Source organism: Leekyejoonella antrihumi, from assembly GCF_007845645.1.
GTDB lineage: Bacteria > Actinomycetota > Actinomycetes > Actinomycetales > Dermatophilaceae > Leekyejoonella > Leekyejoonella antrihumi.
In genome coordinates this window covers 170,450-226,801 of record NZ_VCQV01000004.1, presented here as the reverse complement: position 1 = coordinate 226,801, position 56,352 = coordinate 170,450, and the positions used below count along the sequence as shown (strand labels likewise).

At 68.0% G+C, this 56,352-nt stretch carries 54 protein-coding genes and 2 tRNA genes (2 of these 56 only partly in view); 36 read left to right on the top strand and 20 right to left on the bottom strand.

The genetic code is table 11. From position 1 onward, the window contains the following. A protein-coding gene (locus FGL98_RS04885) for an ABC transporter substrate-binding protein (protein WP_146315613.1) crosses the window boundary here: on the bottom strand, positions 1–1,059 show its 5' portion. Its footprint begins 222 nt before the window's first position; only the first 1,059 of its 1,281 coding nucleotides appear in the window; the start codon lies at positions 1,057–1,059; the stop codon falls past the left edge of the window. Positions 1,060–1,396: 337 nt separating this feature from the next. Here FGL98_RS04885 and FGL98_RS04880 point away from each other — a divergent pair, with 337 nt between their 5' ends. Beyond that, complete coding sequence (locus tag FGL98_RS04880) at positions 1,397–3,643, top strand: acyltransferase family protein (protein WP_186525985.1); 2,247 nt, start codon at positions 1,397–1,399, stop codon at positions 3,641–3,643. Between the two features lie 94 nt (positions 3,644–3,737). Here the strand turns inward: FGL98_RS04880 and FGL98_RS04875 are convergent, their stop codons facing one another. From FGL98_RS04875 to FGL98_RS04850, 6 genes are read right to left on the bottom strand one after another with little or no spacing between them, the layout of a single operon-like run. Further along, the gene (locus tag FGL98_RS04875; RefSeq protein ID WP_146315611.1) at positions 3,738–5,165 is read right to left on the bottom strand and encodes a YlbE family protein; all 1,428 of its coding nucleotides are present in this window, start codon (positions 5,163–5,165) and stop codon (positions 3,738–3,740) included. Next, positions 5,162–6,688 carry an argininosuccinate lyase gene (argH, locus tag FGL98_RS04870; protein WP_146315610.1) on the bottom strand — a complete coding sequence of 509 codons (1,527 nt, stop codon included), beginning with the start codon at positions 6,686–6,688 and terminating at the stop codon, positions 5,162–5,164. Before argH ends, FGL98_RS04875 begins: the two co-directional genes overlap by 4 nt. Further along, positions 6,685–7,647, bottom strand: coding sequence for a 1-aminocyclopropane-1-carboxylate deaminase/D-cysteine desulfhydrase (locus tag FGL98_RS04865; protein ID WP_186525984.1), 963 nt, complete (start codon positions 7,645–7,647; stop codon positions 6,685–6,687). Before FGL98_RS04865 ends, argH begins: the two co-directional genes overlap by 4 nt. Beyond that, on the bottom strand, positions 7,644–9,005 hold the full coding sequence (locus tag FGL98_RS04860; RefSeq protein ID WP_146315608.1) for a class-II fumarase/aspartase family protein: 1,362 nt from the start codon (positions 9,003–9,005) through the stop codon (positions 7,644–7,646). The genes FGL98_RS04865 and FGL98_RS04860 overlap by 4 nt, the downstream gene beginning before the upstream one ends. Then, a complete protein-coding gene (locus FGL98_RS04855; RefSeq protein WP_146315607.1) occupies positions 8,990–9,916 on the bottom strand; it encodes an XcbA family protein in 927 nt (308 codons plus the stop codon). The genes FGL98_RS04860 and FGL98_RS04855 overlap by 16 nt, the downstream gene beginning before the upstream one ends. Then, the gene (locus FGL98_RS04850; RefSeq protein ID WP_281289148.1) at positions 9,901–10,671 is read right to left on the bottom strand and encodes a phosphosulfolactate synthase; all 771 of its coding nucleotides are present in this window, start codon (positions 10,669–10,671) and stop codon (positions 9,901–9,903) included. Before FGL98_RS04850 ends, FGL98_RS04855 begins: the two co-directional genes overlap by 16 nt. A 64-nt stretch (positions 10,672–10,735) precedes the next feature. On the opposite strand from FGL98_RS04850, the gene FGL98_RS04845 reads away from it, so the two are divergent. Continuing rightward, a complete protein-coding gene (locus FGL98_RS04845; RefSeq protein ID WP_146315605.1) occupies positions 10,736–11,713 on the top strand; it encodes an AIR synthase related protein in 978 nt (325 codons plus the stop codon). 10 nt (positions 11,714–11,723) lie between these two features. Here the strand turns inward: FGL98_RS04845 and FGL98_RS04840 are convergent, their stop codons facing one another. Further along, on the bottom strand, positions 11,724–12,275 hold the full coding sequence (locus FGL98_RS04840) for an MSMEG_0567/Sll0786 family nitrogen starvation N-acetyltransferase (protein ID WP_222432016.1): 552 nt from the start codon (positions 12,273–12,275) through the stop codon (positions 11,724–11,726). Further along, positions 12,272–13,429: an MSMEG_0568 family radical SAM protein gene (locus FGL98_RS04835; RefSeq protein ID WP_146315603.1), complete on the bottom strand. Its 1,158-nt coding sequence runs from the start codon at positions 13,427–13,429 to the stop codon at positions 12,272–12,274. Before FGL98_RS04835 ends, FGL98_RS04840 begins: the two co-directional genes overlap by 4 nt. Positions 13,430–13,681: 252 nt before the next feature. Between FGL98_RS04835 and FGL98_RS04830 the strand changes: the two genes are divergently transcribed. Genes FGL98_RS04830 through FGL98_RS04810 form a run of 5 tightly spaced genes read left to right on the top strand, consistent with a single transcriptional unit; the run spans position 13,682 to position 18,976 of the window. Continuing rightward, entirely contained in the window at positions 13,682–14,665 is a 984-nt protein-coding gene (locus tag FGL98_RS04830; RefSeq protein ID WP_186525983.1) for a carbamate kinase, read from the top strand. Between the two features lie 2 nt (positions 14,666–14,667). Beyond that, positions 14,668–16,197 carry an AllF/FdrA family protein gene (locus FGL98_RS04825; protein WP_246136372.1) on the top strand — a complete coding sequence of 510 codons (1,530 nt, stop codon included), beginning with the start codon at positions 14,668–14,670 and terminating at the stop codon, positions 16,195–16,197. After that, entirely contained in the window at positions 16,194–17,345 is a 1,152-nt protein-coding gene (locus FGL98_RS04820; RefSeq protein ID WP_146315601.1) for an MSMEG_0565 family glycosyltransferase, read from the top strand. Before FGL98_RS04825 ends, FGL98_RS04820 begins: the two co-directional genes overlap by 4 nt. Positions 17,346–17,399: 54 nt before the next feature. After that, entirely contained in the window at positions 17,400–18,734 is a 1,335-nt protein-coding gene (locus tag FGL98_RS04815) for an FAD-dependent oxidoreductase (protein WP_146315600.1), read from the top strand. After that, positions 18,731–18,976, top strand: a complete 246-nt coding sequence (locus tag FGL98_RS04810; RefSeq protein ID WP_146315599.1) for a hypothetical protein — start codon at positions 18,731–18,733, stop codon at positions 18,974–18,976. The genes FGL98_RS04815 and FGL98_RS04810 overlap by 4 nt, the downstream gene beginning before the upstream one ends. A 76-nt stretch (positions 18,977–19,052) precedes the next feature. Here the strand turns inward: FGL98_RS04810 and FGL98_RS04805 are convergent, their stop codons facing one another. Together FGL98_RS04805 and FGL98_RS04800 are read right to left on the bottom strand one after the other, a co-directional pair. After that, a complete protein-coding gene (locus tag FGL98_RS04805; protein WP_146315598.1) occupies positions 19,053–19,538 on the bottom strand; it encodes an MSMEG_0572/Sll0783 family nitrogen starvation response protein in 486 nt (161 codons plus the stop codon). 55 nt (positions 19,539–19,593) lie between these two features. Next, entirely contained in the window at positions 19,594–20,379 is a 786-nt protein-coding gene (locus FGL98_RS04800) for an amidohydrolase family protein (protein ID WP_222432014.1), read from the bottom strand. 174 nt (positions 20,380–20,553) lie between these two features. Between FGL98_RS04800 and FGL98_RS25255 the strand changes: the two genes are divergently transcribed. Both FGL98_RS25255 and FGL98_RS25250 read left to right on the top strand, forming a co-directional pair. Then, positions 20,554–20,904: a hypothetical protein gene (locus FGL98_RS25255; RefSeq protein WP_186525982.1), complete on the top strand. Its 351-nt coding sequence runs from the start codon at positions 20,554–20,556 to the stop codon at positions 20,902–20,904. 14 nt (positions 20,905–20,918) lie between these two features. Continuing rightward, a complete protein-coding gene (locus FGL98_RS25250; protein WP_186525981.1) occupies positions 20,919–21,596 on the top strand; it encodes a helix-turn-helix domain-containing protein in 678 nt (225 codons plus the stop codon). 10 nt (positions 21,597–21,606) lie between these two features. Here FGL98_RS25250 and FGL98_RS04790 read toward each other — a convergent pair whose 3' ends face one another. Together FGL98_RS04790 and FGL98_RS04785 are read right to left on the bottom strand one after the other, a co-directional pair. Beyond that, positions 21,607–22,470, bottom strand: a complete 864-nt coding sequence (locus FGL98_RS04790) for an oxamate carbamoyltransferase subunit AllH family protein (RefSeq protein ID WP_146315595.1) — start codon at positions 22,468–22,470, stop codon at positions 21,607–21,609. Positions 22,471–22,505: 35 nt separating this feature from the next. Beyond that, on the bottom strand, positions 22,506–23,483 hold the full coding sequence (locus tag FGL98_RS04785; protein WP_146315594.1) for an aldo/keto reductase: 978 nt from the start codon (positions 23,481–23,483) through the stop codon (positions 22,506–22,508). Between the two features lie 83 nt (positions 23,484–23,566). Between FGL98_RS04785 and FGL98_RS04780 the strand changes: the two genes are divergently transcribed. From FGL98_RS04780 to FGL98_RS04770, 3 genes are all read left to right on the top strand, one after another. Further along, positions 23,567–24,316 (top strand): dienelactone hydrolase family protein, encoded by a 750-nt coding sequence (locus tag FGL98_RS04780; protein ID WP_146315593.1) that lies wholly within the window; start codon positions 23,567–23,569, stop codon positions 24,314–24,316. 128 nt (positions 24,317–24,444) lie between these two features. After that, positions 24,445–25,323 carry a crotonase/enoyl-CoA hydratase family protein gene (locus tag FGL98_RS04775; RefSeq protein WP_146315592.1) on the top strand — a complete coding sequence of 293 codons (879 nt, stop codon included), beginning with the start codon at positions 24,445–24,447 and terminating at the stop codon, positions 25,321–25,323. Positions 25,324–25,677: 354 nt separating this feature from the next. Beyond that, positions 25,678–27,384 carry an APC family permease gene (locus FGL98_RS04770; protein ID WP_146315591.1) on the top strand — a complete coding sequence of 569 codons (1,707 nt, stop codon included), beginning with the start codon at positions 25,678–25,680 and terminating at the stop codon, positions 27,382–27,384. 75 nt (positions 27,385–27,459) lie between these two features. On the opposite strand, the gene FGL98_RS04765 is transcribed toward FGL98_RS04770, so the two are convergent. Further along, positions 27,460–27,957 carry a nucleoside deaminase gene (locus tag FGL98_RS04765; protein ID WP_342779946.1) on the bottom strand — a complete coding sequence of 166 codons (498 nt, stop codon included), beginning with the start codon at positions 27,955–27,957 and terminating at the stop codon, positions 27,460–27,462. 16 nt (positions 27,958–27,973) lie between these two features. On the opposite strand from FGL98_RS04765, the gene upp reads away from it, so the two are divergent. Then, complete coding sequence (gene upp / locus FGL98_RS04760; RefSeq protein ID WP_146315590.1) at positions 27,974–28,612, top strand: uracil phosphoribosyltransferase; 639 nt, start codon at positions 27,974–27,976, stop codon at positions 28,610–28,612. Here upp and FGL98_RS04755 read toward each other — a convergent pair. Beyond that, on the bottom strand, positions 28,597–29,583 hold the full coding sequence (locus FGL98_RS04755) for a small ribosomal subunit Rsm22 family protein (RefSeq protein ID WP_146315589.1): 987 nt from the start codon (positions 29,581–29,583) through the stop codon (positions 28,597–28,599). The two genes, upp and FGL98_RS04755, sit on opposite strands and share 16 nt — an antisense overlap. Positions 29,584–29,750: 167 nt before the next feature. On the opposite strand from FGL98_RS04755, the gene FGL98_RS25245 reads away from it, so the two are divergent. From FGL98_RS25245 to def, 3 genes are all read left to right on the top strand, one after another. Beyond that, complete coding sequence (locus FGL98_RS25245) at positions 29,751–29,924, top strand: hypothetical protein (RefSeq protein ID WP_186525980.1); 174 nt, start codon at positions 29,751–29,753, stop codon at positions 29,922–29,924. A gap of 42 nt (positions 29,925–29,966) precedes the next feature. Then, complete coding sequence (locus FGL98_RS04750) at positions 29,967–30,752, top strand: PH domain-containing protein (RefSeq protein WP_222432013.1); 786 nt, start codon at positions 29,967–29,969, stop codon at positions 30,750–30,752. A gap of 64 nt (positions 30,753–30,816) precedes the next feature. Further along, positions 30,817–31,392, top strand: a complete 576-nt coding sequence (gene def, locus FGL98_RS04745; RefSeq protein ID WP_146315587.1) for a peptide deformylase — start codon at positions 30,817–30,819, stop codon at positions 31,390–31,392. 43 nt (positions 31,393–31,435) lie between these two features. Here def and FGL98_RS04740 read toward each other — a convergent pair whose 3' ends face one another. After that, positions 31,436–32,803: an IS4 family transposase gene (locus tag FGL98_RS04740; RefSeq protein ID WP_146315586.1), complete on the bottom strand. Its 1,368-nt coding sequence runs from the start codon at positions 32,801–32,803 to the stop codon at positions 31,436–31,438. 173 nt (positions 32,804–32,976) lie between these two features. Here FGL98_RS04740 and FGL98_RS04735 point away from each other — a divergent pair, with 173 nt between their 5' ends. The 9 genes from FGL98_RS04735 to FGL98_RS04695 all read left to right on the top strand — a co-directional run bounded on the left by FGL98_RS04735 (position 32,977) and on the right by FGL98_RS04695 (position 42,676). Beyond that, entirely contained in the window at positions 32,977–33,834 is an 858-nt protein-coding gene (locus tag FGL98_RS04735; RefSeq protein ID WP_146315585.1) for an SMP-30/gluconolactonase/LRE family protein, read from the top strand. 131 nt (positions 33,835–33,965) lie between these two features. Next, positions 33,966–34,038, top strand: a tRNA-Arg gene (locus FGL98_RS04730). 263 nt (positions 34,039–34,301) lie between these two features. Continuing rightward, complete coding sequence (locus FGL98_RS04725; RefSeq protein ID WP_146315584.1) at positions 34,302–36,320, top strand: S53 family peptidase; 2,019 nt, start codon at positions 34,302–34,304, stop codon at positions 36,318–36,320. A 170-nt stretch (positions 36,321–36,490) separates the two neighbouring features. Further along, entirely contained in the window at positions 36,491–38,035 is a 1,545-nt protein-coding gene (locus FGL98_RS04720) for an amidohydrolase (RefSeq protein WP_146315583.1), read from the top strand. A gap of 123 nt (positions 38,036–38,158) precedes the next feature. Next, positions 38,159–38,365, top strand: coding sequence for an RNA polymerase sigma factor sigma-70 region 4 domain-containing protein (locus FGL98_RS04715; protein WP_222432012.1), 207 nt, complete (start codon positions 38,159–38,161; stop codon positions 38,363–38,365). 32 nt (positions 38,366–38,397) lie between these two features. Continuing rightward, positions 38,398–39,141, top strand: coding sequence for a Clp protease N-terminal domain-containing protein (locus tag FGL98_RS04710; protein ID WP_146315581.1), 744 nt, complete (start codon positions 38,398–38,400; stop codon positions 39,139–39,141). Between the two features lie 86 nt (positions 39,142–39,227). Next, complete coding sequence (fabG, locus tag FGL98_RS04705; protein ID WP_146315580.1) at positions 39,228–39,965, top strand: 3-oxoacyl-ACP reductase FabG; 738 nt, start codon at positions 39,228–39,230, stop codon at positions 39,963–39,965. Further along, positions 39,962–41,179, top strand: coding sequence for an acetyl-CoA C-acetyltransferase (locus tag FGL98_RS04700; RefSeq protein ID WP_146315579.1), 1,218 nt, complete (start codon positions 39,962–39,964; stop codon positions 41,177–41,179). Before fabG ends, FGL98_RS04700 begins: the two co-directional genes overlap by 4 nt. 102 nt (positions 41,180–41,281) lie before the next feature. Next, the gene (locus tag FGL98_RS04695; protein ID WP_146315578.1) at positions 41,282–42,676 is read left to right on the top strand and encodes a class II fumarate hydratase; all 1,395 of its coding nucleotides are present in this window, start codon (positions 41,282–41,284) and stop codon (positions 42,674–42,676) included. A 110-nt stretch (positions 42,677–42,786) separates the two neighbouring features. Here FGL98_RS04695 and FGL98_RS04690 read toward each other — a convergent pair whose 3' ends face one another. Together FGL98_RS04690 and FGL98_RS04685 are read right to left on the bottom strand one after the other, a co-directional pair. Next, positions 42,787–43,443: an SDR family NAD(P)-dependent oxidoreductase gene (locus tag FGL98_RS04690; RefSeq protein ID WP_186525979.1), complete on the bottom strand. Its 657-nt coding sequence runs from the start codon at positions 43,441–43,443 to the stop codon at positions 42,787–42,789. Positions 43,444–43,533: 90 nt separating this feature from the next. After that, positions 43,534–44,826: an MFS transporter gene (locus FGL98_RS04685; RefSeq protein ID WP_146315576.1), complete on the bottom strand. Its 1,293-nt coding sequence runs from the start codon at positions 44,824–44,826 to the stop codon at positions 43,534–43,536. A 114-nt stretch (positions 44,827–44,940) separates the two neighbouring features. Between FGL98_RS04685 and FGL98_RS04680 the strand changes: the two genes are divergently transcribed. Further along, entirely contained in the window at positions 44,941–46,098 is a 1,158-nt protein-coding gene (locus tag FGL98_RS04680; RefSeq protein WP_246136365.1) for a magnesium and cobalt transport protein CorA, read from the top strand. A gap of 194 nt (positions 46,099–46,292) precedes the next feature. Here FGL98_RS04680 and FGL98_RS25240 read toward each other — a convergent pair whose 3' ends face one another. Next, entirely contained in the window at positions 46,293–46,445 is a 153-nt protein-coding gene (locus FGL98_RS25240; RefSeq protein WP_186525991.1) for a hypothetical protein, read from the bottom strand. Here FGL98_RS25240 and FGL98_RS04675 point away from each other — a divergent pair. From FGL98_RS04675 to FGL98_RS04635, 9 genes are all read left to right on the top strand, one after another. Then, positions 46,381–46,677, top strand: a complete 297-nt coding sequence (locus FGL98_RS04675; protein ID WP_146315574.1) for a cupredoxin domain-containing protein — start codon at positions 46,381–46,383, stop codon at positions 46,675–46,677. The genes FGL98_RS25240 and FGL98_RS04675 overlap by 65 nt on opposite strands. 58 nt (positions 46,678–46,735) lie before the next feature. Beyond that, positions 46,736–47,197: a hypothetical protein gene (locus tag FGL98_RS04670; protein ID WP_186525978.1), complete on the top strand. Its 462-nt coding sequence runs from the start codon at positions 46,736–46,738 to the stop codon at positions 47,195–47,197. 234 nt (positions 47,198–47,431) lie between these two features. Further along, positions 47,432–49,258 (top strand): phosphoenolpyruvate carboxykinase (GTP), encoded by a 1,827-nt coding sequence (locus tag FGL98_RS04665; protein ID WP_146315573.1) that lies wholly within the window; start codon positions 47,432–47,434, stop codon positions 49,256–49,258. A 221-nt stretch (positions 49,259–49,479) separates the two neighbouring features. Further along, a complete protein-coding gene (locus FGL98_RS04660; RefSeq protein ID WP_186525977.1) occupies positions 49,480–50,097 on the top strand; it encodes a SigE family RNA polymerase sigma factor in 618 nt (205 codons plus the stop codon). Beyond that, positions 50,094–50,879 carry a hypothetical protein gene (locus FGL98_RS04655; RefSeq protein ID WP_146315571.1) on the top strand — a complete coding sequence of 262 codons (786 nt, stop codon included), beginning with the start codon at positions 50,094–50,096 and terminating at the stop codon, positions 50,877–50,879. Before FGL98_RS04660 ends, FGL98_RS04655 begins: the two co-directional genes overlap by 4 nt. A gap of 168 nt (positions 50,880–51,047) precedes the next feature. Further along, the gene (locus FGL98_RS04650) at positions 51,048–52,775 is read left to right on the top strand and encodes a glycerol-3-phosphate dehydrogenase/oxidase (protein WP_146315570.1); all 1,728 of its coding nucleotides are present in this window, start codon (positions 51,048–51,050) and stop codon (positions 52,773–52,775) included. Positions 52,776–52,861: 86 nt separating this feature from the next. Further along, positions 52,862–53,593 carry a response regulator transcription factor gene (locus FGL98_RS04645; RefSeq protein ID WP_146315569.1) on the top strand — a complete coding sequence of 244 codons (732 nt, stop codon included), beginning with the start codon at positions 52,862–52,864 and terminating at the stop codon, positions 53,591–53,593. Next, on the top strand, positions 53,590–55,167 hold the full coding sequence (locus tag FGL98_RS04640) for a sensor histidine kinase (protein WP_246136364.1): 1,578 nt from the start codon (positions 53,590–53,592) through the stop codon (positions 55,165–55,167). The genes FGL98_RS04645 and FGL98_RS04640 overlap by 4 nt, the downstream gene beginning before the upstream one ends. Continuing rightward, complete coding sequence (locus FGL98_RS04635; protein ID WP_146315568.1) at positions 55,164–55,637, top strand: GtrA family protein; 474 nt, start codon at positions 55,164–55,166, stop codon at positions 55,635–55,637. Before FGL98_RS04640 ends, FGL98_RS04635 begins: the two co-directional genes overlap by 4 nt. A gap of 184 nt (positions 55,638–55,821) precedes the next feature. Here FGL98_RS04635 and FGL98_RS04630 read toward each other — a convergent pair. Next, positions 55,822–55,912: transfer RNA gene (locus FGL98_RS04630), tRNA-Ser, on the bottom strand. 352 nt (positions 55,913–56,264) lie between these two features. Here FGL98_RS04630 and FGL98_RS04625 point away from each other — a divergent pair. Beyond that, positions 56,265–56,352, top strand: partial view of an LCP family protein gene (locus FGL98_RS04625; protein ID WP_186525976.1) — the 5' end (the start) only. The gene runs 1,388 nt beyond the window's last position; the window shows 88 of its 1,476 coding nt (coding positions 1–88); its start codon is at positions 56,265–56,267; its stop codon lies off the right edge, out of view.

The following is a 56,352-nucleotide window of genomic DNA, read 5'->3' as shown; positions in this document are numbered from 1 at the left end:
TTTGGTGCCATCGAAGCTGCCTGCCTTCTTCGTGCCCCAGGCCCATTGTTGGACGGCTGCGTACCCCAGCGTCGCCCAGGTGCTCGGATAGTCGCCGTACTTGGCCTTGTAGTTCTTTACAAAAGTCGCCATCTGCGGGTTCTTGATCGCCCAGAACGGAGCGCGGTCAAAGCCGATCGCTCCGGCGGGAGACTGACTGCCCAGAGCCTTCATGTCGAGGTAGCCGTACATGCCGATCACGGTCGTGTGCTTGAAGAAACCGTAGGACTCGGCCTGCTTGGTGAAGGCATCCAGGTCGCCGCCGTACTGCGCATTGAAGACGTAGTCCGGCTTCGCGGCGACGAGCGCCGACAGGTAGGAGCCGATGTTTGTCGCTGCCAGTGGCGGGAACTCCTGTTTGACCACCTTGTAGTTGACGTGCAGGTCGTCCAGCGCCTTGAGGAAGCCCGACACCGTGTCATGGCCGAAGCTGTAGTCGGGGGCGAAGGTGCCGACGGTGATCGGCTTGCCCTTCTTGATCTTCTGCGCGAGGTAGTCGGCGACGGCGCGCGGCTCCATGACCGTGTTCGGCACGATCTGGAACGCATACGGCGTGAAGGTTTTCGTCATGAGGCTCGAGTCATTGGCCATGTGGAAGAAGATCGGGACCTTGTACTGCGCGGCCAGTTGCTCCTCCGCCGACGCGATCGAGCTGGCCACCGGTCCGAACATTGCCACGACGTGGTCGTTCGTGATCATGCTGCGCATGTTGGACGCACCGGTCGCGGGGGTCAGGTTGTCGTCAGCACTGACGACCTTGACCTTCTTGCCGAGTATTCCGCCGCCTGCGTTGAGGTCGGAGACAGCCAGCTGGATGCCTTGCATGCCCGACTGCGAGAAGGATGCGATGGATCCGGTCAAGGAGGTGGAGACACCGATGTTGACGCTGCCGCCGGTAGATCCACCGGCGGCACCACCGGCCGATCCACCGGTCGAACTCGAACCGCCCGAGCCGCAGGCGCTGACGCTGGCCAGCAGGGCCGCTGACGCGACCGCCGCGAGCATCTGAATCGGCTTCATGACTTGTCTCCTGGCACCATGGGAATGTCACCTTTCGTGACCCGATTGCGGATCGTCCTGCACTGCGGGCGCTGATCGCCCGAGATGCGACCACGCCATGCGGAGGACCGATCTCGCATTCCGCCATGTTAGAAATGACCTACGTCACAACGCGAGAGATGGATCGCACACCATCTCGCCGGATTGGGTGGGTGATATCTACTCCAACCGGGACCGCCTTCTTTACCGCTCGGCGCCGAGGCGCCGAGCAAGGAATCGGGTCACAAGCCCATGCACGTCGTCTCGAGCCCACCTGTTCAGGCCCCGGTATGGCACCGCGAGGTGTTCAATTCGTCATATGTCGACGCCCGCCGAACACAACCGAGCCGGCGCCCGACGCGCCGGATCTGCGGGCCGGGGGCATCGTCGACGCGACATCCAGGGGCTACGAGCCATGGCGGTGGCCGCGGTGATCGGATCCCACGTCTGGAACTGGCCGAGCGGCGGGTTCCTCGGGGTCGACGTGTTCTTCGTGATCTCCGGCTACCTGATCACCCGAGTACTGATTCGCGACCCTCCGCAGGGGATCCGCGCGTCCCTCGCAGACTTCTATCGCCGGCGTGCGCGCCGCATCCTTCCGCTCGCCCTGGTCGTGCTCGCAGCCGCCCTGGTGCTCGCGGCGATCCAGGACGGCCCGCAGCTCGCCGCGCAGGCTCGCACCGACGTCGCGTGGGCAGCAGTGTTCGTTGCCAACTGGCACTTCGCCGCCCAGGGGGCCAACTACTTCGACCTGGGCGCCGCACCGTCACCGGTCGAGCACTTCTGGTCGCTGGGTGTCGAGGAGCAGTTCTATCTCGTGTGGCCCCTCGTGGTGCTCGCCCTCGTGGCGGCCGGGACGCAGTGGCGACGCGGCTCGCCGCGGGCTCTCGTCGCAGCGGTCGGCCTCCTGGTCGTGATCGTCTCCTATCTGTGGGCCCTGCACCAGGCCGGCACCGATGCCACGACGGCGTACTACTCGTCGCTGACCCGCGCCTGGGAGCTCGGTGCCGGGGCGCTGCTGGCCTGCCTGCCCGCGTTTCGACTACGCGCCGCGGCACGGACCGCGATGTCGTGGCTGGGCCTCGTGATCATTGTGGTGTCGTATGCCGTGGTCGGGCCGCAGTCGTCCATGCCGGCGCCCGCGGCGACGTGGGCAGTGCTGGGGTCCGCCCTGGTGATCGCCGGGGGGATCGGCGATCGCGTGCGGTGGCAGCCGGCGCTGGCCAACCCCGTCGCCTCTTACCTCGGTGACATCTCCTACGGGCTCTACCTGTGGCACTACCCTCTGCTGATCTCGCTCGAGGTGTTCATGGTGCCGGGATCGCTTCGGATGCGCCTGGCGACCACCGCCACCACCGTGGCGCTCGCCGCGATCTGCCACGCGCTCTTCGAGCAGCCGATCATCGACTGGCCGCGCCACCGGCGGTCCTGGTCGCAGTGGTGGGTCACTCATCGCATCCGGATGGCGAGCGCCGGCACGGCACTCGTCGTGCTGCTCGCAGCGGTGACGATCACGGCACAGGCAAGACCCAGCGCCTTCGCTGCCCCTTCGCACTTGAGCGGCGCCCTGCCCAACGACGCCGTTGCCGCGCCGACCACTTCGCCGAAACCTTCCCCCACACCAGCCAGCCGCAGTCCCTCTGCACCTTCGAGCTGGACGCCGACGCCTCAACCCCCGCTGGGCGCAACGGGTCTGGCGATCCAGCGCGGGCTGAGCGACGGTATCCGGCTATCGTCCTGGCGGAACGTCACCCCGGCTCCGGCGTCACCTTCGTCCGACCCCGACCAGCTGCCCAACGGGCAGGCCTGCGCGGCCACCGACGTCGCCGACCCGCACTCCTGCACCTATGGCAACTCGCACGGGCGGGAGATCGACATCTATGGCGACTCGATGGGGATGAACCTGCTCGGTGCCGCGGTGTCGGGGCTCGGCTCCACCTACAAGGTTCGCGGCCTGACCAAGGAGGCCTGCGCGGTGAACGGCGTCGACGCAGACTACGGCAAGGACGCATGGGCCATTCCGTGTGTCAACCATCGCAACTCGGTCATCCGGTACGTGCGCAAGGCACGTCCCGACGTCCTCGTCATGGTCGAGACCTACACCTGGATCCTCAAGCTGAAGGATGGTGCGCAGGGAGCGAAGGCCGCCGCGCAGTGGCAGGGCGCCGACCAGAAGTTCGTCGACACGATCCGCCCCTACGTGAAGCACATCGTGATTGTGACACCCTCCATCTCCGGCGTCGCTCCATCGCAGTGCTACCGACCCGGCGGCGCCCCGAGCGCCTGCGTCGTCGGCATCCCGACATTCTGGACGCTGGCGCGAGACGCCGAGGCGAAGGTCCATGGTGTGACCTTCTTGGACCTCACCCACTGGTACTGCGTCGACGGCAGTTGCCCGGTGGTGACCACGCTGGACGGTCGGCGCACCCTCATCAAGACCGACTACCTACACATCTCGGCGACGTATGAACGGTTGCTCGGGCCCGACCTGCGCCACCTGCTGACCGCGGCGGGCGTGCTCTCGAAGTCGAAGCGGCCGACGCCACAATCCTCGGCTTCCTGGTAGAGCTCGCCATCAGCTTGCGGAGCGACCGGCCAGGGCGCTGCAAGACCCTGGGGCGAGGCGGCCTCGTCGGCGGCGTAGGGCGCAACTCCCCTAGTCAGCTGCTGGGCGTCACTGGTGTCCGCGGATCCTCCGCCGCCAACGCGAGCACCGCGTCGCGGAAGCACGCGATGGGTGCGGTGGCAACGCCCGCACCGATCTGGCCGGCGCCGGAACTGGTATGCAGGATGCCGGTGGTGATCCTCGGCGGCAGGCCGAGCTCGACGACGTATCGTGCGTCCACGCCGAGCGGGGTGCCTTGATAGTCCCAGGTAGGCAGGGTGAACCGGCTGCTGTGGGTGACGCAGGTCTGCGCCATGTCCTCGGTCACCGCCCGGGCATCCGACATGCGCCCACCGAGGAACCCCGCGACGGCCGGGGAGCCCGCGGCGGCGGCACCGCCGAGCCCGACCAGCTCCAGCACGGCGCTGTCGCCGATGTCCGGCGCACTGGTCTCGGGGCCATAGTCCGGGTAGTACATGGCGTCCAGGATCGGCGGTGCCTCGGTCACGAAGAGTGTGTCGTTGCCGGCCAGCCGCAGACCGAAGGTCGTGCCGTTGCGGCACATCGTCGTCACGACACTGGAACCCGAGACCTGCTCGGCCCACATCGTCAGAGACCTCGCCGCTGCCATCGCGAGGTTGAGGAAGAAGAGGTGGTTGCCGGACAGGAACCGGGCCAGCTCAACCCGCCCGGCGTCCGGCAGCGCGGCGAGGTGCGGCAGCAGATTGCGGATCAGCAGGTTGGTCGTGCCCTGCGTTCGCATGTGCACGTCGTCGCCAATCTGCACACCTTGGGTCGCCAGTGCCATCACGTCGATCGGACCGGCGGCACGCATCACGTCACGCAGCATCGACCCGCCGACACCCTGCAGGAAGCGCAGCCGGGCGATCGCGCCGTCGCTGTCCCGGCCGAACCAGGCGGTGTCACCGGGACCCTGGTTGACGGGTGAGAAGGCACGGGTGCCGCCGGCCTCGTTGTCGACGACGAACACCGGGGTGGCCGGGCCCATCGCGGTCGCCATTGGCACGACGACCCCGTAGTCGCCGGCCGGGCACAGCGCGAGGCTTCCGTCGGCGATGAGCCGATCGGCTTCGACCGGGTCGGCCGCCCACCCCTCTGCCACAGCGGCGGCCCGCATGGAGCGGCGCAGCGGGTCGCACACCTCCTCGAAGGCGATGGCCGGGCCGCAGTGCAGCAGGGTCCGGTCGGGCAACCCGTCGATGACGTCGCGGGCCGGCGCGACCCGCGTCAGGATGGGCGCGCCCTCGTCGAGACGCCGGACCACCTCCGCGTTGGCGCGGTCGATGTCGCGCGACCGCGGGCCGAAGAGCTCGGCGAGGGCGGCGACGGCCGCCGGATCTCCACCTGCAGGGATCCGCCAGTCCAGCTGCTGGACGGGCCGGCCCTGTTGCGCGATGGCCTCGGCGAACAGCGGCAGCCCAATGTTCACGACCGACAGATCGTCAGGGATGTGAATGGTCATGGTTCCTCCTCGGGTGCGGATGCGGATGCGGATGCAGCAACTGCCCGCGCCTGCGCGAGCAATGACTCGGTGGCCTCGGTCACTGCGGTGCGGCGGACCTCGACCCGCGCTGCGAGGTCGCTCGACGTGTTGCGGCAGTGGTCGACCATCTCGGCGACAGCCTGTGGCGCCGCGCCCCCCATCGCGGTGCGGGTCGTCACGATGCTCATCGGGTCGAGCACCTCGGAGAGGTCCAGTTCGGCCAGCCCCCAGCCGTGCCCGACCTCGGCGCGCGCGGTCTCGTCGAGCATCTGCCCGGTGATGCCGTGACCGGGGATTCCGCGCCGACTAGCTTCCCGCACCGTGTTGCCGACGACCGTGTAGGCGGTGCGGTAGTCGACGCCGCAGTATTGGGTGATGTATTCGGTCAGGTCGGTCGCCTGGGTGTAGCCGGCGTCGAGGGACTCCCGCATCCGCTCGGCGTTGACCGTCAAGGTCGCCACGACGCCAACCATGAGTCGCGTCACGCGGATCGACAGATCGAGCGCACGAGGCACCTCGCCATACGCGAAGATCAGATTGTCGCTGCGCGCGGACGGGCTCTTGGCCACGGCCAGGAATCCGCTGAGCCGGCCGATCAGGATGCCGGACGCGCCGCGCACGATCGACAGCGAGTAGGGGTTGCGCTTCTGTGGCATGAGGATGCTGGACCGGGTGTAGCCATCGTCGAGATCGACGAAGTCGAATTCGCTGCTCGACCAGATTTCGAGATCCTCGGCGAGCTTGCTCTGCGTCGAGGCGAGGCTGGCCGCGGTGGCGAGGATGTGGATCAGCCCGTCGACCTGCCACATGGCGTCGCGGGTGTGCTCGATGACGCCGTCGAAGCCGAGCGCCCGGGCTATGTGGCTGCGGTCCTCCAACAGCCGGGTTCCATTGACGCAGCCCGCGCCCCCCGGGCTGCGGTTGACCCAGTCGTATCCCTCCAGCAGCCGCTCCGCGTCACGCGCGGCGGGGTGGGCGAAGCTGAGCAGGTAGTGCCCGAAGGTGGAGGGTTGCGCCTGCTGCAGATAGGTCTGGTCGGGCACGAGCGTCGTCAGGTGCGCCGCGGACTGGTCGGCGCAGGCCGCGACGAAACGGCTTCCCTCCTCGACGAGCTCGAGCAGCTGAGCGCGCAGAAAGAGCCTCAGTGCGATCCGTGCCGCCTCCCGCCGGGGCCGGCCCGCGTGCAGCCAGCCGGCGACGGTGCCCAGCCGCTGGACGAAGTACCGTTCGCGGGAGTTGTAGGGCTCCCCGAACGCCGGGTCGTAGGGAAATTCCTCGGCAGACAGCTCGTGAACCTCCAGCAGGAGTGCGAGGATCCGCCGAGCGGCGTCCGTCGGAATGATCTGGCGACGAAGCAGATCCAGCACGTGCGCCATGTCCGCGAGGTTGAAACCTTCGTGCAGGAAGGGTGCGTCGTCGTTCTCCAGGGCGAACCCGGAGTCGATCAGCTCGGGAGCAGGCCCCCCGGTGGGCGGGCCGCTGCGGCGGGCTTTCGGATTCATGCTGGCCCCTCCAAAGCATGCAGGGCAGAAGGGAGCCCACCGGTGCACCAGAAGATGAACGGCCCGTCACTCTCCCGCGTGAGCGCGCGAAGCACGGTCATGGCTTTGGCGCCGTAGGTGTCATCGAGCAGCAGCCCCACTGCAGTGAGCGCGAGGTGCGCACTCTCCCGGTCGGCGACGGAGGCGACTCCGAAGCCTGCACCGACCGCGTCACGCACCTCGACGTCGTCCGCGCTCGGCTCGAGTGTGCCCAGGAGCCGCGCACACTGGCCGGCGAGATGGTGCACGCGGGCGCGGATCTCCTCGACCGGCCGGCTCACCGAAGCCCCTACGACCTGCAGCGGAAGGTTCGAGCCGGCGCGGCCCGCGAGGAGCCCCGCCTGGGTGCCGCCCGATCCGGTCGGTATGACGATCGTGCCCGCCTCGATGTCGAGCTCGGCACACTGCGTGGCCAGCTCCTGCGCCGCGACCGCGAACCCGACGCCGCCGATCGCGGTCGCGCCGCCCCGCGGCACGGAATACGGCCGCCGTCCGCGCTTGCGCAGCTCGACCACCCGTCGATGCACCACCTCGTCCAGATCCGCGCGGGAGACGGTCGGATCGAATCGAAGCTGCGCACCGGCCGCCTCGGACATCCGCATCGTGACCGGTGGATCGGCCGGTGGCGCTCCACTGTGGATGAGTTCGCAGTACAGCCCGGCTCGGCGGGCAGCGAGCGCCGCGGCCGGGCAGAAGTTGGAGGTCGGCGAACCGGTCGCGACGAGGACATCGGCTCCGTGTGCCAGGGCGTCGCCGATGAGGTACTCGAGCGGCCTGGCCTTGTTGCCCGCGACAGCAAACCCGATCAGGTCGTCGCGTTTGACCCAGATCGGTCCGGAGCCCAGGTGATCCTCGAGTCCCGGCGCACGCCGCAACGGTGTCGGGGTGATGGTCAGCGGGAAGCGATCCGGCGCAGTCATGGGCACCAGCGCTCGGGTTCCTCGGCCCGGGCTGTGCGCGACGCGGTGACCAACCGGTCGACCATCGAGGCGGCCGCGCCCGTGGCGGGCCGGCCTGTCCATGTGTCGATCTCGGTGGCCGAAGCAAGACCGGCGTCGACCATCCGGGCGGCGAGATCGCCGCCCGGGTCCGACATCGACAGGTCTTGGAGCAGCTGCTGTGCTCGGTGCTTGCCCACTCGTGCGGAGAGCCCCGCCAACAACTGCTCGGAGGAGACCTGGGCCTGCATCCGCGCGAGATTGGCGCTCATCGACTGGGAATCGACTCGTAGCCCGCCCGCGAGGCGCAGGGCAGTCTGCAGCGCAACGGCGGTGAGCTCGCATACCTCCGGTAGCGCGATCCATTCCGCCTTCCAGGCCCGCCCGTCGCGCTCGTGCGAACCGGCCATGCCCTCGATGAGGACGGCGGCGTTGGCGCGGACCAGCCGCGCCAACGTGTCCAGGTGCTCACTGGCCTCAGGATTGTGCTTGTGCGGCATAGTGATCGAACCGACTGCGTTCGGGCTCAGCGGTTCACGCAGCTCGCCGATCTCCGGCCGTGCCAGCTCGTAGACCTCGTCGCCGAAGCGCGCAAGGGTGGTGCAGATCATCGCGAGAAGGGTGCCGAACTCGGCAATGCGGTCCCGCGTGGTGAGCCACGAGATGCCCGGCTCGCCCAGGTCGAGCTCGGCGCAGAACTCGCGGCGTAGCCGTAGCCCGTCCACGCCGAAGAATCCGAGGGTTCCGACGGCGCCGGCCAGTTGCCCGACCAGCAGGCGTCGGCGGGCCTCGCCCATCCGCTGCACGTGTCGGCGCACTTCGTCGGACCACCCGGCCGCCTTGTAGCCGAACGTGATCGGCGCCCCCGGCTGGCCGTGGGTGCGACCGAGCATGACCGTGTCTCGGTGACGGTGCGCAAGTCCGAGCAGGGCGTCTTCGACGGCGCGCAGATCACGCCACACGATCGAGCCGACCTCGCGCATGACCAGCGCGAACCAGGTGTCCGTCAGGTCCTGCACGGTGGCACCGTAGTAGACGAATTCACGTGCCGACTCCGGCAGCTGTCGCTGGAGCTCGCGAATCACCCCGAGGGTCGAGTGCGACGTCAGCATCGTCTGCTCCGTGATCCGGTCAAGATCGAGCTTGTCGGCATCCAGCTGGGTGGAGATGGCCTGGGCCGCGTCGCCCGGGATGATGCCCAACCTGGCCTGGGCCCGCGCGAGTGCGCCGAGGATGGTGACCCAGGACGCCAGACGTGCTCGCTCGCCGAAGATCTCCACCAGCTCGCCGGTGCCCCACAAATGGGCATATTGGCGTGAGTCGCTCAGACGCGTTCCCACGATGGCTCCCATGCTCGCGCCAACGCGCGCAATGCCTGCTCGACCTGCGACAGCGAAGCGCCCCAGGGCACGGTCACCTGCCCGTCGTCGGCACGGATCTCGTGCTCGAGCTGACTGCACTTGGTCAACAGTGGCCCGTCCACCGGCGGCCTTTGACACGGGCAGATGTCGATCGCGTCGTCGGCGCGGTCGCCGTAGAAGGACTCGTGGATCTGCTGAGAACGTTCCGGCCCGATCAACGTCCACCGATGCTCGGGCGGATGCTCGTCGAGGTAGTACACCTCGGCATCGGGTGGGCTGAATCCGCTGCCACGACAGGGCACCAGGTAGCAGTCGGAGGGGTGCGCCGCGGCGAGGTCGGCCAGCCGGACGATGTCGGGCACCAGCTCGATCGGCGGCAGGTCCTCGATGACGGCTAGCACGCGCCTGGCCTGGTCGAGCAGCTTCGGCGGATCGGGCGGCGTGATCTCGCGGACAGCGATCCGCAAGGGCCGCGGATTGACGATGAAGCTCACGTGCTCGTAGCGGCCCTGCACGACAACGGCGGAGCGCCCGGTCGGCGCGGCGGCCGCCGCCTGCGCCAGCGCGGAGGGGATCGCCGTGTCGGTCTCGGGGCTGTGCACATAGGCGCAGTCACCCGGTTCCGCGATGACCCGCACCCGGGTGATCGGGGCGAACAGCGCGTCGGGGTCGTCGCGCCATACCTGGGCGACCGCGGTGTCCGGCCCGCTGCGGGCGACCACGAAACGCGTGCGCCGATAGGCCGACTTGCCCAGCAGGTGCCCGGTGAACGAGGGCGCGTCCAGCGGGATGTCGAGGCGGGAGACCGCGACCCCTCGGTATTTGCCGGGGACGATGTTGTCGCCAAGGGCGCCCGTGAGCGGCTCCGCCGACGTCAGATCGGCAGCCACTGTCGACTCAGTCCGAAGGTGTCGGCTCGCAGTCCGACACGCAGTGTTTCGAGGGCGATCGCGTCGGATGCGGCAACATTGGCGAGGTTGACGTTCGGGCCGAACTCGTGGATGAACCAAGCCTGCTGGTCCTTTTGTGGGGTCTCGAACAGGATGGATTCGATGCCGCCCGCCCGGCTGATCGCCGCGACGACGTCGGTGCGCACGCTGCCGTCCGCACGATAGACGCCGACCGAGCCGCTCTCTCGGCCCTCCGCGATGACCCACTGGGCGCCCGCGGCGCGGTCGCCGATGATCTCGTCGGTCCATTGCCGGCTGGACAACTCCTCCTGGGAGTCCTTGCGCCCGACCTCGGAGAAGACGGCGAACGAGCGCGCCGCCCGACGGATCAGATCGTGCTTCTCGGACACCTCCATGGCGGCAACACCACGGGACACCTCGACCGAGGCGAATCCCACGTCATGCGCCCAGGCGAGGCACTCGGACGCCTTACCCTGTGCCCATGCAACCTCGAGCATGGTTCCGCCCAGGCAGGTGCGCACATCGTGGTCCGCGATCAGAGTCAGTTTTTCGCTCAGCGTCGGGTCGACGTAGGCGGTGCCCCAGCCGAGCTTCCAGACGTCCAGGTAGTCGGCCGCCGCGTCGAGAACCCCCGTCACCGTCTGCAGGTCGATTCCATTGTCCAGCACATGCGTCATACCGGTCGCCCTCGGTTTGCCGGGGCGGGGAGGCAGTTCAAGGAACGTTGGCAACATCATATGCTCTATGATAAACGTCCTGTCCACTTTCCGACAGGATGATGAACGGATGGGAGCAGCAATGGCAGAATCGCGCGGCTCGGCCGGGCTCGCCACACTGGCCGGCGCACTCCGCCGCAATCCCGCGCTGACGGCGAAGCAGGAGATCGCGCTGGTCGGCGACGTCTTCGGTGGCGGTGACTGGATCACCGGCCCGGGCGACGACGGCGCCGTGGTCACAATGGACCCCGACCCTGCCGGCGCAGACGTCGTCGCGTGCGGCGAGGCGCTGCTGCCCGCGTTCATCACCGCCGATCCGTATGGCGCGGGCCTCGCCGCGATCCTGACCAACGTCAACGACCTCGCGGCGATGGGCGCGGTCCCGAAGGGCATCGTCGACACCGTCGTCGGTAGCGAGCCGGTGGCCCGCGAGATCTTGCGCGGCCTGCGCGCCGGGAGCGAGATGTATCGCGTGCCGCTCGTCGGTGGGCACCTGACCTTGCACGACGGCGCGGCCGCGCTCTCGGCATTCGGGCTGGGCCAGACCCGCCGGGCCCTGTCGTCGACCCGGGCCGCTCCCGGCCAGACGCTGCTGCTGGCCTGCTGCACCGCCGGCCGAATGCGGCCGGACTTCCCGTTCTTCGCATCCTTCGACGAGCGCGGTGACCGCCTCGGCGACGACGTGCGAACCCTCGCCTCGGTGGCCGAGTCGGGCGCGTGCGTGGCGGCGAAGGATGTCAGCATGGCAGGTCTGATCGGTTCGCTCGCCATGCTGCTGGAGCACCGGCGACTCGGGGTCACCGTCGACCTGGACGCGCTGCCCGTGCCGGCCGGGGTGCCACTGGACGCGTGGCTCATGTGCTTCCCGGCGTTCGCGTTCCTGCTCTGCGCGCCGTCGGACCGCGCGGGCGAGTGCGCGGCGGCGTTCACCGATCGAGGACTGGAGGCCACGGTCCTCGGCCACCTCGATGCCAGTGGGGTGCTCGCGATCCAGCGCGACGGAGACGTGGCGACCGTCATGGATCTGCGAGTCGACACCGTTACCGGCCTGCGCCACTGACCCGGCCGGGTCAGTGGCGGATCCCCGCCGAGAGCTCACGCATCGTCCGCGCGCCGACGTCGGGCGATGGCAGGTCGATCGACATGCGCTGATGCGGCAGACCGACGTACAACTCCGCGTCGCCCTCGGCGTGCCAGCCCAGGTGGACGAAGAAGGCGACGTTGGGCGCCTGGATGTGCGCCACCATCCGCGTGCCCCCGTGGGCGCCGGCTGTGGCAACGGCACAGCGCACGAGCGGCGCCCCGACACCGTGCACCCGGTAGGGCCGAAGCACGCACAGCCGGTCTCCCTGCCACAGGCCCTCCGCGTGGTCGAGCGGAAAGAGGCGCACGGCGCCGGCGAGGTCACCCGCATAGCGGCCCAGCAGGTGGATCACCTCCGAGTCATCGTCGTGCGCGTCGTGGTCGGACTCCTGGAACACCGCCTGCTCGGCGACGAAGACCGCATGCCTGATGTCCTGCTGTGCCGCGAGCTCCGCCGACGACACCGCAGCCCGGCAGGTGATCAGGCCGCCCGCGAGAATCGACGGGGCGCGTTCCGACCTCGCGACGCGCAGACTCACAACGCGCCCTGCGCGGCCAGCGGCTCGAGCGCTCGCATCCCCGAACAGGCCTGACATCGCGCGCAGCCGGCCTTCGCGACGGTGGAGTACATGCCCCGCAGCGCCATATAGGAGACGACCCGGCGGTTGATCCTGTTGGTGTAGGCCGCGTCCGGTGGCGACGCGTCGGCCATCAGGCTGCCGGCGACCGGCCGCAGCGGCACGACAAAGGGGTACACGCCGATGTCGATGGCACGCTGACATCCCCGAATGGTGAGGTCGGGGTCCTCGCCCATGCCCAGGATGACGTACGTCGTCACCTGGCCCTTGCCGAAGATCTCGACCGCCCGCTCCCAGGTCTCGAAGTAGCGCTCGATACCCGTGTGCGCCTTCCCGGGCGCCACCCGCGCGAGCACGTCCGGATCGAACGTCTCGACGTGGATGCCCAGGGTGTCGATGCCCAGGTCGTGCACCTCGTCGAGCACCTCGAGGTCGCGCGGGGGCTCGAACTGCACCTCGACGGGGAGGCCGGTGGCCTCCTTGACCGCGTGGCCGCATCGCGCCACGTAGCGCGCACCGCGATCGGGGGCCTTGGAGCTGCCGGTCGTCAGCGTGACGTCAACCGCCCCGTCCAGGTTCTTGGCGGCCAGCGCGACCTCGGCCAGCTGCTCCGGAGTCTTCTTCACAATCGTCCGGCCGGCCTCCAGCGAGAGCTCGATCCCACAGAACGTGCACTGGTCTGCGGTGCCCCAATAGGTGCAGGTCTGCACGACGGTGCTCGCAAACGAGTCCAGATGCAGCAGGCCGATCTGCCAGTAGGGGATCCCGTCGGCCGTCTGCAGATCGTAGAACCGCGGGCGGGCCTGGCCGTGCGCATCGGCCAGGCGCTCGCCATCTCGATAGATCCCGTATCCGTCGTCCTCCGCCTTCAGCGCATAGGGCGAGTCCGCGGCGGTGGCATTGTCCGTCGGCACAGTGAGCGAGTAGCCGCCCACCCAGAGCTGGCCGGAGTCCGAGGGACCCGCGCCACCACGACGGCCCTCGATGGGCGACTCGACACGCAGGCCATGGGCCTGCAGGTCGACGAGCAGCTCGGCGAGTGCAGCCTGCCGGCGCCGACCCTCATCAGTCGATACTGTGTCGGCGGCTGGGCCACCGGCAATGTGAATACTCATGCTCAGGCCTTCCATACGTACACTCCACGACATGAGTCGCGTCCTATAAGACAAGCCCGTCGTCGGCGCACTGTCAAGGATGATTCGCAGTCCGCTGCCGGGATACGACTGATGCGAGCAGAATTCCCGACCTTGTCCGACCGCATGACGTACACTATCGTTGTATATGCACGTCTTATGGTTGATGATCGGTGATTTTGTTCGATCCAGGATCCGACGCACCGGGCGGGCCTGGGCAAGGAGTTGACGCACGTGTCGAAGTTGGCCGTCGTGGCACTGGGAGGCAACGCGTTCACGGTCGAGAACGAGGCCGGCCGCTATGAGGACCAGGCACGCCACGCGGCCGTCATGGCCGAGCTGATCGGAGGCATGCTCGATGACGGCTGGCTGCTGGCTCTTGTCCACGGCAACGGTCCGCAGGTCGGCAACCTGGCGATCCAGCAGGAGGACGGGGCGGACCTCGTGCCGGCCCAACCGCTGTTCTCGCTCGTCGCGATGACCCAGGGCGAGCTCGGCAGTCTCATCACCCTCGCGGTGCGCAATGCGACCGGGCGCACGGACGTGACGGGTGTGCTGAGCCACGTCGTCGTCGACCAGGACGACGCCGCATTCGCCGCACCGTCGAAGCCGATCGGGCCGTTCCTGACCGAGCAGGAAGCGCATCGCCTGGCAACGGACCGCGGCTGGCACATCCGCGAGGACTCGGGCCGCGGCTGGCGGCGCATCGTCGCCTCCCCGCGACCGGTTCGCATCACCGAAGTCGACGCGATCCGCCAGCTCCTTCGAGCCGGCCACGTCGTCGTGACCGGCGGCGGCGGCGGCATCCCTGTAGTCCGCGGAGTCGGCGGTGAGTTCGAGTGCACCGATGCCGTGATCGACAAGGACTACGTGGCAGCGGAGCTCGCGGTCGCGGTCGGAGCGCAGGCGTTGGTGATCGTCACGGCGATCGACGCGGTTCAACTCGACTTCGGCACCCCACGACAGCGGCCGATCGCGCAGATGGAACTGGACGAGGCCGAATGCCACCTGGCGCAGGGCCAGTTCCCCGAAGGCAGCATGGGACCGAAGATCAGAGCGTCGACCTACTTCCTGCGACACGGTGGAGAGGTCGCAGTCATCACCACGGCGGCGCTCGCTGCCCGTGGCCTGCGGTGCACCGATCCGGATGACTCGTCCGCCGGCACCCGACTGGTTCATCGGCGCGCGGCCACGTCGTCGGAGGGGAGCACCTCTTGATCGTGGCAGTCAGCGTCTTCCCCGGCACCTACGTGGACTCGGTCGTCGCATTGCGTGGCATGCGAGCCATGCGCGAGGCGGACGGTGTGCAGTGGGCGACGGCCGTGGCCGCCACTCCCGCGAACCTGGCTGCGCTGCGCGACGAGGGCATCACGGACGAGCGGCTGAGCACCGCGACGGCGAACGACTTCTGCCTGGCCGTGCGGGCCGACGAGAGCAACGCCGCCGACCACGCACTCGAGCTCGGCCAGGAGGCGGTGTTCACCGCCACGCCGAAGGAGACCGCCACCACACGGCACCCCAGGACGGTTCGTGCGACCCTGGCGGCCGAGCCGGAGACGAATGTGGCGGTCGTGTCGGTCCCCGGCGACTACGCGGCCCTCGCCGCCTACCAGGCCCTCAGCGCCGGCCTGCATGTGCTGCTGTTCAGCGACAACGTCCCGCTGCGCGACGAGCTCGCCCTCAAGACCTATGCCCGGTCGCGTGGCCTGCTGGTCATGGGTCCGGGAGCCGGCACGGCAATGCTCGCGGGCACCGGCCTGGGATTCGCCAATGCCGTCAGTCACGGTCGCGTCGGGGTCGTCGCAGCGGCCGGCACGGGCGCGCAGGAGGCCATGACCCTGCTCGACCGGTGGGGTGTCGGCGTCAGCCAGGTCATCGGCGTCGGTGGCCGCGACCTCAGCAGCGACATCGACGGGCGCATGGCCCGGTCCGGGGTCGAGTACCTGCGCGACGACCCGGACACGGACGCAATCCTCCTGGTGTCCAAACCTCCGGCAAAGAACGTGGCGCAGCAGGTGATCGAATCAGCAGGCACCACGCCACTGGTCGCTGCGCTGATCGGCCTCGACGAATCCGGCTTCGCGGTGCCGGACACCGTGACCCTGGCCCGCACCCTGGAATCCGGTGTCGCCGCGACGCTGCGGGTGCTCGGCCACAGCCCGCCGGACACCACCCGGCTAGGCGGCCCTGCTCTCCTCGACGCCCGCAACAGGCTCGCGCCGGGTCGGCGCACGGTGCGCGGGCTGTTCTCCGGTGGGACGCTGTGCTACGAGTCGCTGGTGATCCTCGGCGCCATCCTCGGGTCGGTCTACTCCAACACCCCGATCAACCGCGCGTGGTGCCTGCCGGCCCCCGCCGCCAGCCACCAGTGCCTGGACCTGGGCGAAGAGGAATACACGAAGGGCCGTCCGCATCCGATGATCGACCCGGAGGCACGCATCGACGTGCTGCGCGAGCACGCCGCCGACGACAGCGTCGCGGCGATCATCCTCGATGTGGTCTTGGGATACGGGTCCAACCCCGACCCAGCCGGCGCACTCGCCCCCGTCTGCGCGGAGATCATGGCAAACGGCGGCCCGCAGATCGTCGCCTACGTGCTGGGCACCGACAGCGATCCACAGCGGTGGAGCGCACAACGTGACACACTCATGAGTGTCGGCGCCATCGTTACCGAGACCGCAGCGCGCGCCTCGTTCGCGGCCGCGGCCCTCGCGACCGGGGATCTGTCGTTGATGGAGACCCCACTATGAACCTGCCACGTGTTGCGCTGGTCAGCTACTCCACCAGGCCCCGAGGCGGCATGGTGCACACCCTCTCGCTCGCCGACGCTCTGGTCGCACGGCACGACCCGGTGCGAGTGGTGGCTCTGGACCGTCGGCCGAGCATCGGCTTCTTCCGCGCGGTCTCCGCCCCCACGATGCTGATCCCTGGGCCTGCCCCGCTGCCTACGCTGGAAGAGCGCGTCTTCGCATCCGTCGACGCGCTCGAAGCAGGGCTGCACGATGTCGCCGAGGACGTCGACGTCCTACACGCCCAGGACTGCATCTCCGCACGCGCCGCGGCCCGCGTCCGCGACGCCGGCGCGCCAGTAGTGGTCGTGCGCACCGTGCACCATGTCGACGACTTCACCACTGCGGCCCTGATCGACTGTCAACAGCAGGCGATCAGCGAACCCGACCGGCTGATCGTCGTCAGCGACGACTGGCGTCGGCGCCTTGCCCGCGAATACGGCGTGGCGGCGACCGTCATCCACAACGGCGTCGACAGCGCTCGGTTCGGTCCGATCGACCCGACTACTCGGACGCAACTGCGCGAGGCCGCAGGTGTCGCAGACCGATTCGTCTTCCTCGCGGTCGGCGGAATCGAGCCGCGCAAGGGGACCGCCTGCCTGTTTCGCGCCCTCGCGCAGGTGCGCGACCACGGCCGTCGGCCGGCCCTGGTGATCGTCGGCGGGCACTCCTTCCAGGACTACACGGACTACCGCGACAAGGCGCTGGCACAGCTGGACGAGTTCGGTCTCGCCCTCGGCTCGGACGTGATCCAGGTCGGCACGGTGAGCGACGAAACGCTGCACCACTGGTATCGGTCCGCCGACGCACTCGCCTTCCCGTCGCTGAAGGAGGGATGGGGACTCGCCGTCCTCGAGGCACTCAGCGCCGAGCTGCCCACCGTCACCAGCGACATCCCGGTGCTCCGCGAATATCTCACCGACGGCGTGACCGCCGTCCTGACGCGGGCCGACGACCCCACCGACCTGGCACGCGGTATGCGGTCACTGATGGACGATCCACCGCTGCGCTCGCGACTGGCGTCGGACGGTCTGGCCCTTGCGCACCGCTTCACCTGGGCGCAGGCCGCTGCCGAGCACGAACGGCTCTATCGCTCGTTGCGCGGCTGAATCCGACCGCCTACCAGCATCACGGCTCGACAATCCGACGGAAAGGACACGGCGATGGCAAGGACAATCGTGATCATCGGCGGCAGCGCGGCGGGAATGGGAGCCGCCGGCGCGGCCCAGCAGGTCGACCCCGACGTGCACGTCATCATCTACACGGAGCTCGCCGACGTGGGCTACAGCCCATGCGGAATCCCCTATGTGCACGGCAAGGAGATCGACTCGTTCGACCGGCTGATACTCCAAGGAAAGGAGTTCTACGCCGACCGCGGATTCGACATCCATTACGAGACCGTTGTGAGCGGCATCGACACCAAGCGGCACACCATCGACGTGCCCGGTGAAGGCTCCGTCGGATACGACCAGCTGGTGATCGCCACCGGATTCAAGTATGAACAGCCGAAGGTGCCCGGGTCCGACCTCGGCAACCTCTATTACGTCCGCGACATCCGCGCCGCGCAACGATGGGACAAGATCCTCGACTCGGTGCATCACGCCGTGATCGCCGACGCACAGCCCATCGGTGTGGAGATGGCAACAGCACTGGCACATCGCGGGATCGAGACGCATCTGGTCGATCCGCATCCATGGCCCATGGCCGAGATCACCGACCCCGACATCATGGAGCCGGTCGAGGAGTCCTGGCGCGAGCTGGGCGTGCACCTCCACCTCAACACCCGGATCGACGCCTTCCTCGGCACCGAGCGGGTGCAGGCCGTGCGCACGTCGAACGGCGACATCGCGGTGGACATGGTTGTCGTAGGCACGAAGAAGCTGCCGAACAACGACCTGGCCGCCGCGGCCGGTGTGAAGTGCGGATCGACCGGCGGACTGATCGTCGATGAACACATGCGCACGTCGGTGCCCGACGTCTTCGCCGCCGGAGACTGTGTGGAGGTGCCCCAGGGCACCACCGGCGTGCCGGTCCAGGGACTGTCGGGCAGCCACGCGTATGCCCAGGGCAAGATCGCCGGCAGTGGCGCCGCCGGCACTCTTCGCAGCTACTCCCCCGTGTATGTGCCCTGGGGCCTCGTCGCCGGCAAGTGGATGGTCGGCGGCGTGTCCTTCGGCGAGACGCTCGCCGGCGCCCTGGGCATCCCCTACGTGAAGGGCGTGGCAGAGGGTATCTCGCGGGCCCGCTACTACCCCGGGTTCAAGAAGATCCGGGTCAAGCTGCTGGCCGAGCCCGGCACCCTCAAACTCATCGGCGCACAGCTGGTCGGCGGTGAGGGGATCAAGGAGCGGTGCGACTTCCTGGCCATGGCGGCACGGAAAGGACTGACCCTGCACGATATTGCTTGGATGGAGAACGTCTATTCGCCCGCCATGGGCGCGCTGGCTGAGCCGATGGCCCTCGCGGCGCAGAACGGTCTGACGGCGGTCCAGTCATGAACCGGCTCTTCTGGTGGGTGCGCACCAACTCGCAGAAGTATCTGCTCGAGGCGACCCAGACCGAGCTCGCGAAGCAGTATGGCCGCTCGGGGCCGGTGGGCCGCAAGACCCCTGAGGTCGTGTTCTGGAAATACGTCTTCGTCCCGCTCTACCGCCGCCTGCCGTGGTCTATCAAGCACCGCGTGATCGTCGCGATGCCGGGAAGTCACCGCAAGCAGTGGACATCGACGCAGAAGCCCTGACTGCAACAGTGCCGGTGGCCCGTCACGATCGATCGTGACGGGCCACCGGGCGCTTTGACCAGAAGGTCGGACGGCGCTACATCGTCCAGGTGTTCAGGGTGAGCGCATGCTCCTTCCAGGCGGTGATCGCGGCGTCCAGCACATCCTTGGGGTTGATCGGCTTGACGCCTTCCATCATGTCGATCTCGCGCATGCCGTACAACGCGGCAGCCGAGAACCGACAGGCATACGCATGGCCGCCCTCGTCCATGAACCGCTGCAGCAAGGTGTTGTAGTTCATGTTGCCCGGGAAGCCCTCGTCACCGACCTTCGGGAACCCGCGCGTCGCGGCCGCAGCGAGGGATCCTGGGCCGAACATGACGAAGTGCGTCTCGAATCCCTTGCGCAGGATTCGGGTTGCGGTCAGCAGGTTGACCAACGACGCGGAACTTTCAAACGGCACACAGTGATAGAAGACGAAAGCCTTCTGTCCCGGTTCCGCCTGATGGTCAGGAAAGACCTTGTCCTCGTAGTCGACAATTGCATCTCCTGCCTTGACCCGTTCACCGACGATATCCACCATTAGTGTCTCCTTTCCGATGGACGACCGGTTTGAAACATCTCTGAACCATTCGAGATCAGTCGCCGTACAGGGTGGCGAAGTTGTCTCGCAGGAACAGGTTGGCCAGTTCGCCGTCGCCGGCCGCGGCCGTCATGCGAGCCAGTTCACCGGCCTGGTCACCCCATGGTTCGTCGCTGGCATAGAGCAGGTGGTCCTGGCCGATGCCCCGCTTCTCGATCTCGTTCACCAACCAGCGGGGCGCGAAACCAACGGCCCAACTGGTGTCTGTGTAAACCTGTTTGCCGGCTTCGATCCAGTCGAAGAACTGGTGCCCGATCAGCTTGATGTGCGCGCTGACCCCGCCGCCCAGGTGCACCAGGTGGATCTTGACATCGTCTGCGTAGCGATCCACCAGCGTGCCGACGACGTCGATGTCGGAGTTGCCGCCTGGCGAGGTGTGCACGTGGACCACCAGACCGTGCTCGCGTGCCGCACCGAAGATCCGGTCCAGCTGGACGATGCACTCCGGGTCGTCGGCGCGCCCGCCGAGCAGGAAGCTGGTCTTGAGCACCTTCACGCCCGCTTCGCCGGCGAGCGCCAGTGCCTTGTCGTTGAGCTCGGCGTCCTGCGGGCGCGGTGAGGTCCAGATGCCGCAGCGGATGCGATCGTCGGCGGCGGCCGCCTCCAGCGCGAGCTCGTTGAGCGAGAACGAGACCGTGGGGTCGGGGACACCGTAATTCGGTATCACCAGGGCCCGTTCGGTCCCTTCCCTATCCAAGTCTGCGATCAGCTCGGCCACGGTCGCCCGAGCCGAGATGTCGGGGTGCACCGGAGGCCCGCCATAGAACGGGTACTCGGGCATGATCCCAATGTGACGATGAGCATCATTGACAAGCCGAGGGGACATACCAATTACCATACAACAGAACCATGTCGGATAGTAGAGGTTTGCGGATTTCGGACCGACCCGACTCGCGGTCGCGTAAGCGCGCCGCATTGTCGAACAGTGGAGGTTCGTACGCTATAGTTAACGGCCGTGACCGAGCCGAAAACACCTGCCGAAGGCACCGCGGACAGCGTGGTCGCCGTCCCGCCCAGAGGAGCCGAAACCGTCGCGGCCGAGCGCTGGCGCGCCGCCGAGGACCGGCTGTATCCGCTGATCGTCGCCGACCCCGACCTCTACACTCTGGTGGTCGAACTGGTCGTCGAGGCACGGGATCTGCTCCGCACGGAGTGCATGTCGGTGCCTGCACTCATCGAGACCGCCGCCGCGGACGTCCTGGCGCGGTGTGCCAAGACACAAGTAGTGCAGTCCGAGGGGTTCGACCCACAGACCGCGTTCGACGCCGCCCGCGCAGCGCGGTTACGCGAACTGCGACAGAGCTGAGAGCGGAAACCATCATGAAGAACACACCCGCCCTGCAACGGACGACCGAGCAGATCCCGAGCGCAACGGCGGAGCCCGCCGCAACCGTGCACTCACGTGGCTCGTCGCACGCGACGCGCATCGACGACCACGTCACCGGGATCGTCGGCTCGATCGGAGCCAAGGTCCGGCACCTGCGCAAGAGCCAACGCCTGTCCCTGCAGCAGCTCGCCGTCAAGGCGGACGTGTCGGCGGCGGCGATCCACAAGGTCGAGCGCAGCGACATGGTGCCGACCGTCACCACCCTCCTCAAGATTGCCGCGGCGCTCGACTGCTCCGTGGGATATTTCATCGGCGACGACCGGCTCTCGGACCCGGTTGCCTTCACCCCGGCGGCACACCGCGAGGACGTGTTCACCCCGCATACGGGTTTGCACCTCGCTGGTATCTCTGGGCCTTACTCGCCGTTCCACAGCGCGGCGGCGATGGCCACGGTGGAGCCCGGTGCCGACAGTGGCGGCAAGCTGCTCGCCCACCCCGGTGAGGAGCTCGTCTTCGTCGTCAGTGGTGGCCTGACCTTCGATATCGGCGGCTCCGAATACGTTCTGCGGCGGGGGGACTCGCTGCACTTCCTCGGCGATCAGCCGCACCATTGGGCAAACGTGCGCAAGACCTCCGCGCGCGCCGTCTGGTACGTGCTGCGCGACTCCTGACCGCGCCCGGTCACGTCGTCAGTGCGACGACGACTCCCAGCAGGGCGTCCATGCCCGAGGTGTGTCCGAAGCGCCGCAACCGGTCCACCGCGTCGATCACGGCTGCGAAATCCCCGTGCCCGAGCGCGGCGAGCACGGCACGCAGCGCTCCGGTCGCCATCCCGGAGCAGGCGTAGTGCAGGTACTCCACCGAGATGTCGGTCGTGCGGTTTCGGGCCGCTGTCTCGAGCATCGGCGCCAGATCACCCATGCGCACCACGTCGACCGCTTGAACAGCCCATAGCGCAGCCAGTACGCCGACCAGGAAGTCGTCCCCGCTCGGCGTCAGGCCCGGACCCCGGCCGAGGCAGTCGACGACCGCGGCGTCAACCTTGCCGCGACGCACCGACGAGGCCACTGAGATGAGCGCCGGGTCGTGGCTGAGATCCGGCCACACCGTGCCAAATCCGGTTGCCGGCCGTGTCCGCGCGAGCTGGGAAAGCAACCGTCGAGCCGCCGGCCGCGCAACCTCCAACGGGATCACCGGGACGTTCGGGTCGTAGATGAGCGGACCCGCTGAGCCGTCCGGGGGAGGCCGCTTCGCGGAGGTCTCACCGGGCTGCCCGCGAAACTCCACCTCGTTGCCTGCGCCGCCAACTCGCCGAAGCCGGTCCAGGCCGGCCGACGTGAGGTCGACGCCGTGCGGCGCCCGCACCCCGCCAGAGGTGCACGTGACGAGCCGCTTGCCGCAGCGGAGGTTCACGGCCGTGCTGAACACCGAGTGGACCCGCAGCCGCGAGTGCTCGGCAAGCAGCCGCCATACCGGTCGGCTCACGGCGATCACCGGGCACGAACGCCCGGTGCCCGTCGACGTGACCTCGACCAGGGCTGCCACCGGTCAGCTTCCTGTCCCCGCTGCAACTACGGTGGTCAGAATCCGTTCGGCTCTCGCGGCGTGTACGGCGATTCGAGCCGCCGCAACTCCTCGCCACTGAGCTCGAGCTCGGCGGAGGCGATGGCGTCGGTCAGGTGCGACTGCTTGGTGGCACCGACGATCGGCGCCGTCACAGCCCCCTGCTGACGGACCCAGGCGAGCGCCACCTGCGCACGGGACACACCACGGTCGGACGCGATCGCGCCCACGACGTCTACGACCGCCCGATCCGCGTCCTCGGCCTGCTGGTAGAGCCGCTTGCCGAAGTCGTCGGTCTCCGTGCGCTGCGTGTGCTCGCCCCACGGGCGAGTCAGCCGGCCACGGGCCAGTGGGCTCCACGGGATGACGCCGACGCCCTGGTCCTCGCAGAAGGGCAGCATCTCCCGCTCCTCCTCGCGCTGCAGCAGGTTGTACTGGTCCTGCATGGACACGAACCGGGTCCAGCCGCCGAGGTCGGCGGCATACTGCGCCTTCGCGAACTGCCACGCATACATCGAGGAGGCACCGAGGTAGCGCGCCTTGCCCGCCTTCACCACGTCGTGCAGCGCCTCCATCGTCTCCTCGATGGGCGTATGCGGGTCCCACCGGTGGATCTGGTAGAGGTCGACGTGATCGGTGCCCAGCCGTCGCAGGCTGGCATCGATCTGCGCCATGATCGCGGCCCGGGACAGGCCCGACTGGCTCGGTCCCTGCCCCATCGGCATGAAGACCTTGCTCGCCAGCACGATCTCGTCCCGCTGAGCGAAGTCCGCCAGTGCGCGCCCGACGATCTCCTCGCTGCTGCCGTCCGAGTAGGCGTTCGCCGTGTCGAAGGTCGTGATGCCGGCCTCGAGCGCCTGCTGGATGAAGGGGCGCGACGACTGCTCGTCCAGCGACCAGGGGTGGTTGCCACGGGCCGGGTCGCCGAAGCTCATGCATCCGAGAATGATCTGCGAAACCTTGAGGCCGCTGTCGCCGAGCCGAATCTGATCCATGCCCCCTGCCTACCGGTCGTTGACCGTTCACACAAGTCCGGGTCGTAACCTCGTGCACGGACCACGACCAACGAGGAGCAGAGATGCGCAGCGAAACAACCTCCATCACGACCCCGGACGGTGTCGCAGATGCCTATCTGAGCCGACCGGACAACGGCGATCACCCGGGTGTGCTGCTGTTCATCGACGCGATCGGGCTTCGCCCGCGGATCGAGGAGATGGCCGACCGGATCGCGAGCTGGGGGTATGTCGTGCTGACACCGAACCTCTTCTACCGCACCGGCAAGGCCGCCGACCTCGCACCCAAGACCGACCTGAGCGTGCCGGAGAACCGTGAGGCGTTCTTCGCCGACGCCATGACGCGGGTCAAGAGCCTGTCCACCGAGCAGGCGATGAGCGATGCGGGCGCCTACCTCGACGCGCTCCAGGCGCAGCCGGGCGTGACCGGGCGCGCCGTTGGCACGACCGGCTACTGCATGGGCGGCCGGTTGTCCTTCGTGACCGCGGCAACCTACCCCGACAAGGTGGTTGCGGCGGGCGGGTTCCACGCCGGCGGCCTGGTCACCGACGGCCCGGACAGCCCACACCTCCTGGCCGACAAGGTGTCGGCCGAGCTCGTCTTCGGCCACGCGGACAACGACCGCTCGATGCCGGCCGCAGCCATCGAAGAGCTCGAGGCCGCCCTCGACCGTGCCGGGGTGACCTACACCTCCGAGGTGTATGCCGGCGCGGCGCACGGCTACACGATGGCCGACACGGCGACCTACAACGAGGACGCGACCGAGAAGCACTTCCACGTGCTGGAGGATCTGCTCAAGCGGCGCCTCGGATAACGGCTCGCGCCCGAACCGATCCCTCCTCCCGATTGTGCACTTTCGCTCCAACCGCGCAGCTGTAGGTGCGCCTTTGGAGCGGAAGTGCACAACTGGAGTAGGGCGGATGCGTCGGGGATGATCGGCGAATGACCTACGAGACGATCGACTACACCACGCGGGACGGCATCGCCACCATCACGCTGAACCGACCCTCCCAGCTCAACGCCTTCACCGTGCAGATGGCCGACGAGCTGGTCGATGCCTACACCCGCGTCAACACCGACGACGACGCCCGCGCGGTGGTCGTCACCGGCGCCGGTCGCGCGTTCTGCGCCGGGATGGACCTGTCCGCGACCGGCAACGTCTTCGGTCTCGGGGTCGACCACGACCCGACGCTCGAGGACATGCACGAGCGCCTCGACGATCCGGACATCAAGGCCCGCGTGCGGGATACGGGTGGCCGTGTGACGCTGGCGATGTATGCCTGCACCAAACCGGTGATCGGAGCCATCAACGGCGCGGCCGTGGGCATCGGCGCCACCATGACGCTGCCGATGGACGTGCGACTGGCCTCGTCGAAGGCTCGCGTCGGCTTTGTCTTCGGCCGTCTCGGCATCGTCCCCGAGGCCTGCTCCTCCTGGTTCCTGCCGCGACTCGTCGGCATCTCACGAGCACTCGAGTGGTCCTACCGCGCCGACATTCTCAGCGCGGACGAGGTCCACGACGGTGGCCTGGTCCGCTCGGTGCACGAACCCGACGAGCTGTTGCCCGCGGCATACGCCCTGGCGCACTCCTTCGTCGACGGTCACTCCGCCGTCGGCATCGCACTGACCCGTCAGATGATGTGGCGCAACGCGGCCCAGCCGCACCCGTTGGAGGCGCACCGGATCGACTCGCTGGCCATGTACTACACGAGCATGAACGACGGCGTCGAAGGCGTGCACGCGTTCCTGGAGAAGCGGCCGGCGCAGTTCACCGGATCGGCGTCGCGGGACCTGCCGCCGTTCTACCCCTGGCAGGAGTGAGTGCCGCGCCTCCGCCTCCGATGACGGCGAATCGGCACTGCGCGAATAGTGACTTGCGAGCAGGCGGAATCGACGGTTCGGACCGATTGCCAACCCTCGTCGGGCTTTGCGGCAATTTTGCATCAAATGCCCGTATATCCCTGCACGGAGTGACTGATGGGACTAGCGTTACCTCGCCATTCGAACAGAATGGGGAGTCAGCCCGGTCGATGACCGGCGAAGGAAGGAGACGTCGGTGGTCGAGTTCATCAGTCGTCGATCCGGAGGCCCGTATCGATCGGGTCAGCGGAACGGCGGTGCCCCGGCAGTAGTCGTGCAGGTCGCCAAGACACGCGACCCGAGAGGAGACTGACAATGTCTGTCAAAACAGAGGGTGGTGGCGGCACCGTTTCAGGCGATGATGCTCGCCTGAAGAAGGAATTCGGCACGGTCGGGCTTCTGTTCACCGCGATCGGCTCCATCATCGGCTCCGGGTGGCTGTTCAGCTCCCTGCACGCGTCCGAGCAGGCCGGCCCGGCCGCGATCATCTCCTGGATCGTGGGCACGATCATGTTCCTGCTGATCGGCCTCAGCTACGCCGAGCTGGGTGTGATGTTCCCTCGCAGTGGAGGCGTCGCCCGCTACCCGCACTACGCCTGGGGATCGTTCGCCAGCTACTCCATGGGCTGGGTGACCTGGCTGTCCTGCGCCGCCGTCGCCTCGGTCGAGGTCTCCGCGGTGCTGACCTACGCGGCGTCCTACCTGCACTGGCTGGAGCACGCCAACGCCACCCTCACCGGAACCGGCCTGATCATCGCGATCGCGCTGATGGCTCTGTTCGTGGCGATCAACTATCTCGGCGTCAAGTGGTTCGCCCGCATCAACAACACGATGGTCTGGTGGAAGCTCGCGATGATGGTGCTGGTCATCGTCGCGGTGATCGTGTCCACGTTCCACTTCGGTAACTTCAGCCTCCACACCAAGGACGGCAGCGGGTTCGCGCCGTACGGGATCAAGAGTGCCTTCGAGGCCATCCCGGCCGCAGGCATCGCCTTCTCCTTCCTGGGCTGGCGCCAGGGCATCGAGCTGGCCGGTGAGACGGACAACCCGAAGCGAAACGTCCCGCTCACGCTGATCGGCTCGGTGGTGATCTGCGGCGTCCTCTACATCCTCCTGCAGGTCGCCTTCATCGGCGCCCAGGACCCGACGGCGCTGGCCGCGCACGGCTGGCACGACGTCGGCAGCCTGATCAAGACCGGCAGCGACGCGGGCAACTTCAGCCCGCTCGCCACGCTGGCCACGGTGCTCGGCATGAGCTGGCTGGCCGGCCTGCTGTACGCCGACGCCTTCATCTCCCCCGGTGACACCGGCCTGATCTACACCAGCGTCACCGCCCGGATGTCCTACGCGATGGGCCGCAACCGCAACGCTCCGGCCGTGCTGGCGAAGGTCAACGACAACGGCGTGCCGTGGCCGAGCCTGATCCTGGCCTGGGTCGTCGGCTGCATCTTCTTCCTGCCGTTCCCGAGCTGGCAGGCGCTGGTCGGCATCGTCACCTCGCTGACCGTGCTGTCCTTCGGCAGCGGCGCCATCGCGCTGCTCACCTTCCGCAAGCAGATCCCCGAGGTGGAGCGCCCCTACCGTGCGAAGGGGGTGTGGATCATCGCCCCGTTGGCGCTGCTGTCCACCAACCTGATCATGTACTGGGCCGGCTGGGACCAGGTCTGGAAGATGATGTGCGCGGTGGTTCTCGGCTACGTGCTGCTGGGGATCTTCGAACTCACCGACCGGGGCCCGATCCGGCGCGCACCGCAGCTGGACTTCAGGTACGGCTGGTGGGTACTCCTCTGGTTCGCCGGCATTCTCCTGGTCAGCTACCTCGGAAGTTACTCAGGTACGTCGACGACCAACGCCGGCCAGGCGAACGTCTACGGGTTCAACGGCGGCATCATCGCGAACATCATCCTCACTGCGGTGGTGCTCGCGGTGGCCTGGTATTGCCAGCTGCCCGGTGACCGGGTGCGCGAGATCCTCGCGGAGCCCGAGCTGGAGGTGGACGGCCCGGAGCCGGCAGCGATCTGACCGGCGCCACACGAAACCGGCACTACACCAAGAGGTCGGGCACAGACACCGTCTGGGCCCGACCTCTTGTGCGGCCTACCCGCGTCGCTCCGCGCGCCGCGCCCGAAAGAAGTCCGTCAGCAGCGCGGCGCACTCCTGCTGCCGCACACCCCCGACTGCGCTCGTATGCAGTGGCGACGGGTTGTCGCCCGTAACGTCCCACGCGCTGCCGCAGGCGCCGGCCTTCGGGTCCCACGCGCCGAAGACGACCAGGCCGATGCGGGCCTGCATGATCGCGCCGATGCACATCAAGCACGGCTCCAGCGTGACGCACATCAAAGTGTCGTCCAGGCGGTAGTGGCCACGAGCCTGCGCGGCCGATCGGATCGCGAGAATCTCGGCATGCGCCAGCGGATCGCCGTCGGCCACGCGGCTGTTACAACCGTGGCCGAGCACGTCGCCGTCCGGCGTCAGCACGACCGCCCCGACCGGGACGTCGGCGGTCTCGAGCGACGCCCGTGCCTGCTCGATCGCCAGGCCCATCCACCCGGCATACCTCGGGTCCTGCGGGTCGGCCTCCGACGCGTTGGTCACGCGTAGAGTCTGGGCCATGCGCGTCCATGTCGCCAATCACCCGCTGATCGCCCACAAGCTGACCTATCTGCGCGACAAGCGCACCGACAGCCCCACCTTCCGCCGGCTGGCAGAGGAACTGGTGACGCTGCTCGCCTACGAGGCAACGCGTGAGGTGCGGGTCGAGCCCTTCGAGATCGAGACTCCGGTCGCCCCGACCACCGGCATCAAGCTGTCCTCACCGAAACCGCTCGTGGTGCCGATCCTGCGCGCCGGGCTGGGCATGCTCGAAGGCATGGTGCGGCTGCTGCCGAGCGCGGAGGTGGGATTCCTCGGCATGATGCGCGACGAGGAGACCTTGCAGGCCATCACGTATGCCAACCGGCTGCCCGACGACCTGTCCGGCCGGCAGTGCTACGTGCTGGACCCGATGCTGGCGACCGGTGGCACCCTCGCGATGTCGCTGAAGTACCTCGTCGAACGGGGCGCCGACGACATCACCGCGGTCACGCTGCTGTCGGCGCCCGAGGGCATCAAGGCGCTGGAGGCCGAGATGGACGGTATGCACGTGCCGATCACGCTGGTGACCGGCGCCATCGACGACCACTTGAACGAGAAGGGCTACATCGTGCCGGGTCTCGGCGATGCCGGCGACCGGCTCTACGGCGTCGTGTAGGAGTCACCCCAGGACACGGAACGCGCCTGCTTGTATGTCGTGCCCTGCCGTTTGGTGACGACCGCACGTCCCACGGTGGCGTCCGGGCGGCACAGCTGCAGGTCGACCAGGCCCTTGCGCTTGACCGGATGGCGGATCACCCTGGGGGCCGGATCTCCCGGCACGGGCTGGCCGGGTTGGACGGCGAAGACATACGAGAACTTCTCATCCTCGTGACCGAGGCTGCCCTGCTTGAGACGGCGGTGCACCGCGGATCGGTCGACCCGAGCCGCGAAGTGGCACCAGTCCGACCCGGCCAGCGGGCAGGCGCCCTGGTGGGGACACGGTGCAACCACTGTCCAGCCCTGCGCGAGCAGCCGATCGCGAGCGCCCAGCACCCGGGCGTACCCGTCCGGAGTGCCCGGTTCGATCACCAGCACCGCCATCCGGGCGAGCTTCAACGCCTGGTCGACGATCTCCCGCTGCTGGCGCTCGGTCAGCTCCGACAGCACGTAGGAAACCGTCACCACATCCGCGGGGTCGCGCAACGCTTCGCCAAGTCGCCACGACCCGAACGAGATCGGCGCATCGTCGCCGGCGAGCTGCCGGCCGAGGTCGAGGCACCCCTGCACCTGGTCCACCACCTGCACCCGCGCCTGCGGCCACACACGCGTTGCCGCCCAGGCGGCGCCGCCGGTGCCGCCGCCGAGGTCGAGGACCGTGCGCACGCCGGGACCCGCCGGGACCCAACGCAGGCTCGCCTGGCCCAACGCGGCGGTCACCGCGGCGTACGTCGAGGGCATCCGATAGAGCGCGTAGGCCAGCGCGTCGACCGGGTCGCGCAGGATGGGCGCCGTGGCGGCGCCGCCGGCCCGATAGCGAGTGATCAGCCGCTCGACGGATGCGGCGATCTGCGCCGCCGGTCGTGTGTCGGCCACCTGATCGAGCGCCCGGCGCAGCAGAATGCTGGGGTCGCTCGCACTATCGGACATGGCTCGCAGGCTAGGCCACCCCACAGAACACCCCACGGGTAGGGTGAGAAGACCGTTCGACACACCCGGGCTCGGCTCATCGGCAGTCACATTGACCACTTCTGTCACAATGGGTGTCTACTGCCCGCACGACCGTGCGTCGACACCCGTCTGAGACCGGAGGACCCATGGCGACCGAGAGGGTCAAGAAGATCATCATCTGGGTGGTCTTTGCCTTCATCGTCTATGCCATTTTCACCTCACCGACCCGTTCTGCCGACATCGTGCACTCGTGCTGGCAGATCCTCTCCGACGGCGTGAAGAACCTGGGCGCCTTCTTCAACAGCATTCTCAACCGCTGACGGTCGGTCATGCATCAGGTCGATGCGCGCGGTGCCGCGGCCATGCGGCGTTACCTCCTCGATGACGAACACCTGGTCGCCGCGGTGCACCAGCACTGGGCGCGCCTGGCCGAGGTGATCGTATGCTGCGTCGTCGGTTTCGTCCTCGTCGTCATCATCGGTCTGGTGACCCCGGCCTCGGCCGGCACCCTGTCGAACGCCGCCTGGTGGATCTGGTTCGTGCTGCTGGTCTATGCGGCCGGGAGCTTCTGGCAGTGGCGGCGGGAGTGGTTCGTCGCCACCGACCGCCGACTGCTGCTGACCTACGGGGTCATCAACCACAAGGTGGCGATGATGCCCATGCAGAAGGTCACCGACATGTCCTTCAACCGGTCCCTGCCCGGGCTCATCCTCGGCTACGGCAGCTTTGTGATGGAAAGCGCCGGGCAGGAGCAGGCGATGCGCCGCATCGACTACATCCCGCACCCCGACGAGACCTACCGATCGATCTGCGACCAGATCTTCGGGGACCGCAGTGACGACGCGTATGCCGACCATCTGGTGCCGGTCGACCTCGCCACGGAGGCGGAGCACGCGGACCCGACCGATCTGCCGCTCCGGCGCTACGGCGACTACCTGGGGGTGCATCCCACCGGCGCGGGCACACCCCCCGAGCCGAGGCGGACGACCCGGCTACGGCACCGCCTACTGCGACGCCCCAGACCCGCGGGCGACCTGCCGCTGGACCACTACGAGTCGGACCAGGGTTGGACGGTCAGCAACGAGGACGCGTCGACCCCGCAGCCCGTGAGTCACCGATACCGCAGTCGTCGCGACGACGAGGCATGATTCACTTCCTCTGCCCCCAAGTACCATCGAGGCCCTGCCTCACATCATCCAGGAGTACCCACCCATGGCGGTCCGGCCGATCACGATCATCGGGCACAAGGCTCTGCACCAGCCCACCAAGAAGGTCAAGGAGATCACCGACGCCACCCGCGTCCTGATCGACGACATGTTCGACACCCTGGAGGCTGCCAACGGCGCAGGGCTGGCCGCGAACCAGGTCGGCGTCCGTCAGCGGATCTTCGTCTTCGACTGCGAGGACGGCGCGGGGACCGCGCACCGCGGCTACGTCATCAACCCCGTCCTGGAGCGTGGACCGGTGCCACCGGGCGATCCCGACCCCGAAGAGGGCAGCGAGGGCTGCCTGTCGGTGCCCGGCGAGGCGTTCCCGACCGCCCGCGCGACGTGGGCACGAGTCACCGGCACCGACCTGGATGGCAACGAGGTGGTCGTGGAGGCCGACGGTGGCACGCTCGCGCGTTGTTTGCAGCACGAGACCGACCACCTCGACGGCAAGCTCTACCTGGACCGGCTCACCCCCACCTATCGCACCGATGCGCGCCAGGCTCTGAAGATGCGCGGCTGGCAGGACGACCACATCACCAAGTGGGACCCGACCACCGAGAAGGCCGAAGACATCTAGGCCACCCTCGACAAGTCGCCCCACTAGGTCCAATGCCGTTCGGTTAGTCGTCGGGTTCTGGCGTCAAGATTGTGGTGTGGAGTGTCGCGATATAGGTGTGATGGTCAACGTCGCGGCCTTTGGCGCGGTACTTGGAGATCGCGCGTTTGATCACTCGTGGCCGGGTCCGGATCCGCCGGGCGGGCAGGAGGTCGGCCAGGATCGCGGCCCCGATCCGGCCGACGAGGTCGATCGCGGTGCCGGCGATGGTTCCCGCGGCCTGGATGATCTGGTCGCGTGCGGCCTGCAGCGCCACGGTGAACGATGCCCGATCGGGAGCCACGTCGGGCTGGCACAAGGTCGCGTCGCTCATCGCGGTGCGCAGGACTTGGTAGGCGGCCAGCAGGGCCCAGACTTCTTGCTCGACGCCGGACGGGTGACGGGCGCGCAGCACCCGGCCACCGAGGATCGTTGACTTGAGCTCGCAGTAGGCGGTCTCGATCTGCCACCGGTGGTGGTACAGCTCGACCAGCTGCCTGGCGGGGGCATGGTCTGGGTCGAGCAGGGTGGTAACCAACCGGTAGGTCCCGGTGCGGGTGTCGGCCTCGGTGGTGATCGTGACCTCCGCGTCGATCACGCGGACCCGGGCCCCGTGGGCATCTGCGAGGTAGGAGCCGTCCGACAGTCGCCGACGCACGGGCAGCTTCATCGCGCCGTGCCCGGTCTTGGCGCGGATCAAAAAGTCCGCGCCGGTGTCGGTGATCTGGGTGAAGAAGGCGTAGGCCGCGAAGTTGCGGTCGCCCAGCAGCAGCATCCCCCGCGTCAGCGCGCGGGTCAGTTGTGCGGCGTAGGTCAGCTCCCCGACCCGGTCGGTCCCAAAGGCCACGTCAATCATCGACCTGGTCCCGGTGGCGACCAGGGCCAGCAACCGGATCATCGGGTACCCGGGCTCCCCGTTCGGGCCACCGGCCGACTTGGGGAAACGGGCCCGGTTCGCGTCGGTGTCCGGCACCGCGATCTGGGTGCCGTCGATCGCGACCACGAGCCGCCCGGCGAACCGGACCGCCTGCTCGGCGCGAGTTGCTGCGGGTCCGGCCAGCAGAGCGAACAGCTCCCGCACCGGCCCGGGCCCGACCCGGCGCATCGCCGCGGTCAACGCCGACCCCGACGGGCGAACCACCGGGCTCGTCAGGCCCGTGGTCAGGCGAGACCACACCTGCCGCCACCCCTGACCGGCGAACAGGCCACCGGCCAGCAGCAGGTACACCACCACCCTCGAGGGCAACCGGCGCAGCCGTTGCTGCGTGCCGCCGGTGGCCTCCAGTGCGGCATCGACCATCTCCGGTGGGACGACCTGGGTCAGTTCGCCCAGATGCCCCGGCTCGTAGACACCCGAGGACAGGGAAACAGGAGTGGTGGCAGAATCAGACATCGCAGCCCTTGTGGGGTAGATCGGTCTTGGCGGACAGATCCATTCCTACAAGGGCTGCGTCACAATGTTCGGCCGCAACGCCGCGAAGGGCTTGACATCACCGCACCGGCGCTAACCGAACGGCATTGCCACTAGGTCTCCCTGCCACAGCGATGGGTCCTAAGGTGGCGGACATGCGCGCCGAACCCATTGCCCAGCCCCATGCCTTCCATGCCGAGGGCCCCTGCTGGTGGCCGGAGTGGGGTGGGCTGAAGTATGTCGACATGATGGCCGGCGACGTGCTCTCGCCCCGCGAGGACGGCGGCGTCAATCGGGTGCACGTCGGCAAGGTCGCCGCGGCGCTTCGGCCACGCGGCAGCGGCGGCGCAATCATCGGCGTGGAGCGCGGATTCGCGCTCGCCGAACGACCGGACCTCTCGGACGTCATGCCATTGCCGCAGACCTGGTCCGACTCGAGCGTGCGATTCAACGACGGCGGCTGCGACCCACTCGGCAACTTCTACTGCGGCACGATGGCCTACGACCAGCACCAGGGTGGCGCGTCGATGTACGTCTACAGCACGGAGGGCGTCACCACGCAGGTGCTGACGGACCTGACCATCTCCAACGGGATCGCCTGGTCGCCGGACGGTTCGCTCGTCTACTTCAACGACACTCCGACTCACCAGATCGCGATGTTCGACTGGACCCCGCAGGGCGGCCTGGCAAACCGGCGCCCCTTTGTGCAGCTGCCCAAGCAGGAGACGGGCAACCCGGACGGGCTATGCATGGACGAGCAGGGTGGGGTGTGGATCGCGCTCTATGGCGGTTCGGCCGTTCACCGATATGCCCCGGACGGCAGTCTCGACCAGGTCGTGGAGCTGCCGGTCACCAACGTGACCGCGTGCACCTTCGGCGGGTCGGACCTACGGACCCTTTACATCACGACGACGCGAGAGAATGTGCCGGATGGCGAGCAACCTCTGGCGGGAGCGGTATTCAGTTGCACGCCCGGTGTGGGCGGGCTGCCCACCCGCCCCTTCGGCGCCTGATCGATGCCGCGCCCTCCTTGAACGGGCAGCCACGCGTCTCTGCCGACCGGCCTCTCCCCTCGGGCGCGACCCGATTTCGCGTCTCGGGGCAGGTGTGGGTAAAGTATCTCGACGTTGCGACATTGCAGCGCGCACCCGTAGCTCAACGGATAGAGCATCTGACTACGGATCAGAAGGTTGGGAGTTCGAATCTCTCCGGGTGCACACATTGTGTTGAGACAATGGAGTTGAGGGCGAGTCACCGCGAAGCGGGGACTCGCCCTCAACGTTGAGACAATGGATCCGAAGGCGAGGCACCGCGAAGCGTGGTCTCGCCTTCGGTGTTGAGACAGAGTCGCTCCGCAGTACCCTGAACGTTCCCTGGGATGTCGGCGTTTCCCTGAGTTGCGGGACCGCATCACCAATAGGCTCCGGCTGTTCTACCCCGTTGCCACACGCGCGGGTTTCTCCGGAGAAACCAGGTACTCATGACACGTCGCAACCCATCTCGAGCGCGGAAGGTGGCGGCGCTCGGCGTCGCCGGCGGACTCGGACTCACTCTCACCGCCGCGGCCGGGTCGGCGGCCGTTGCGTCGCCGGGCGGTCTGGTTGCCGTCGCCGGCGGCGTCACCGCCAGCAGCCTGCCCGGCGGCAGTGTCTTCGGAAACACCGATCCGAACACACCCGAGGCCGTCTCGTTCGTGCTCAAGGAGCGCGGCATGTCCTCGCTCGAAAACCAGGTCGAGAGCGGCGTCACCCATGACCTGTCGGTTCAGCAGTTCGCCCGCCGATACGGCCAGAGTCCGCAGTCGATCAGGGAGCTGACGGACTACCTGAAGCACTTCGGCATCGCCACCACCGTGTACGCCAACGGGGTGAACGTGTCCGCCACCGGCACGGCCGGTGAGTTCGACAAGGCGCTGTCGGTCACGCAGAAGAACTACCGCGTGCCCGGCCAGGCCGCTCGGAACGGCCATCAACGGCGCCCCGCGCGGACTGTGCACGCACCCAACAAGTCGCCGATGCTTCCGCGCTCGGTCGCGCGGATGGTCACCGCGGTGCTCGGCCTGTCCAACTACAGTCCGTTCAGCAGCCAGTCCGTGCACGTCAGCCCAGGCCTCACCGCGAAGGCGAGCGGATCCGCCCAGGCGTGCCCGGTCACGGGGCCGGTCGCCGGCTGCAACCTGCCCAGTGACTATGCGGGCAAGTACGGCATGAACAAGCTCTACAAGTCGGGCGCCGACGGCAGCGGTCAGACCATCGGGATCGTCACCCTCGCCGCACTGGATCGGGGCGCGCCGGAGACGTTCTGGAAGAAATACGCTCACGTACCCAGCACGGGTCGCACCGTGTCGATCCAGAACATCGACGGCGGCCCCGGGGCTCCCAGCGATACCGCGGGCAGCGGCGAGACCGACCTCGACGTCGAGCAGTCGGGCGGCGTGGCGCCAGGAGCCAATGTGATCGTCTACCAGGCGCCGAACACCGACGCGGGCTGGGCGGACGCGTTCTTCACCGCTGCCAGCCAGAACGTTGCGGGCTCGGTGTCGTCCAGCTGGGGCGAGTCGGAGACCATCGTGCAGGCCGCCATCGCGTCCGGTGTGGAGACCCCGGCGCTGCAGACGGCGTATGACGAGGCCTACCTCGAGCTCGGCGCGCAGGGCCAGTCGACCTTCCTGTCCGCCGGAGACGAAGGTGCCTACACCGCATCCACCGACCTGGGCACGACGAACCTCGCCGTGGACACGCCGGCCGACAGTCCGTATGTGACCTCCGCCGGAGGCACGACACTCCCGTGGTCGGGAAAGCTGGGCGGCACCGTCCCGGTGTCGGTTCCCGCCGAACGGGCCTGGGGCTGGGACTACCTCTGGCAGCCGATCGCCACGCTTGACGACGTGCCGCTGGCGACCGCAGCCGAGTCTCACGTCGTCGGTGGCGGTGGCGGCTACAGCACGTTCGAGGGGATGCCGTCCTACCAGAAGCAGATTCCGGGCATCAACAGGTTCTCGGCGGTGAAGTACCTCACGCCGACCGGATACCAGAATGTGCAGGGCATCACCGCTCCCACGACGTGGTCGTTCAACCCGAACCCGTCGGTGACCACCGGATTCAGCAATGGTCGAGCGGAGCCGGACGTGTCCGCCAACGCCGATCCGGAGACCGGATACCTGCTCTATGAGCCGAGCGCCGTGCCCGCTGGGTCGGCAGCGCTGCAGTCCGGCTGGGGTGGCACGAGCTTCGTGGCCCCGCAGTTCAACGGCAGCACCGCGGTGATCGACCAAGCCCTCGGCCACCGGGTAGGCCTGTGGAACCCGATGATGTATCACCTCGCCCGCGGGTCGAACTCGCCGGTCACGCCGATCAACACCAGCGGCACCGGCAGCGACAACATCTTCTACACCGGCACGCCGCACACCCTGTACAACCCGGCGGTCGGACTCGGGACACCGAACCTGTCGCTGTTCGCCTCGGAGCTTGGGCAGCAAGGGCACGGTCACGGGCACTGAGCACTGAGCACTGAGCGCTGAGCACAACCGGTCGAACCCAGGAGCGTGGCCCTGCGCTCCCGGGTTCGTCGGCGCGCCGCCCCTGGCCCTGTCTGAGGCACGCCCCCGGTCCAGCACGACGGCCGCCGCATAGGGTCGCGGTAGCACAAGCACTCATCATCGGAGGTGACATGTCCCCCACTGCACCCGGACGTTTCGCCGAGTCGCTGCTGATCCGGCATACGCGCCTCGTGCCCATCGGTGGCGCCGCCGCACCGGCCGGACCCATCGATGTCCGCGTAACCGCCGGCGTGGTGACCGAGATCGGCGAGCGGCTGACCGACCACGGCGAGCCAGTGCTCGACGGGAGTGGCCGCTGGGCGATCCCGGGCCTGTGGGACCAGCACGTGCACATGTCGACCTGGGCGCAGACTCGGCTGCGGCTCGACCTCGCGGACACCGCCTCACCGGAGGATGTGACCGCCAGGATTGCCAACCACATCGCCGGGCTGCCGTCGTCGCGGGACGGCAGCCTCGTGCAGGCGTGCGGGTATCGGTCGGCCACCTGGCACCGGCCACCCACGGTCCGCGAGCTGGACGCTGTCAGCGGCGATCATCCGGTCGTCATGATCAGTGGTGACGCCCACAACGGCTGGCTCAACTCCCGGGCGCTGCGGATGCTCGGCCTACAGCCCCGGGACACCGTTCTCGAGGAGAACGAGTGGTTCTTGCTCATGGGCCGGTTGGATGAGCTGCCGGGCGCCTCCGAGGGTGTTGATCGGGCCTACCGGCAGTCCGTTCGGGACGCCGCAGCCAAGGGTGTCGTCGGCGTTGCCGACATGGAGTGGGGCCCGGGGTACCTCGCCTGGCCAGAGCGATTCGCGAACGGTATCGACCAGCTGCGGGTGCGGCCCGCAACCTATTCGGACGGGTTGGAGGACGTTGTCGCCGCCGGTCTGCGGACCGGTGACCCATTGCCCGAGGGTGGTGGGCTGCTGACCATGGGCCCGCTCAAGATCATCTCGGACGGCTCTCTCAACTCGCGCACGGCCTACTGCTGCGACCCGTATGCCGATGCCGCAGACCTGCCGCAGCCGCACGGGAAGCAGAACCTGTCGCCGGGCGAGCTGGTCCGACTGATGCGGCGTGGGACGCGGTGCGGGCTCCAGGTGGCGCTGCACACCATCGGCGACGCCGCGGGTGCGGTCGGGCTGGACGCGTATGAGCACAGCGGGGCGCGCGGCACCATCGAGCATGCCCAGCTCATGCGCAGGGAGGACATCACGCGGATGGCGCGGCACGGCATCCGCGCCAGTGTGCAACCGGCGCACGTCTGGGACGACCGCGACCCGTCGGACAAGTGCTGGCCCGACCGCACCGACCGGTGCTTCATGATCGGCACGATGCTGCGTTCGGGGGTGACCCTCGCGCTGGGTTCGGACGCGCCGGTCGCGGCACTGGACCCGTGGCTCGCGATGGCAGCCGCCGTCTGGCGCAGCGGGGACGATCGGCCGGCGTGGCACCAGGACGAGGCGATCTCGCCGGCCGATGCGCTAGCCGCGAGCACCGACGGGCAGCGGACGATCGTTCCCGGCAGTCGCGGCGACATCGCGCTGCTCGACGACGACCCGCTGGCCGCCGTCGGTGACGCGCGAGCGGTCGCCGTGCACCTGCGTCAGGTCACCGTCGGAGCCACCATCCTCGCCGGTCGCATCACCCACGACGAAACCGGCTGATCCCCAGAGGGACTGGTCGGGTCTGAGCGACGCCCGCCATGGATCCGGCGCGAGGCCCGTCATCGCAAATCCCATGTCAGGAAATGTTGACACCGCATAGGGCGTCAGGTTATGTTGACACACATGGACGACGTCGACATCGCCACATCAGCCGCCAGCAGCAACCCGGCACAGGGCCTCGGAGCCGTGCGGGCACTGCGAGTGCTCGCCGACCGACTCGAGGACGTGCAGGTGCGCAACGCCCGCAGTCAAGGCTGGAGCTGGCAGGCCATCGCCGACGTGCTGCACATCAGCCGTCAGGCCGTTCATCAGAAACACTCCCGCGACTGATCGCGGACCATGAACCTTCAAGGAGTTCAACCATGTTCGACCGTATTAGTTCAGAGATCCGGATAGCGATCATCCAAGCCTCGGGCGAGTCCCGCGAGATGCAGCACGACAGCATCGGACCCGAGCACGTCCTCCTGGGGCTGCTCACCAACGTCCGGGGATCGGCATACCGACTGCTCACCGCGCACGGTATGCAGTTCGACCAGGCGCGCGAGACACTCCTCGCCGCGCGCGCCGCGCAACCCACCGACGGCACGACCCAAGAGTGTCGCGACGACGCGTCAAGCAATCTTGACGACGATCGCGATGCACTGCGGGCGATCGGCATCGACCTGGACAAGGTGCGCGACGCCGTCAAGTCCGCCTTCGGCGACGACCTCACCGAAGGATGGGGCGAGCGCCGCGGTCGCCGCGGCCGCGCCCGGGGTCATGGACCGCACGGTCGTGGCGGCCCGCACGGTGAGCGCGGCGAGCGTCACGGATTCGACCCCGAGGACTGGGCCGAGTTCGGGCCCCGTGGGGGTGGACGCGGACGTCGTGGTCCGCAGAGCCGCCGCTTCGGACCGTTCGGGCGCTTCAGCCCGGCGATGTTCGAGGTGATGCAGGACGCCCGTCTGGCAATGCGCGACGGCCACGGGTTCGCGGGCTGCGACCTGTTGCAGGCGATCATGCAGTCTGGCGACCCGGTGGTCGATGCGATGCTGGCCACCGCCGACAACCTGGACGCCCTGCGCGCCGACGTCGCCCAGCAGGCTGCGCACACCGCCGCCAGCTGACCCCGTCAGACAGCACCACCGACGCTCGTTCGCGTGGGCTCTGGGACACTGGACACCGACAACGTCGTCGGCGGAAAGGTTCACCCATGGACGGTCTCCTGAAAGACAAGGTCGCGCTGATCACCGGCGGTGCCCAGGGCATCGGCCTGGCGATCGCACACACCTTCGTCGAGCATGGCGCGAAGGTGGTGATTGCCGACCTCGAGCAGGAGGCCGCCAGCAAGGCCGCGAGCGAGCTGGACGGCGAAGCCACCGGCGTCGCGTGCGACGTGCGGGACCTGGAACAGGTCGAGGCGGCCTGCCAGGCCGCGGTCACGGCCTACGGCTCGCTGGACGTCATGGTCAACAACGCGGGCATCACCCGCGACGCCACCATGCGCAAGATGACCGGCGACGACTTCGATGTGGTGATGCAGGTGCATCTGCGCGGCACCTGGAACGGCACCCGGACCGCCGCCGCGATCATGCGCGAGCAGGGGCACGGCGCGATCGTCAACGTGTCGTCGATCTCCGGCAAGGTCGGATTCATCGGCCAGACCAACTACTCCGCCGCCAAGGCCGGCATCGTCGGACTGACGAAGGCCGCCGCCAAGGAGGTCGCCTTCAAGGGCGTCCGCGTGAATGCCGTGCAACCAGGGCTGATTCGCACCGCCATGACCGAAGCCATGCCGCAGAAGGCGTGGGACGCGAAGATGGCCGAGATCCCCATGGGACGGGTCGGCGAACCCTCCGAGGTCGCCTCCGTGGCGCTCTTCCTCGCCAGCGACCTGTCGTCCTACATGACCGGCACCGTCATGGAGATCACCGGCGGGAGGCTCATGTGAGCACCCGTGAAGCCGTCATCTGCGAGCCGATCCGCACCCCGATCGGGCGGTATGACGGGGTGTTCAAGACGGTCACAGCCACCCAGTTGGGTGCCACGGTCCTGCGCGCTCTGCTGGAGCGCACCCAGATCGACCCCGCGCTGATCGAGGATGTCATCGTCGGCAACGGCAACAGCTCCCCCGAGGCACCCGCGATGGGCCGGGTCATCGCGCTGGATGCCGGGCTGCCCGTGGAGGTCCCCGGCTATCACCTCGATCGCCGCTGCGGGTCCGGCCTGCAGTCCGTCATCAACGCCGCAATGGCCGTGCAGACCGGGGCCATGGATCTCGCGGTCGCCGGTGGCGTCGAGTCGATGAGCAACGCGATCTTCTACTCCAATGACATGCGCTGGGGCGGGGCCCGCGGCGGCATCGCGGTGCACGACCAGCTCGTGCGAGCGCGGCAGACCGCCGGCGGCGAGAACTACCCGGTGCCCGGCGGCATGATCGAGACCGCTGAGAACCTGCGCCGCGAGCACGGAATCACCCGCGAGGCGCAGGATGCGCTTGCCGTGGAGTCACATCGCCGAGCAGTAGCCGCCCAAGAGTCCGGCGCACTGAAGGACGAGATCGTGCCGGTCACGGTCACATCGCGCAAGGGCGACACCGTGATCACCAAGGACGAGCACCCGCGTGCCGACACGACGATGGAGTCGCTCGCCGCGCTCAAGCCGATCATGCGCCGACAGGACCCCGACGCCACAGTGACCGCCGGCAATGCCAGCGGACAGAACGACGCGGCGGCGCTCTGCATCGTCACCACTCTCGAGAAGGCACAGGAGCTCGGGCTCAAACCGCTTGTCCGACTCGCAGGTTGGGCTGTCGCCGGTGCTCCGCCCAAGACCATGGGCATCGGGCCGGTCCCCTCCACCGCCAAGGTGCTCGGCCGGCTCGGTCTCACCCTGGCCGACATGGGCCTGATCGAGCTCAACGAGGCGTTCGCCGCACAGGCGCTGTCGGTGATGAAGGAGTGGGGCTTCACCGACGCCGACCGCGAGCACACCAACATCCTCGGCTCCGGCATCTCGCTGGGCCACCCGGTCGGCGCGACCGGCGCCCGGATGCTGGCGACGCTCGCCCGACAGATGCATGCTCGCCAGGTGCGCTACGGCCTGGAGACCATGTGCATCGGCGGCGGCCAGGGCCTGGCCGCCGTCTTCGAACGCGTCTCCTGAGCGATCAAGGGCAGACGGTCCGCGCCGTATGCCGCGCGGACCGTCTGCCCTTGTGCTTACCCCGCGGCATAGCCTGGTGGGAGTCGACGAAAGGGCAAGCACATGGGTGAGCAGGAGTTCCGGACCGAGCACGACTCGATGGGCGAGGTGCTGGTGCCCGCGCAGGCCAAATGGCAGGCCCAGACCCAGCGAGCCGTCGACAACTTTCCGATCTCTGGTCAGCCCATCGAGCGGGCACTGATCGGTGCCCTCGGCTCGATCAAGGGTGCCTCCGCCACCGTGCGCGCCGGTGAGGGCGTGCTCGACTCCGACAAGGCCAAGGCCATCCAGGAGGTTGCCGCCGAGGTCGCACGCGGCGACTGGGATGCGGAGTTCCCGATCGACATCTTCCAGACCGGCTCCGGGACCTCGTCCAACATGAATGCCAACGAGGTCATCGCCACGCTCGCGCAGGAGCGCCTGGGCACCAACGTGCACCCGAACGACGACGTGAACGACCCGTTCTCGTCCAACGACCAGTTCCCGTCGGCCATCCACATCGCCGCGACCCAGGCCGTCAGCCACGACCTCATCCCGGCCCTCGAGCACCTCGCAAAGTCCCTGGAGGCGAAGGCAGAGGAGTTCAAGACCGTCGTGAAGTCCGGTCGCACCCACCTGATGGACGCCACCCCGGTCACGCTTGGCCAGGAGTTCGGCGGGTATGCCGCACAGGTCCGTCACGGTGTCGAGCGGCTGCGGGATGCGTTGCCGAGAGTCGGTGAGCTGCCGCTCGGTGGCACCGCCGTCGGCACCGGCATCAACGCCCCGGCCGGCTTGGCCGCCAAGGTGATCCAGCAGCTCGCAAGCGACCTCGACCTGCCCCTCACCGAAGCGCGGGACCACTTCGAGGCGCAGGGTGCACGCGACGCCCTCGCCGAGCTGTCCGGTGTGCTGCGCACAATCGCGATTGGGCAGAACAAGATCGCCAACGACATCCGCTGGATGGGCTCCGGCCCGCGCACGGGTCTGACCGAGATCTTCCTGGTCGACCTGCAGCCCGGTTCGTCGATCATGCCGGGCAAGGTCAACCCGGTGCTGGCCGAGGCGATGGTGCAGGTCGTCGCGCAGGTCGTCGGCAACGACGCGGCGATCGCCTGGGGCGCGGCGGCCGGCAACTTCGAGCTCAACGTGATGCTGCCGGTGATCGCGAGCAACCTGCTGCAGTCGATCCGGTTGATCACCAATGTTTCCAACGTCTTTGCCGACCGCTGCGTCGACGGCATCACCGCCAACGAGGAGCGCTGCCGGGAGTATGCCGAGTCATCACCGTCGATCGTCACTCCCTTGAACCACTACCTCGGCTACGACGAGTCGGCCAAGATCGCCAAGCAGGCCCTCAAGGAGCGCAAGACGATCCGCGAGGTCGTGATCGAGCGGGGTCACGTGGAGAACGGCGCGATCACGCAGGAGCAGCTCGACCAGGCTCTCGACGTGCTGTCGATGACCCACCTCGGCTGACCGGCAACCCATCCGCCGAGTGGAGCACTTATCTCTCGAGTGGAGCACAAACAACTACGCCACTCGGTACTCCACTCGGCGGGAAGCGGCGCCGCCAGGTTCCGGCCCGATCAGGCCGGCTGATAAAGGATCTCGGTCTGGTCGCTGCCGTTGAAGAGGTCCCAGTAGGCCTCGGAGATCAGGTCCGGGTCGAAGAAGGTTCCCGGGCTGACCACGCCACCGATGGTGACGGTGCCCACCTTGATGCCGGCCGGTGCCAGCTCATCGGCAAGCGTGAACGCCAGGTTGCGCAGGCCGGCCTTGCTGATCGCAGCGGAGGCCCTGGACGCGACAGGCTTCAAGGCCAGCATGCCGCCGGTGAACAGCAGGCATCCGGTTCCGCGCTCGGTCATCCGCGGAATCACCAGGCGCGAGCAGACAAGGGCGCCCGCGACATTGACGGTGAAGTCTGCCAGGAGGTCCTCTTCCGCCAGGTCCGACGGGTCGCTGATCGTGTTGGCGCCGGCGTTGTAGACCAGGACGTCCGGTGCGGCGAACTCTGACTCGATCTGGGCAAATGCCGTGACCAGAGTCTCTTTCACGGATGCGTCGGCGGTGACCGCGTGGGCATCGACCCCTCGCTCCCGCAGGTCGGCGACCTGCAGATCCAACGACTCCCGGCCTCTGGCAAGGAGTACGACGGTGAATCCGTGCCCGCCGAACTTTCTGGCAACGCCCGCGCTGACGCCGGGGCCCGCACCGACGATTGCTATGACTGGTTTGCTCATGTGAACTGCCTCCGAGCGACTCTGGATCATGGACCTAGGACTGGTTTTACAAGTGGAATCTCGGTCGACCGGGCGTGCCCGGACACTGCATCATGTCGCAGCGGTGGCCACCCCACGCGGCAGGCGTAGGCCCGCCAGTCCGGCGGTCGCGATGACGGCGGCGCCCAGCCCGAATGCCGCGCCGTAGGAACCCTTGTCCACCAGCCAACCGGCAAGCACCGGGCCGACCACCGCGCCAAGGTCGCTGGCCATGTTGAAGATCGCGATCACCGTGCCCCCACGACCACCGATGACGTCGCCCACCAAAGCGCCGGGCACTGTGCCGAGGAACGCCGAGCCGGCACCGAAGACGATCATCGCGATCATCACCAGCAGCATCGTCCCGCTGAGGCCGAGGAGCACCATCGCGGCGGCCGACACGAACGCGCCGGCGACCAATGGTTCCCGACGGCCCATGGTGTCGCTCCAGCGACCGGCCGGGAACATCAGCGCGGTCTCGACGATTGCAGAGACCAGGAAGGCCCAGCCCACCCAGCCGGCGGACTCGCCGATCTTGTCCACGATCAGCAGCGGCACGATCGTGCTGCGCAGGCCGAAGATCGCCAACCCGATCGCCAGGTTGCTGGTGAGCGCCGCCTGGTACTCCCGAGTGCGTAGCACCTCACGGAGTTTGGGTGGTGGCTCCTTCGCCGGGCTCTTTTCGGGGGGTGGCACAGCGCTGGCCGCCGGGTCGGTCTCCGCCATGAGTGCCGCGTCGACCGGTTGCGCGCCGTCGGCGGGCTCGCCGCTTGCCGAGGCGGCGGTCGTATGCCGTGCCGGTCGGCCGAGGAAGACCAGTGCCACCAGCGCGGAGAGGGCCAGCGTGCCGGCATACAGAAAGAAGGGGGCGCGCAAGGAGATGCCGAGCACCGCCCCGCCGACCGCGGGCCCTGCGATGCCACCGGTCAGGAACCCGGACCGGTAGATGCTCATCGCACGACCGCGGGTCTGGTCGGTGGCCACCTGAAGGACCACGCTGATCGCAGCGACCCCGAACACCGCGGAACCGACACCGCCGATACCGCGCAGGATGATCAGCTGGTCGTAGGTGCGGGCGAGCCCCGCGAGCAGGCTGGACACCCCGACCGCAGCCAGCCCGATCATCAGGCAGGTCCGGACTCCGAGCAGGTCCACCAGTCGGCCCGCACCGAGCCCGGAGAGGAACCGCATCAGCGCGAACGCGGACACCACCGCACCCGCGGCCCCCGCGTTGACCCCGAACTGCTCTGCGAACAGCGGGATCGCCGGTGCCACGACCCCGAACCCGAGCGCGACGCAGAACGCGACACCGGCCATCGCGAAGACGTCGGGCGGGACGTTCTTCGGGAGACGGGGAGGCTGCACGAGGACCAGTCTGCTTGCCGGGTGCGCCGGATGCCGTGCCGGGGCCGTGCGCGAGCCGTGCTCAGCTCACGACATACCCGCCACAGCGGCCCGAACGCGGTTAGGGTCTATGGCGTGCCGACATGGAAGAACCGGGCCCCCCGCCCGACGCGGATGATGACCCGTCATCCGAGCGCCGAGCCGGATATACCGCCGGTCGAACGGTCGCTGCAGTCCAGGCGCCCGAGCGACGAGGAGATCCGGCCGGTCGAGTCGACGGTGGTCGAGAAGGCGCTCTATGCCCACGGCAAGCGCCTGGAAACACCGCACAGCCTGACCGAATGCATCCACATGCTCGCCGACCACAAAGAGGCCATGGCATGGGTGGGCATGTATCGTCCGACACCGCAGCAGATCCAGGACGCCGCCGACGTATTCAGGCTGCACCCGCTGGCCGTCGAGGATGCGATCGTCGCGCACCAGCGCCCGAAGATCGAACGCTATGACGACACTCTCTTCGTGGTGCTGCGGTCGGCGATCTACAACGACGAGACCGAGACGGTGAGCTTCGGCGAGCTGCACCTCTTCGTCGGTCCGGACTTCGTGCTGACCGTGCGGCACACCGATCGGCCACACCTCGCCTCGGTGCGCACCCGCCTGGAGAACGACAGCAAGCTGCTCGCAATGGGCCCGGAGTCCGTGCTGTATGCCGTGCTCGACTTCGTCGTCGACGGGTACGCCCCGGTCGTGGCGGGTCTGGAGAACGACATCGAGGAGATCGAGACCCAGGTCTTCGAGTCGGATCCCAGTGTCTCGCGGCGCATCTATCAGCTCTCCCGTGAGGTGATGGAGCTGCAGCGCGCGTCGCGGCGGATCCTGCAGATCCTGACGGCGCTCGAGGCGGGTTTCGACAAGTACGAGACCGATCCGGAGCTGCAGCGCGACCTGCGGGACGTCGCCGACCACGCGACAAGCGTCACCGACCGGGTTGACGGGTTCCGGCATACGCTCGCCGACATCCTGTCCCTGAACGCGACGCTGGTCGCGCAGACGCAGAACGAGCAGATGCAGCACCTGGCCGAGGTCAGCAATCAGCAGAACGAGCAGATGAAGAAGGTGTCGTCCTGGGCGGCCATCCTCTTCGCGCCCACCGTCGTCGCCGGCATCTACGGGATGAACTTCCGCATCATGCCCGAGCTGCACTGGGCGTTCGGGTATCCCATGGCCATCGTGCTGATGTTTCTGGTCAGCTTCACCCTCTATCGGATCTTCCGGCAACGCGGGTGGCTGTAGCGGGGCGCACGGGCCGGCCCGTCGAGGCAGGCACGGTTCCAATCTCTGCGCCCGAAGGTGACGAACTCCTGGGGACGGAATCTTCCGTGTGCCTCCGACCCGATTGGACGGACCCTCATGACTGCTCGACTGACAGCGGGTGCGCTCGCCGCAACCTGCAGTGTCATCCTCCTCGCCTCCTGCAGTAGCGGGGGTCAATCCACCGGTGCCGGGCAGAGCGCATCGACGCCCGCAGCGAGTGCCTCGTCGAGCTCGGCCGCTTCCACGCCATCGAGCACGTCGATGCCGTCGACGAGCGGTTCTTCGGCAGCGACCGCCAAGTCTGCGGCGGCGGCGAAGATCACCATCAAGAGCTTCGCGTATCAGGTGCCCGCCAGCGTGAAACCCGGAGCCAAGATCACCGTCACCAACGCCGACAACGTCAACCACACGGTCACCTCCGACACGGCCGGACTCTTCAACGCGGTGATCCCCAGCAATGGCGGCAGCGCCACGATCACGGCGCCCACCAAGCCGGGCAAGTACCCGTTCCACTGCAAATACCACGCCAACATGCACGGCACCCTGGTCGTCTCATGACCACCCCACAAAGTTCTCCGCTCGCAAGCTCGCTCCGATACTTTGCGAGGACCCCGTCATGACCACCCCAGTACTGCGCTCGGGACTGCGGATCCTGGTTGCCGCGTGCCTCGTCGCAGACGCGGTTGTGCACCTGCAGCTGGCAGGCGACTATGCGCAGGCGAGCGCGCCGGGCCATCTCAGTGAGGGCCTCCTCTTCCGGGTCGAGGCGATCGCGGCCCTCGTGGTTGCCCTCCTGGTGCTCGCGTGGGGCAGCCGGGCCACCTTCGCCGCGGCGTTCGTCGTCGCGGGTAGCGCCTTCATCGCCGTGATCCTCTTCAGGTACGTCGACGTGCCGGCATTCGGGCCGGTGCCCTCGATGTATGAGCCGATCTGGTTCGCCAAGAAGAGCACCAGTGCGGTCGCCGAGGGCCTGGGGGCCGCCTTGTCCGCGATCGGGTTCTTCCATGCCGGGGTTGCCGGAAGGCGGACTCGGGGCCCGTCTCCCGCCGACGGCTCGGCGGACCGATTCATCGCCTAATCCTCACCACGGCGATGTCCGGGATTGTGCGATAACCAGCGGGTACGTCGCGTTGATTCGACGAGCCGCGAGGAAGCCAACAAAGACCACCCTTCATGTGATGTGGGTCACATGGAAGAACGTGGCGGGATCGGGTGACGCCACATTCTCCGGCGTACGTTCGAGAAGTCGCCAGGGGTTCCGGCGACCCGGATTGAGCCAGCCGCTCGCCCATCGAAGGACGGTCTTACGCATATGACGATCAATGCCCCCACAGCCCCGGCACAGGCCGGCACCTCCCATGACGCCCTCGCGAAGTGGGTCGATGAGGTCGCCGAGCTGACCACCCCCGACCGGGTCATCTGGGTCGACGGGTCGCCCGAGGAGTGGCGCGACGTCACTGATGCGTTGGTCAACGCCGGCACCTTCACCCGCCTGGACGAGACCAAGCAACCGGACTCCTTCCGAGCGGCATCCGACCCGAGCGACGTGGCCCGGGTCGAAGCCTGCACCTACATCTGCTCCCGCGAGGAGAAGGACTCGGGCCCGACCAACAACTGGATGGACCCGGACGAGATGAAGGGAATCTTGACCCAGCTCTTCCGCGGCTCCATGGCCGGCCGCACGATGTACGTGATCCCCTTCGTCATGGGGCATCTCGACGCCGAGCACCCGATGTTCGGCGTGGAGATCACCGACAGCGAGTATGTCGTTGCCTCCATGCGCATCATGGCGCGCATCGGCGCGCCGGTGCTCGCCAAGATGGAGGAACTACAGGCCGACTTCGTCCCGGCGCTGCACTCGGTCGGCGCACCCTTGCAGCCCGGCGAGCAGGACGTGCCCTGGCCCTGCAACGACACGAAATACATCGTGCACTTCCCCGAGGAGCGGATGATCTGGTCCTACGGGTCCGGCTACGGCGGCAACGCGCTGCTGGGCAAGAAGTGCTATGCCCTGCGGATCGCGAGCGCCGTCGCCCATGACGAGGGCTGGATGGCCGAGCACATGCTCATCCTCAAGCTGACCTCGCCGCAGGGCAAGGCGCACTACATCGCCGCCGCCTTCCCGAGCGCCTGCGGCAAGACCAACCTGGCGATGCTGCAACCGACCATCCCCGGCTGGAAGGCCGAGACGCTCGGCGACGACATCGCCTGGATGCGGTTCGGCAAGGACGGTCGACTGTATGCCGTGAACCCCGAGTACGGGTTCTTCGGCGTCGCCCCCGGCACCAACCAGCGGACCAACCCCAACGCAATGGCCACGCTCAAGGGCGGCCACTCCATCTACACCAACGTGGCGCTGACCGACGACGGTGACGTCTGGTGGGAGGGACTGGAGAACGAACCGGCCCACGCCACCTCCTGGAAGGGCGCCGACTGGACGCCGGACTCGACTGAGCCGGCCGCCCACCCGAACAGCCGCTACTGCACCCCGATCACGCAGTGCCCGATCCTCGCCGACGAGTATGACGACCCGCAGGGGGTGCCGATCTCGGCGATCCTCTTCGGCGGCCGTCGCAAGACCACCATTCCGCTGGTGACCGAGGCCCGTGACTGGGCGCACGGCACGTTCATGGGCGCCACCCTCTCCTCGGAGACCACGGCGGCCGCGGTCGGCAAGACCGGCATCGTGCGCCGCGACCCCATGGCGATGCTGCCGTTCATCGGCTACAACGCAGGCGACTACCTCGGTCACTGGATCGATATCGGCAAGCAGTCCGATGCTTCCCTGCTGCCGCGCATCTACTACGTCAACTGGTTCCGCCGCGACGACGACGGCGGCTTCCTGTGGCCCGGGTTCGGTGAGAACTCGCGCGTCCTCAAGTGGATCGTCGAGCGCATCGAAGGCACGGCCGACGCGCGAGAGACCCCGATCGGTCACGTCCCCACACCGGAGGCACTGGATGTCGACGGGCTCGACCTGACCACCGAGCAGATCGCCGAGGCGCTCGCGGTCAACTCGAAGGAGTGGCAGGCGGAGATCCCGCAGATCCAGGAGTGGTTCACCAAGTTCGGTGACCAGCTGCCGACCGAGCTGCAGGTCGAGCTCGACACGCTGACCACCCGCCTCGGCGACTGCTAAGAGTTACCCCGCAAAGTTCTCCGCTCGCTCGCTCGCTCCGATACTTCGCGGGGACCCCAGACAAACCACCCCGGACAAACCCAGAAAGTCCTCCCGCTCGCAAGCCAGATCGGGCCGGTGTTCTCTTCGCAGGACACCGGCCCGATGGCGTGCCCGCGGGTGTGAACTGTGCCACGTACGGCTCGATGCAACCTTCGAGCACGTCGTGCGTCTTGTGTTGTATGACAGCCTTGACGCTGACCTCTCGCTCGAGGGGCTACACACCCGCCGGCGGGCGGACACGAGGGAAAGGCGTCGATGAGCTGTCGGGAGAGCGCACGATGGCGGAGGCGTCATCGGTGACCGAGGAGAACGTTGATCTTGCCGCGCTGTATGAGACGCACCACCTGTCGATGGTGCGTCTGGCCCGACTCCTGGTGGACGACCTGGCCACAGCCGAAGACGTCGTGCAGGACGCCTTCTTGGGGATGCACCGTCGGCGCGACGGACTGCGCGATCCGGGCGCTGCCGTGGGATACCTGCGACGCGCCGTCGTCAACCAGGCTCGGTCGACGCTGCGGCGCCGGCGCACCGTTCGTGCGCACCTGCGGGTCGCCGAGCCCGACGTCGGGCCGCCGGCAGATGCAGAGGTGCTGCTCGGTGAGGAGCACCGGGAGGTGCTCGCAGCAGTGGATGAGCTGCCAACCAGACAGCGTGAGGTCCTCGTGCTGAGGTACTGGTCGGAGCTGTCCGAGGCTGAGATCGCAGACGCACTCGGGATCAGCAGGGGCACCGTGAAGTCCCAGGCGAGCCGCGCAATGGCAACCTTGTCGAACAAGCTGGGAGGTGAAGCACGATGACGGACGATCTGGAGCGCAGGCTGCGCGAGGCATTCGAGGCGAAGGCCACCAGCATCACGCCGTCGATGGTGGAGGTGGACCGCGAGCGTGAGCTCGCCGACGAACTGGCGCACACGCAACGTGCTCCGCGTCACTGGATGGTGGGCGGTCTCAGCGCAGCAGCCGCCGTCGCGGCGGCAATCGGGATCGGTTTCATCGTGTCCAACCAGCAGCCACCGACCCACGAGCCGGTGGTAGCGGCGAGCTCGCAGCACAGCAGCACCCAGACCCCCGAGACCACCCCGTCCACAACCTCCAGCAGCGCCCCGCAGCAGAACCAGCTGGCGCAGCCGAACGTGCAGCAGCCGCCGGCCACAACGCAGGCACCTCCGGCCACGACGCTGGCGCCACCGATCTCGACGCCTCCCGCGGTGAAGACGGCGACCAGGCCGCCGGCGGTCGCGAAGCGTTCTACGCCGACAACGACGCAGACCAGTGAACCGACACCCTCGAAGTCCGACGGCAACTACTATCTGCGGGGCGACCTGAAGATCGCGGCCGGGACGGACTACCTGCCACTGCCGGGCGCCATCCCGACCTACATTCAGGACGAGACGGGCCGCACCACCCGCCTGTCCACCGGCGACTGCGCGGGCATCGCGGCCTACTGGACCACGGCCATGCCCCCGCAGGGCTGGACACAGGACTCCGCGCTCAAGTGGACCGCACCGTCCGGCAACGCCTGGGCCTTCCTGAGCAAGGCCTCCGGCGCGTGCACGATCCAGATCAGCGCCGGCCCGTAGGGCTGACGCCGGAAAGAAACGGCCCGACGGGGGAGGCCGGGAAGTAGGGCAGAAGGTCCGGGTGCACCGCGCACCCGGACCTTCTGTGTGTCGATCAGGGTGCGTGACACGCGTCGCGTTCAGCCCCGGCCTACAGTGGTGTTCGCCGGTTGAGGAAAGGGGTCGTCCATGGTCATGCAGCCGTTCAGCGCCAAGCTCGGTCCGCACGAGCGCGAGCAGGCGTGGGCCGAACTCAAGTCCCGCGAGTTCGACGTGCTGGTCATCGGTGGCGGAGTCACCGGTGCGGGCGCTGCCCTGGACGCCACGACCCGCGGGCTGCGGACCGCCCTGGTCGAAGCGCGCGACCTGGCCAGTGGCACATCCTCCCGCAGCAGCAAACTGTTCCACGGCGGGCTGCGCTACCTGGAGCAGATGAACTTCACCCTGGTCGCCGAGGCCCTCAAGGAGCGCGAGCTGATGCTCACCACGCTCGCGCCGCACCTGGTGCACCCGGTCGCCTTCCTCTATCCGCTGTCGCATCGCGCGTGGGAGCGTCCTTATGTGGCAACCGGGCTCGCGATGTACGACCAGATGGGCGGCTCCCGCTCCGTGCCCCGCCAGAAGCACCTGACTCGCGGCGGCGCGCTCAAGCTCTTTCCCGGCCTGAAGTCCGAGTCCCTGGTCGGCGCAGTGCGCTACTTCGACGCCCAGGCCGACGACGCGCGGCACACCATGACCGTTGCGCGCACCGCCGCGCACTACGGGGCGGTTGTGCGCACCTCGACCGAAGTGATCGAGATCGTCAAGGAGGCCGACCGGGTCACCGGTGTGGTGGTTCGCGACGTCGAGTCCGGCGAACGAGTGACCGTGCGGGCCAAGGTCGTGGTCAACGCGACCGGTGTCTGGACCGACGACATCCAGAGCCTCTCCGGTGGCCGCGGCCGCTTTCGGGTGCGGGCGTCGAAGGGCATCCACATCCTGGTCCCCCGCGACCGGATCGCGGGCGAGGTCGGGTTGATCCTGCGCACCGAAAAATCGGTGCTCTTCGTCATTCCCTGGGGTCAGCAGTGGTTGATCGGCACCACCGACACCGACTGGACCCATGACCTGGCCCACCCCGCGGCCACCGCCACGGACATCGACTACCTCCTGAAGCGCCTCAACGACGTGCTCGCCGTGCCCGTGACCCGCGACGACATCCTCGGCGTGTATGCCGGGCTGCGGCCCCTGCTCGCCGGTGAGAGCGAGGACACCAGCCAGCTGTCCCGCGAGCACGCCGTTGCCCGACCCTGCCCCGGGATGATCGCCGTCGCGGGCGGGAAGTACACCACCTATCGGGTGATGGCCAAGGACGCGATCGACGCCACCGCCGAGGACCTCGGCGAGATCAAGGAGTCGGTCACCGAGCACGTCCCGCTGGTCGGCGCCGACGGATACGCCGCCATGGTCAACCTCAAGCACGAGCTGGCGGATCAAAGTGGGCTGCCCCAGTGGCGGATCGAGCACCTGTTGGGCCGCTACGGCTCCAAGCTGCACGAGGTGATCGGGCTTGCCGACGACGACCCGGGTCTGCTCGAGCCGGTCACCCATGCCGAGTCCTACCTGCGCGTCGAGCTGCTGTATGCCGTGACCCACGAAGGGGCCCTGCACCTCACCGATGTGCTGGCCCGGCGCACCCGGATGTCGTTCGAGACGCGGCACCGTGGCGTCGATGCGGCGCAGGAGGCCGCCGAGATCATCGCACCGGTGCTCGGCTGGGATGCAGCACGCGTCGCCGACGAGGTCAGCGGCTACGCCGACCGGGTCCGGGCCGAGCGGGCCTCACAGGAGCTGGACAACGATGCGGACAGCGACGCCGCCCGGCGCGCCGCCCCCGAGGTGCGCGTCGGCCTCCGCCAGGTCACCGCCACCCGCTGACCTCGCCCGACCTCCGACAGGACTCACACAGACTGCGCACAGGGAAACCCTGGCGCGACCATAGGCGCCCGGGGTTCACTGGTGCCATGAGTCAACCTGCCAGCACCCTGAAACGTCCCGACGGCAACCCGGTGCGAGTTCTCGTCGTCGATGACGAGAGCAACCTGACGGAGCTGCTGAGCATGGCACTGCGCTATGAGGGCTGGGAGATCAAGAGCGCTGCAACCGGCTCGAATGCCGTGCGCACCGCGAAGGAGTTCCGCCCCGATGCCGTGGTGCTCGACATCATGCTGCCGGATTTCGACGGCATGGAGGTGCTGCGCCGGATGCGCGACGACGATCCGACCCTGCCGGTGCTCTTCTTGACCGCCAGGGACGCCGTCGAGGACCGGATCGCCGGGCTCACCGCCGGCGGGGACGACTACGTCACCAAGCCGTTCAGCCTCGAAGAGGTCGTCGCCCGCGTGCGCGCGCTGCTGCGCCGCACCGTCCAGATGACGATCGACTCGTCCTCGGTCCTGACCGTGGGCGACCTGTCGCTCGACGAGGACAGCCACGAAGTCGTCCGCGCCGGCGCCGAGGTCAATCTCACCGCGACCGAGTTCGAGCTGCTGCGCTACCTGATGCGCAACCCGAAACGGGTGCTGTCGAAGTCCCAGATCCTCGACCGGGTCTGGCACTACGACTTCGGCGGGCAGGCCAATGTCGTGGAGCTCTACATCTCCTACCTGCGCAAGAAGATCGACGCCGGGCACCCACCGATGATCCACACGATGCGCGGCGCCGGATACGTCCTCAAACCTGCTCCGCCGACGTGATCCCCGCCGTCAGCCCGTCTCGGTGGACCCTTCGCACCAAGCTGGTCTGCTCGGTCCTGCTGCTCTTCATCCTGGTGACCGCGGCGGTGGGCGCCCTGACCGTGCTGCGACTCAAGGCGACCCTCACCACCCAGGTGGACAACCAGCTGGCGCTCACCGCCTCGACGATCTCGCCGAACTCCGAAGGTGGCGGCCGGCAACTGCCGCCGCCGCCCACCGTCGGCAACACCTCGATCCAGGTCACGGTGACCGCGGACGGCTCGGTGGTCTCCGCCGAAGGCCGCGGTGGCTACATCGCGCAGAACTTCGTGTCCGGTTACTCCCGTGTCGAGACCAGCTTGAGCAGCGCCCAGATCGCCACCCTGCGCAAGGCCGGCCTCGGCATCGAGCCGACCGTGGTCGACCTCGGCCCGACGCTCGGCCGGTTCCGGGTGGTCGCAGTCATTCACTCGATCGCCACTCAGAACATCAAGACCGGCCAGGTGACACCGAATACGCCCGTCGTCACGATGATCGGCCTGCCGGTGGGCGGCATCGATGATGCCGTGCGCCAAATGGCCCTGACCGTGGCGCTGTTGTCCGCGGCCGGCCTGATCCTCGTCGGCGGGGCCGCGGGCATGCTCATCCGACGTAGCCTCGCCCCACTACGTCGCGTCGCGGCGACCGCCTCCCGCGTCTCGCAGCTGCCGCTGTCGTCCGGGCAGGTCGACATGCACGAGCGGGTCCCCGCCGTCGACACCGATCCACGCACCGAGGTCGGCCAGGTGGGCGCGGCGCTCAACGACATGCTCGACCACGTCGACAGTGCGCTGACCGCGCGCCAGATCAGCGAGATGAAGGTGCGTCAGTTCGTCGCGGACGCCAGCCACGAGCTGCGCACGCCGCTGGCCTCGATCAAGGGGTATGCCGAGCTCTCCCGCCGGGAGCGCGATCCCGTGCCGGCCGATGTGTCCCATGCCCTGAACCGCATCGAGTCCGAGGCCGGCCGGATGACCTCCCTGGTCGAGGACCTGCTGCTGCTCGCCCGGCTCGACAACGGTCGACCCCTCGAGAAAGCGCCGGTCGACATCACCCGCCTGGCGATCGAGACCGTCAGCGATGCACACGCCGCAGGCCCCAGGCACGAGTGGAAGCTCGACCTGCCCGATGCGGGGCTGGAGGTGCTGGGCGACGAGGCCCGGGTCCGCCAGGTGTTCATCAACCTGCTGGCCAACGCCCGACGACATACCCGCGACGGCACGACCATCACGACCGGTGTGCGACCGGCCGACGGGCATGCGGTGATCTCCGTGTGCGACAACGGGCCGGGGATCCCACCGGACCTGATGCCGCACATCTTCGAACGATTTACCCGCGGCGACTCCGCACGCACCCGGACCGAGGGCTCCACCGGCCTGGGTCTGTCCATCGTGCATGCCGTGGTCACCGCGCACCATGGCTGGGTGACCGTGAAGTCCCGGCCCGGAGACACCCGCTTCGAGATCTGGCTGCCTGCCTTGGCCGGCCCGCCGCGAGGCGATCCGGACAGCCACCCGCGCGAGGACTGGGCCACGCCTGGAACAATGTCTATGTGACCGGACTGACGCAGGCCCACCGATGGACGCTCATTGATGAGCGCCGGAACCTGCTCGGCCAGATCGGCCGGTTCATGGGCATCGGCGCGGCCAGCATGCTGCTCAACCTCATGGTCTTCGCAAGCCTGGACCGTCCACTCGGCCACCAGGGCGCCAACGTGGTCGCCCTCGTCGTGGGCGGCGTCGTCAACACTGCTGTCAACCGGCGCTACACCTTCCAGGTGCGCGGCCAGGAGGGGCACGCCAAGGTGCAGCTGCAGAACCTGGCACTGCTCGCGATCACCTGGCTCTTCACCGCGATCGCGCTCGTGGTGCTGCAGCGCCTCGAGCCTCAGTCCACCACCTGGACGGCGATGGTCACCATCGTCATCGCCACCTTCCTGGCCATGATCGTGCGGTTCGTCCTGCTGCGCCGCTGGTTCGCACCGCAGATGACCGGCTCGAACGGCGTCACTCCGCACACCCTGTGACGGCGTCGGTCACCCCAGTCATCTTCCAGCGTGGTTGAGTGCGTGCAGTTTTTTGTGGAGATTGCGGCGGAGGGAACCGTCGGCTCGCTCGGTCGCTTCGCTCCCTCGCGAGCCTCCTCCCAAATCCCCGACTTCGACAAATGATGAGTGGCCGCGCCCTTCGGGCGCGGCCACTCATCATTTGCGGAGGCGGAGGGATTTGAACCCTCGATGGGGTTTTAGCCCCAAACCCGCTTAGCAGGCGGGCGCCATAAACCAGACTAGGCGACGCCTCCAGTTCACCCGCCGGCAATACCGGCGCATTTGGCGCTGGCGCTTGTGCCAGGCACCATGGTGAAGCGTGGCAAGGCTACCTGGCCCGACCACCGCGGACAAAATCGCGACGGCTGACAACCGGACAACCCCGCTGTTCGTCCTCAACGTGAGGACAAGCCACAGGTTTCTGAGTGACAATGGATCGCTCTGTGACCCGGAGCGCCAGACGACCAAAGGCAGGGAATGACGCACGAGGACGAACAGGGCCACCGAACGCGCCCCGCAGTGCCCGGCGACCGCAGCGCCCCAACTGGGCGCCCCACACGCACTCGCCTCCCCGGGTCACCATCGACACCGACCAGCCGCCAGGCCGTGCGCCGCTTCCGATCCGAGGAAGTGCGCAGGGCGCTGCTGCTGACCGGTCTGAGCACGATCGTGCCGGGCCTGGGTCTGATCTTCA

Coding starts and splice junctions, on each gene's coding strand:
- FGL98_RS04880 (WP_186525985.1), top strand. CDS start 1,397: ATGTCGACGCCCGCCGAACACAACCGAGCCGGCGCCCGACGCGCCGGA.
- FGL98_RS04875 (WP_146315611.1), bottom strand. CDS start 5,165: ATGACCATTCACATCCCTGACGATCTGTCGGTCGTGAACATTGGGCTG.
- argH (WP_146315610.1), bottom strand. CDS start 6,688: ATGAATCCGAAAGCCCGCCGCAGCGGCCCGCCCACCGGGGGGCCTGCT.
- FGL98_RS04865 (WP_186525984.1), bottom strand. CDS start 7,647: ATGACTGCGCCGGATCGCTTCCCGCTGACCATCACCCCGACACCGTTG.
- FGL98_RS04850 (WP_281289148.1), bottom strand. CDS start 10,671: ATGTTGCCAACGTTCCTTGAACTGCCTCCCCGCCCCGGCAAACCGAGG.
- FGL98_RS04845 (WP_146315605.1), top strand. CDS start 10,736: ATGGCAGAATCGCGCGGCTCGGCCGGGCTCGCCACACTGGCCGGCGCA.
- FGL98_RS04835 (WP_146315603.1), bottom strand. CDS start 13,429: ATGAGTATTCACATTGCCGGTGGCCCAGCCGCCGACACAGTATCGACT.
- FGL98_RS04820 (WP_146315601.1), top strand. CDS start 16,194: ATGAACCTGCCACGTGTTGCGCTGGTCAGCTACTCCACCAGGCCCCGA.
- FGL98_RS04815 (WP_146315600.1), top strand. CDS start 17,400: ATGGCAAGGACAATCGTGATCATCGGCGGCAGCGCGGCGGGAATGGGA.
- FGL98_RS04810 (WP_146315599.1), top strand. CDS start 18,731: ATGAACCGGCTCTTCTGGTGGGTGCGCACCAACTCGCAGAAGTATCTG.
- FGL98_RS04805 (WP_146315598.1), bottom strand. CDS start 19,538: ATGGTGGATATCGTCGGTGAACGGGTCAAGGCAGGAGATGCAATTGTC.
- FGL98_RS04800 (WP_222432014.1), bottom strand. CDS start 20,379: ATGCCCGAGTACCCGTTCTATGGCGGGCCTCCGGTGCACCCCGACATC.
- FGL98_RS25250 (WP_186525981.1), top strand. CDS start 20,919: ATGAAGAACACACCCGCCCTGCAACGGACGACCGAGCAGATCCCGAGC.
- FGL98_RS04785 (WP_146315594.1), bottom strand. CDS start 23,483: ATGGATCAGATTCGGCTCGGCGACAGCGGCCTCAAGGTTTCGCAGATC.
- FGL98_RS04780 (WP_146315593.1), top strand. CDS start 23,567: ATGCGCAGCGAAACAACCTCCATCACGACCCCGGACGGTGTCGCAGAT.
- FGL98_RS04775 (WP_146315592.1), top strand. CDS start 24,445: ATGACCTACGAGACGATCGACTACACCACGCGGGACGGCATCGCCACC.
- FGL98_RS04770 (WP_146315591.1), top strand. CDS start 25,678: ATGTCTGTCAAAACAGAGGGTGGTGGCGGCACCGTTTCAGGCGATGAT.
- upp (WP_146315590.1), top strand. CDS start 27,974: ATGCGCGTCCATGTCGCCAATCACCCGCTGATCGCCCACAAGCTGACC.
- FGL98_RS04755 (WP_146315589.1), bottom strand. CDS start 29,583: ATGTCCGATAGTGCGAGCGACCCCAGCATTCTGCTGCGCCGGGCGCTC.
- FGL98_RS25245 (WP_186525980.1), top strand. CDS start 29,751: ATGGCGACCGAGAGGGTCAAGAAGATCATCATCTGGGTGGTCTTTGCC.
- FGL98_RS04750 (WP_222432013.1), top strand. CDS start 29,967: ATGCGGCGTTACCTCCTCGATGACGAACACCTGGTCGCCGCGGTGCAC.
- def (WP_146315587.1), top strand. CDS start 30,817: ATGGCGGTCCGGCCGATCACGATCATCGGGCACAAGGCTCTGCACCAG.
- FGL98_RS04740 (WP_146315586.1), bottom strand. CDS start 32,803: ATGTCTGATTCTGCCACCACTCCTGTTTCCCTGTCCTCGGGTGTCTAC.
- FGL98_RS04735 (WP_146315585.1), top strand. CDS start 32,977: ATGCGCGCCGAACCCATTGCCCAGCCCCATGCCTTCCATGCCGAGGGC.
- FGL98_RS04725 (WP_146315584.1), top strand. CDS start 34,302: ATGACACGTCGCAACCCATCTCGAGCGCGGAAGGTGGCGGCGCTCGGC.
- FGL98_RS04720 (WP_146315583.1), top strand. CDS start 36,491: ATGTCCCCCACTGCACCCGGACGTTTCGCCGAGTCGCTGCTGATCCGG.
- FGL98_RS04715 (WP_222432012.1), top strand. CDS start 38,159: ATGGACGACGTCGACATCGCCACATCAGCCGCCAGCAGCAACCCGGCA.
- FGL98_RS04710 (WP_146315581.1), top strand. CDS start 38,398: ATGTTCGACCGTATTAGTTCAGAGATCCGGATAGCGATCATCCAAGCC.
- fabG (WP_146315580.1), top strand. CDS start 39,228: ATGGACGGTCTCCTGAAAGACAAGGTCGCGCTGATCACCGGCGGTGCC.
- FGL98_RS04695 (WP_146315578.1), top strand. CDS start 41,282: ATGGGTGAGCAGGAGTTCCGGACCGAGCACGACTCGATGGGCGAGGTG.
- FGL98_RS04690 (WP_186525979.1), bottom strand. CDS start 43,443: ATGAGCAAACCAGTCATAGCAATCGTCGGTGCGGGCCCCGGCGTCAGC.
- FGL98_RS04675 (WP_146315574.1), top strand. CDS start 46,381: ATGCCGTCGACGAGCGGTTCTTCGGCAGCGACCGCCAAGTCTGCGGCG.
- FGL98_RS25240 (WP_186525991.1), bottom strand. CDS start 46,445: ATGGTGATCTTCGCCGCCGCCGCAGACTTGGCGGTCGCTGCCGAAGAA.
- FGL98_RS04670 (WP_186525978.1), top strand. CDS start 46,736: ATGACCACCCCAGTACTGCGCTCGGGACTGCGGATCCTGGTTGCCGCG.
- FGL98_RS04665 (WP_146315573.1), top strand. CDS start 47,432: ATGACGATCAATGCCCCCACAGCCCCGGCACAGGCCGGCACCTCCCAT.
- FGL98_RS04660 (WP_186525977.1), top strand. CDS start 49,480: ATGACAGCCTTGACGCTGACCTCTCGCTCGAGGGGCTACACACCCGCC.
- FGL98_RS04655 (WP_146315571.1), top strand. CDS start 50,094: ATGACGGACGATCTGGAGCGCAGGCTGCGCGAGGCATTCGAGGCGAAG.
- FGL98_RS04650 (WP_146315570.1), top strand. CDS start 51,048: ATGGTCATGCAGCCGTTCAGCGCCAAGCTCGGTCCGCACGAGCGCGAG.
- FGL98_RS04645 (WP_146315569.1), top strand. CDS start 52,862: ATGAGTCAACCTGCCAGCACCCTGAAACGTCCCGACGGCAACCCGGTG.